General features: G+C 56.9%; 50 protein-coding genes (2 of these 50 only partly in view). 22 read left to right on the top strand and 28 right to left on the bottom strand.

Annotation, left to right across the window (positions count from 1 at the left end):
• The 7 genes from H7F20_RS12755 to rpsA form a co-directional block, all read right to left on the bottom strand.
• Window positions 1-97 carry the beginning of a histidine phosphatase family protein gene (locus tag H7F20_RS12755; protein ID WP_185786559.1) on the bottom strand. 389 nt of this gene lie to the left of the window's left edge, so the window shows 97 of its 486 coding nt (coding positions 1-97); it begins with the start codon at window positions 95-97; its stop codon lies beyond the left edge, outside the window.
• 30 nt (window positions 98-127) lie between these two features.
• Window positions 128-775, bottom strand: coding sequence for a pyridoxamine 5'-phosphate oxidase (gene pdxH, locus H7F20_RS12750; RefSeq protein WP_185786558.1), 648 nt, complete (start codon window positions 773-775; stop codon window positions 128-130).
• Window positions 776-856: 81 nt separating this feature from the next.
• Window positions 857-1,771, bottom strand: coding sequence for a ribonuclease Z (locus H7F20_RS12745; protein ID WP_185786557.1), 915 nt, complete (start codon window positions 1,769-1,771; stop codon window positions 857-859).
• A gap of 17 nt (window positions 1,772-1,788) precedes the next feature.
• Window positions 1,789-2,121: a ribonuclease Z gene (locus H7F20_RS12740; protein ID WP_185786556.1), complete on the bottom strand. Its 333-nt coding sequence runs from the start codon at window positions 2,119-2,121 to the stop codon at window positions 1,789-1,791.
• A gap of 7 nt (window positions 2,122-2,128) precedes the next feature.
• On the bottom strand, window positions 2,129-3,055 hold the full coding sequence (locus H7F20_RS12735; protein ID WP_185786555.1) for an aspartate carbamoyltransferase catalytic subunit: 927 nt from the start codon (window positions 3,053-3,055) through the stop codon (window positions 2,129-2,131).
• Window positions 3,052-3,597 carry a bifunctional pyr operon transcriptional regulator/uracil phosphoribosyltransferase PyrR gene (pyrR, locus tag H7F20_RS12730; RefSeq protein ID WP_185786554.1) on the bottom strand — a complete coding sequence of 182 codons (546 nt, stop codon included), beginning with the start codon at window positions 3,595-3,597 and terminating at the stop codon, window positions 3,052-3,054. The genes H7F20_RS12735 and pyrR overlap by 4 nt, the downstream gene beginning before the upstream one ends.
• A 220-nt stretch (window positions 3,598-3,817) precedes the next feature.
• A complete protein-coding gene (rpsA, locus tag H7F20_RS12725) occupies window positions 3,818-5,650 on the bottom strand; it encodes a 30S ribosomal protein S1 (protein WP_185786553.1) in 1,833 nt (610 codons plus the stop codon).
• Window positions 5,651-5,956: 306 nt separating this feature from the next.
• Here rpsA and H7F20_RS12720 point away from each other — a divergent pair, with 306 nt between their 5' ends.
• Window positions 5,957-6,337, top strand: coding sequence for a LysM peptidoglycan-binding domain-containing protein (locus H7F20_RS12720; RefSeq protein WP_185786552.1), 381 nt, complete (start codon window positions 5,957-5,959; stop codon window positions 6,335-6,337).
• Between the two features lie 34 nt (window positions 6,338-6,371).
• On the opposite strand, the gene cmk is transcribed toward H7F20_RS12720, so the two are convergent.
• Window positions 6,372-7,073 (bottom strand): (d)CMP kinase, encoded by a 702-nt coding sequence (cmk, locus tag H7F20_RS12715; RefSeq protein ID WP_185787160.1) that lies wholly within the window; start codon window positions 7,071-7,073, stop codon window positions 6,372-6,374.
• Between the two features lie 44 nt (window positions 7,074-7,117).
• A complete protein-coding gene (gene lon / locus H7F20_RS12710; protein ID WP_185786551.1) occupies window positions 7,118-9,568 on the bottom strand; it encodes an endopeptidase La in 2,451 nt (816 codons plus the stop codon).
• A 218-nt stretch (window positions 9,569-9,786) separates the two neighbouring features.
• On the opposite strand from lon, the gene H7F20_RS12705 reads away from it, so the two are divergent.
• From H7F20_RS12705 to H7F20_RS12685, 5 genes are read left to right on the top strand one after another with little or no spacing between them, the layout of a single operon-like run.
• A complete protein-coding gene (locus tag H7F20_RS12705) occupies window positions 9,787-10,347 on the top strand; it encodes an RNA polymerase sigma factor (protein WP_185786550.1) in 561 nt (186 codons plus the stop codon).
• Window positions 10,344-10,901 (top strand): hypothetical protein, encoded by a 558-nt coding sequence (locus tag H7F20_RS12700; protein ID WP_185786549.1) that lies wholly within the window; start codon window positions 10,344-10,346, stop codon window positions 10,899-10,901. The genes H7F20_RS12705 and H7F20_RS12700 overlap by 4 nt, the downstream gene beginning before the upstream one ends.
• Window positions 10,882-11,973, top strand: a complete 1,092-nt coding sequence (locus H7F20_RS12695; RefSeq protein ID WP_185786548.1) for a DUF4097 family beta strand repeat-containing protein — start codon at window positions 10,882-10,884, stop codon at window positions 11,971-11,973. The genes H7F20_RS12700 and H7F20_RS12695 overlap by 20 nt, the downstream gene beginning before the upstream one ends.
• A gap of 27 nt (window positions 11,974-12,000) precedes the next feature.
• The gene (locus tag H7F20_RS12690) at window positions 12,001-12,735 is read left to right on the top strand and encodes a head GIN domain-containing protein (protein ID WP_185786547.1); all 735 of its coding nucleotides are present in this window, start codon (window positions 12,001-12,003) and stop codon (window positions 12,733-12,735) included.
• Between the two features lie 36 nt (window positions 12,736-12,771).
• The gene (locus tag H7F20_RS12685) at window positions 12,772-13,506 is read left to right on the top strand and encodes a head GIN domain-containing protein (RefSeq protein WP_185786546.1); all 735 of its coding nucleotides are present in this window, start codon (window positions 12,772-12,774) and stop codon (window positions 13,504-13,506) included.
• A gap of 65 nt (window positions 13,507-13,571) precedes the next feature.
• On the opposite strand, the gene H7F20_RS12680 is transcribed toward H7F20_RS12685, so the two are convergent.
• The 7 genes from H7F20_RS12680 to H7F20_RS12650 all read right to left on the bottom strand — a co-directional run bounded on the left by H7F20_RS12680 (window position 13,572) and on the right by H7F20_RS12650 (window position 25,467).
• The gene (locus H7F20_RS12680; RefSeq protein WP_185786545.1) at window positions 13,572-14,894 is read right to left on the bottom strand and encodes an MFS transporter; all 1,323 of its coding nucleotides are present in this window, start codon (window positions 14,892-14,894) and stop codon (window positions 13,572-13,574) included.
• A gap of 57 nt (window positions 14,895-14,951) precedes the next feature.
• Entirely contained in the window at window positions 14,952-15,758 is an 807-nt protein-coding gene (locus H7F20_RS12675) for a M48 family metallopeptidase (RefSeq protein ID WP_185786544.1), read from the bottom strand.
• 44 nt (window positions 15,759-15,802) lie between these two features.
• Window positions 15,803-18,202 carry a glycoside hydrolase family 31 protein gene (locus H7F20_RS12670; protein WP_185786543.1) on the bottom strand — a complete coding sequence of 800 codons (2,400 nt, stop codon included), beginning with the start codon at window positions 18,200-18,202 and terminating at the stop codon, window positions 15,803-15,805.
• Between the two features lie 98 nt (window positions 18,203-18,300).
• Complete coding sequence (glgB, locus tag H7F20_RS12665) at window positions 18,301-20,196, bottom strand: 1,4-alpha-glucan branching protein GlgB (RefSeq protein WP_185786542.1); 1,896 nt, start codon at window positions 20,194-20,196, stop codon at window positions 18,301-18,303.
• A gap of 22 nt (window positions 20,197-20,218) precedes the next feature.
• Window positions 20,219-21,895: a trehalose synthase gene (locus tag H7F20_RS12660; RefSeq protein WP_255444091.1), complete on the bottom strand. Its 1,677-nt coding sequence runs from the start codon at window positions 21,893-21,895 to the stop codon at window positions 20,219-20,221.
• Window positions 21,896-21,898: 3 nt separating this feature from the next.
• Window positions 21,899-23,836 carry an alpha-1,4-glucan--maltose-1-phosphate maltosyltransferase gene (locus tag H7F20_RS12655; RefSeq protein ID WP_185786541.1) on the bottom strand — a complete coding sequence of 646 codons (1,938 nt, stop codon included), beginning with the start codon at window positions 23,834-23,836 and terminating at the stop codon, window positions 21,899-21,901.
• A 107-nt stretch (window positions 23,837-23,943) separates the two neighbouring features.
• Window positions 23,944-25,467: an MFS transporter gene (locus tag H7F20_RS12650; protein ID WP_185786540.1), complete on the bottom strand. Its 1,524-nt coding sequence runs from the start codon at window positions 25,465-25,467 to the stop codon at window positions 23,944-23,946.
• Between the two features lie 254 nt (window positions 25,468-25,721).
• Between H7F20_RS12650 and H7F20_RS12645 the strand changes: the two genes are divergently transcribed.
• The 4 genes from H7F20_RS12645 to H7F20_RS12630 all read left to right on the top strand — a co-directional run bounded on the left by H7F20_RS12645 (window position 25,722) and on the right by H7F20_RS12630 (window position 28,744).
• Window positions 25,722-26,309: a collagen-like protein gene (locus H7F20_RS12645; protein WP_185786539.1), complete on the top strand. Its 588-nt coding sequence runs from the start codon at window positions 25,722-25,724 to the stop codon at window positions 26,307-26,309.
• 96 nt (window positions 26,310-26,405) lie between these two features.
• On the top strand, window positions 26,406-26,915 hold the full coding sequence (gene msrB, locus H7F20_RS12640; protein ID WP_185786538.1) for a peptide-methionine (R)-S-oxide reductase MsrB: 510 nt from the start codon (window positions 26,406-26,408) through the stop codon (window positions 26,913-26,915).
• Window positions 26,916-27,048: 133 nt separating this feature from the next.
• On the top strand, window positions 27,049-28,440 hold the full coding sequence (lpdA, locus tag H7F20_RS12635) for a dihydrolipoyl dehydrogenase (RefSeq protein ID WP_185786537.1): 1,392 nt from the start codon (window positions 27,049-27,051) through the stop codon (window positions 28,438-28,440).
• A gap of 25 nt (window positions 28,441-28,465) precedes the next feature.
• Complete coding sequence (locus H7F20_RS12630; protein WP_185786536.1) at window positions 28,466-28,744, top strand: DUF3817 domain-containing protein; 279 nt, start codon at window positions 28,466-28,468, stop codon at window positions 28,742-28,744.
• A gap of 41 nt (window positions 28,745-28,785) precedes the next feature.
• Here H7F20_RS12630 and aroQ read toward each other — a convergent pair whose 3' ends face one another.
• Window positions 28,786-29,205 carry a type II 3-dehydroquinate dehydratase gene (aroQ, locus tag H7F20_RS12625; protein ID WP_185786535.1) on the bottom strand — a complete coding sequence of 140 codons (420 nt, stop codon included), beginning with the start codon at window positions 29,203-29,205 and terminating at the stop codon, window positions 28,786-28,788.
• A gap of 87 nt (window positions 29,206-29,292) precedes the next feature.
• Here aroQ and xerD point away from each other — a divergent pair, with 87 nt between their 5' ends.
• The 4 genes from xerD (at window position 29,293) to H7F20_RS12605 (ending at window position 32,936) form a co-directional block, all read left to right on the top strand.
• A complete protein-coding gene (gene xerD, locus H7F20_RS12620) occupies window positions 29,293-30,195 on the top strand; it encodes a site-specific tyrosine recombinase XerD (RefSeq protein ID WP_185786534.1) in 903 nt (300 codons plus the stop codon).
• 78 nt (window positions 30,196-30,273) lie between these two features.
• Window positions 30,274-31,686, top strand: coding sequence for an amidohydrolase (locus tag H7F20_RS12615; RefSeq protein ID WP_185786533.1), 1,413 nt, complete (start codon window positions 30,274-30,276; stop codon window positions 31,684-31,686).
• A 100-nt stretch (window positions 31,687-31,786) separates the two neighbouring features.
• Entirely contained in the window at window positions 31,787-32,281 is a 495-nt protein-coding gene (locus H7F20_RS12610; RefSeq protein WP_185786532.1) for a sigma-70 family RNA polymerase sigma factor, read from the top strand.
• 4 nt (window positions 32,282-32,285) lie between these two features.
• A complete protein-coding gene (locus H7F20_RS12605) occupies window positions 32,286-32,936 on the top strand; it encodes a hypothetical protein (protein ID WP_185786531.1) in 651 nt (216 codons plus the stop codon).
• Here the strand turns inward: H7F20_RS12605 and H7F20_RS12600 are convergent.
• Together H7F20_RS12600 and H7F20_RS12595 are read right to left on the bottom strand one after the other, a co-directional pair.
• A complete protein-coding gene (locus H7F20_RS12600) occupies window positions 32,933-33,745 on the bottom strand; it encodes a 1-acyl-sn-glycerol-3-phosphate acyltransferase (protein WP_185786530.1) in 813 nt (270 codons plus the stop codon). The two genes, H7F20_RS12605 and H7F20_RS12600, sit on opposite strands and share 4 nt — an antisense overlap.
• 25 nt (window positions 33,746-33,770) lie before the next feature.
• Window positions 33,771-34,412: a CoA pyrophosphatase gene (locus H7F20_RS12595; protein WP_185786529.1), complete on the bottom strand. Its 642-nt coding sequence runs from the start codon at window positions 34,410-34,412 to the stop codon at window positions 33,771-33,773.
• On the opposite strand from H7F20_RS12595, the gene H7F20_RS12590 reads away from it, so the two are divergent.
• Complete coding sequence (locus H7F20_RS12590) at window positions 34,411-35,157, top strand: peptidylprolyl isomerase (RefSeq protein ID WP_185786528.1); 747 nt, start codon at window positions 34,411-34,413, stop codon at window positions 35,155-35,157. The genes H7F20_RS12595 and H7F20_RS12590 overlap by 2 nt on opposite strands.
• A gap of 1 nt (window position 35,158) precedes the next feature.
• Here H7F20_RS12590 and H7F20_RS12585 read toward each other — a convergent pair whose 3' ends face one another.
• On the bottom strand, window positions 35,159-35,773 hold the full coding sequence (locus tag H7F20_RS12585; protein ID WP_185786527.1) for a trimeric intracellular cation channel family protein: 615 nt from the start codon (window positions 35,771-35,773) through the stop codon (window positions 35,159-35,161).
• Window positions 35,774-35,883: 110 nt separating this feature from the next.
• Between H7F20_RS12585 and H7F20_RS12580 the strand changes: the two genes are divergently transcribed.
• From H7F20_RS12580 to H7F20_RS12560, 5 genes are all read left to right on the top strand, one after another.
• Entirely contained in the window at window positions 35,884-37,341 is a 1,458-nt protein-coding gene (locus tag H7F20_RS12580; RefSeq protein ID WP_185786526.1) for a glycosyltransferase, read from the top strand.
• Window positions 37,342-37,442: 101 nt separating this feature from the next.
• Entirely contained in the window at window positions 37,443-38,771 is a 1,329-nt protein-coding gene (locus tag H7F20_RS12575) for a Zn-dependent hydrolase (protein ID WP_185786525.1), read from the top strand.
• A gap of 84 nt (window positions 38,772-38,855) precedes the next feature.
• Window positions 38,856-41,048, top strand: coding sequence for a M28 family metallopeptidase (locus H7F20_RS12570; protein ID WP_185786524.1), 2,193 nt, complete (start codon window positions 38,856-38,858; stop codon window positions 41,046-41,048).
• A gap of 44 nt (window positions 41,049-41,092) precedes the next feature.
• Window positions 41,093-44,560, top strand: coding sequence for a HEAT repeat domain-containing protein (locus tag H7F20_RS12565; protein ID WP_185786523.1), 3,468 nt, complete (start codon window positions 41,093-41,095; stop codon window positions 44,558-44,560).
• Between the two features lie 158 nt (window positions 44,561-44,718).
• Complete coding sequence (locus H7F20_RS12560) at window positions 44,719-46,449, top strand: M48 family metallopeptidase (RefSeq protein ID WP_185786522.1); 1,731 nt, start codon at window positions 44,719-44,721, stop codon at window positions 46,447-46,449.
• A 24-nt stretch (window positions 46,450-46,473) separates the two neighbouring features.
• Here the strand turns inward: H7F20_RS12560 and H7F20_RS12555 are convergent, their stop codons facing one another.
• On the bottom strand, window positions 46,474-47,421 hold the full coding sequence (locus H7F20_RS12555) for a nitronate monooxygenase family protein (protein ID WP_185786521.1): 948 nt from the start codon (window positions 47,419-47,421) through the stop codon (window positions 46,474-46,476).
• Between the two features lie 103 nt (window positions 47,422-47,524).
• Complete coding sequence (gene mnmA / locus H7F20_RS12550; RefSeq protein WP_185786520.1) at window positions 47,525-48,724, bottom strand: tRNA 2-thiouridine(34) synthase MnmA; 1,200 nt, start codon at window positions 48,722-48,724, stop codon at window positions 47,525-47,527.
• A gap of 231 nt (window positions 48,725-48,955) precedes the next feature.
• On the opposite strand from mnmA, the gene H7F20_RS12545 reads away from it, so the two are divergent.
• Entirely contained in the window at window positions 48,956-50,830 is a 1,875-nt protein-coding gene (locus H7F20_RS12545; RefSeq protein WP_185786519.1) for a fasciclin domain-containing protein, read from the top strand.
• A gap of 286 nt (window positions 50,831-51,116) precedes the next feature.
• Here the strand turns inward: H7F20_RS12545 and yidC are convergent, their stop codons facing one another.
• The 3 genes from yidC to H7F20_RS12530 form a co-directional block, all read right to left on the bottom strand.
• Window positions 51,117-52,958 carry a membrane protein insertase YidC gene (yidC, locus tag H7F20_RS12540; RefSeq protein ID WP_185786518.1) on the bottom strand — a complete coding sequence of 614 codons (1,842 nt, stop codon included), beginning with the start codon at window positions 52,956-52,958 and terminating at the stop codon, window positions 51,117-51,119.
• A gap of 82 nt (window positions 52,959-53,040) precedes the next feature.
• A complete protein-coding gene (locus H7F20_RS12535; RefSeq protein WP_185786517.1) occupies window positions 53,041-54,678 on the bottom strand; it encodes a CTP synthase in 1,638 nt (545 codons plus the stop codon).
• Between the two features lie 49 nt (window positions 54,679-54,727).
• The gene (locus H7F20_RS12530) at window positions 54,728-54,973 is read right to left on the bottom strand and encodes a DUF3820 family protein (RefSeq protein ID WP_185786516.1); all 246 of its coding nucleotides are present in this window, start codon (window positions 54,971-54,973) and stop codon (window positions 54,728-54,730) included.
• A gap of 103 nt (window positions 54,974-55,076) precedes the next feature.
• Here H7F20_RS12530 and H7F20_RS12525 point away from each other — a divergent pair, with 103 nt between their 5' ends.
• Window positions 55,077-55,946 (top strand): hydroxypyruvate isomerase family protein, encoded by an 870-nt coding sequence (locus tag H7F20_RS12525; RefSeq protein ID WP_185786515.1) that lies wholly within the window; start codon window positions 55,077-55,079, stop codon window positions 55,944-55,946.
• Between the two features lie 130 nt (window positions 55,947-56,076).
• On the opposite strand, the gene H7F20_RS12520 is transcribed toward H7F20_RS12525, so the two are convergent.
• The 3 genes in view from H7F20_RS12520 to H7F20_RS12510 are tightly spaced (each overlapping or abutting the next) and all read right to left on the bottom strand, a layout consistent with a single transcriptional unit that may run on beyond the window.
• The gene (locus H7F20_RS12520; RefSeq protein ID WP_185786514.1) at window positions 56,077-56,622 is read right to left on the bottom strand and encodes a DUF922 domain-containing protein; all 546 of its coding nucleotides are present in this window, start codon (window positions 56,620-56,622) and stop codon (window positions 56,077-56,079) included.
• Complete coding sequence (locus H7F20_RS12515; RefSeq protein ID WP_185786513.1) at window positions 56,610-57,014, bottom strand: OsmC family protein; 405 nt, start codon at window positions 57,012-57,014, stop codon at window positions 56,610-56,612. The genes H7F20_RS12520 and H7F20_RS12515 overlap by 13 nt, the downstream gene beginning before the upstream one ends.
• On the bottom strand, window positions 57,011-57,671 hold the 3' end of the coding sequence (locus H7F20_RS12510) for a LysM peptidoglycan-binding domain-containing protein (protein ID WP_185786512.1). 1,487 nt of this gene lie beyond the right edge of the window; only the last 661 of its 2,148 coding nucleotides appear in the window; its start codon lies beyond the right edge, outside the window; it ends in the stop codon at window positions 57,011-57,013. The genes H7F20_RS12515 and H7F20_RS12510 overlap by 4 nt, the downstream gene beginning before the upstream one ends.

The following is a 57,671-nucleotide window of genomic DNA, read 5'->3' as shown; positions in this document are numbered from 1 at the left end:
CGTCCTGGATGCCGCGGAGTTTCAGGGGGCGGTCCTTATCCGCCACATCGTAGTCCCAGGAAGACTTTCCATGCCTTACCAGTATAATTTCTTTCATAGTGTTCATATTTAAATGGCTTCCCGGACCTCAGGGCGCCAGGCGTTCCCGCTTCCAGTTGCCGCCTTCCTCCCGGGTGTAACACAGGCGGTCGTGCAGGCGGTTTTCCCGACCCTGCCAGAATTCCACCGCTACCGGGCGCACCAGATACCCACCCCAATCCGGGGGTCGGGGTATTTCGCGGCCGGCGAATTTCTTTTCGGCCGCGTCCAGTTTCCCTTCCAGATACTCCCTGGAGGGAATCACCCGGCTCTGGTCAGATACCAGGGCACCGAGCTGGCTGCCTTCCGGACGGGATTGAAAATAGGCATCCGAATCCGCGGACGGGACTTTTTCGGCCTGCCCCCGGACAATGACCTGACGTTCGGTATACGGCCAGAAAAACGAGAGGCAGACGTTCGGGTTGGACGCAATGGCCCGGCCCTTGTCGCTGGTGTAATTCGTATAGAAAACAAAACCCTCCGGGCTGAACTTCTTCAGGAGCACCACGCGGTTTTTCGGGAAGCCATCCGGGCCCATGGTGGCCAGTGTCATGGCATTGGGCTCCTCCCCGCCTGCAGCCGCTTCGGCATCCCTGAACCACTGGGCGAACAAAGCAAACGGCTCTTCCGGCGCCTCCGATTCGATAAGCTGCCTTTTTTCATAGGATTTCCGGTACGTTCCGAGGTCTTTTTCCATGGGTCGGGTTCAGGATACCAATATAATCAAACTTCAAGAAAAACTGGGGGATCGTGGCCCTTTCCCTGGGGGGTATTCGCCCTATTTCGGACCCCATTCGAAGCGCTTCCCGTCCCCGGCGAGTTCCACCTCCGGAAAGACCCCCATCGCCTCCTGCCGGAAGGACTCCAGGTCCCTGTAGCGCGTTGAATAGTGGCCGAGGATCAAACGGGAGACGCCGGCCTCCTTCGCAATCTGCGCCGCCTGCCGGGCCGTGGAGTGACCGGTTTCGGCGGCCAGCCCCGCTTCGGTTTCCAGAAAGGTGGACTCGTGGTAGAGGGTATCGACCCCCTGGATCCAGCCAGCGAGCGCCGGCTTGTAGGCAGTATCGCTGCAATAGGCGTAGCTCGCGGCCGGGGCCGGCGGTTCTGTCAGTTCGCGGTTTGGGATCAGGCGCCCGTCGGCAGCCAGTGCATCCGCGCCCTGGGTGATCTTCCGGTAGTACGCCTTGTCGATGCCAAGGGATTTGGCCACCCCGGCCCGGAGCTTTCTCAGGCCCGGTTTCCTGCGGAAGAGGAAGCCGTTCGCATACACCCGGTGGTCCAGGGGAAGCGTGGATACCACCAGTTTGTCGTCTTCCATGATTTGTTCGGGTTCCCGCGCGTCCAGCTCCCGGAAGCGCAGCGGGTAACGGGTATAGGTCTCCCCGGCGCGCAACATAGTGAGGATGGCCTCCTTAAGCCCTTTCGGGCCATAGATATTCAGCGGTTTTTCCCGGCCCAGCAGCTGAAAGGTAGAAATCAGGCCGGGCAACCCGAAAAAATGGTCCCCGTGCAGGTGGGAGATGAATATATGTTCAATACGGGAAAATTTGACGCGGTACCGCCTCAACTCCATCTGGGTGCCCTCCCCGCAATCGATCAGCAGGAGGTGGCCACCGGTCTCGAGCACCTGGGAGCTCGGGTGGGTCTCCAGCCGGGGAGTTGCTGCGTAGCAGCCGATAATCTGGAGTTTCATGCCGGAGGGACCGCCGCTCAAAGGTCCAGGTCCCGTTCAATTTCCTCCATCTCCACCATGTCCCGGGCCTCCTGTAGTGTTGGCACGGCACAGATTTCGTCCGGGAGGTCGTTGTACGAAAGGGCGTCGGAGACCAGCACAAAGGACTTCCCGGCTGCCCGGTGCGTATTGGAGATTTCCAGGAATTCCAGCACGTCATCCGAAGTGAGTTTCCCGAGGGAAAACAGGTTGATGATCAGGTGGTTGTTTTTGAACTTCGGGTAGGCCTCCTGGAGGTTCCTGAGGAATGTCTGCAGGGACACCTTTTCCTGAAGGACGATGGTGGTGTTCCCGTCGGTATCGAAAATCATGGGGTCCTTATTTGATTTTTGAAGCTAACAAATAAATCACAGCCATCCGAATCGCCACACCGTTTTCCACCTGGTTGAGGATGATGGACTGGCTGGAATCGGCTACATCGCTGGTGATCTCCACCCCGCGGTTGATCGGCCCCGGGTGCATGATCACGATATCTTTGTCCAGGCTGTCCAGCAACGGTTTATTGATCCCGAATTGGCGCGTATATTCCCGGGTAGTCGGGAAGTAGCTCATGTCCATCCGCTCGTTCTGGATGCGCAGCATATTGGCTACGTCGCACCATTCCAGGGCCTTGCGAAGGTTGGGTTCCACCCGGACCCCCAGGGATTCCACATATTTGGGGATCAGGGTTTTGGGTCCGCAAACCCGGACCTCGGCGCCCTGCAGCTGGAGGGCAAATATGTTCGACAGGGCAACCCGCGAATGGAGGATGTCCCCCACGATAACCACTTTTTTCCCACCGACCCCACCGAGTTTCTCCCGGATGGAATAGGAATCCAGCAAGGCCTGGGTAGGGTGCTCATGCGCCCCGTCCCCGGCATTGACAATGGAGGCTTTGACATGTTTGGAGAGGAAGATGCCGGCCCCCGGGTTCGGGTGGCGCATCACTACCATATCCACCTTCATGGACAGGATATTGTTTACCGTATCGATGAGGGTCTCCCCTTTTCGGACGGAGGACTGGGCAGCCGAAAAATTGATTACATCGGCCGACAGCCGCTTTTCGGCCAGCTCAAAGGAGAGCTTGGTGCGGGTGCTGTTCTCGAAGAAAATATTTGCAATGGTGATGTCCCGGAGGGAGGGTACCTTTTTGATGGAGCGGCTCAGGACTTCCTTGAAGTGGTCTGCCGTCTCGAAAATCAGGTCCAGGTCCTGCCGGCTCAGGTACTTGATCCCCAACAAATGGCGTACGCTTAACTCACTCATGCCTTGTCGCTGATTAAATATACTGCATCTTCACCCTCGTTTTCCTTCCAGCACACCTTGACCCGTTCCCCGCCGATGGCATCGACCTGCCGCCCGCGGTAATCCGGCTGAATGGGGAGGTGGCGGCTGAACCGGCGGTCGATCAGGGTCAGCAGCTCTATCTCCCGGGGACGGCCGAACGACTGCAGGGCCGTCAGGGCCGCGCGGATGCTGCGCCCGGTGAACAGTACGTCGTCGATGAGCACCACCCGCTTCCCCTCCACCAGGAAATCGATATGGGTACTGCTGGCAGCCAGGGTTTTATCCCCTCGGCGGAAATCGTCCCGGTAAAATGTGATATCCAGGAGCCCGAACGGGATCCCGGTGACCTTATAATCTGTTTCCAGCAATTCGAGGAGTCGCCGCGCGAGGAAGGTGCCCCGGGGTTGCAGGCCGATCAGGACGCTATCGCTGAAATCGAGGTGGCGCTCCAACAGTTGACAGGCAAGCCGGTGCAGGATGATGTGGATCTCTTTGGAGGAAAGCAGCACTTTTTGACTCATACCGGGCCGGCTCGATCGTTTCTGGGACAAAAATAGGCAATTATCTCCAATTGGTGGCCGGAAGCCGACCCAGGGTTTCCGCGGGTACCGGGGCCTCCTTCCCGGGGTGCCAGGGCCTCCTTCCCGGGTGCCGGGGCCTCCTGTTGCCAGCCTCCCCTCCGGTTGCAGGCATAAAAAAACCCCGGGGTTACCGGGGTTTGTGACTGTGTCGGAAGGCAGGTTATTTCTTCTTGCCTTTTCCTTCCATCTTGTCCTTAAGGGCCTGGAGTTGCTCATTGGCGTCCCCGAGGGTAGGCTTGTTCTCGTCGGCCTGGGCAGATTTCCGTCTGGCGGCGCGAACGTTGCGCTGCTCTTCTTCCTTGAAAATTGCCGTGTGGCTGGCGACCACCCGCTTATAATCCTTATTGAACTCGATGATCTTGAATTCGGCTTCTTCCCCGCGCTGGAGCTTCTTGCCGTCTTCCTTCTCCATGTGGCGCTGGGGCACAAAGGCAGTGATGTCTTCATTGAATTCAATGATGGCACCCTTGTCGACGATCTCGGTGATCGCAGCCTTGTGGGTCGTCCCCTCTCCAAACTCGTCCTCGTACTTGTCCCAGGGGTTTTCCTGGGTCTGCTTGTGTCCGAGGCTCAGTTTGCGCCCGTCCACGTCGAGTTCCAGTACTTCCACTTCCATCTCGTCCCCAACGGTTACAAATTCCGAAGGGTGCTTGATTTTCTTGGTCCAGGACAGGTCCGAAATATAGATCAGCCCGTCGATACCTTCCTCGAGTTCCACAAAGACCCCGAAGTTGGTAAAGTTCCGTACGATCCCCTTGTGGCGGGATCCAACGGGATACTTGCTGGTGATATCGGTCCACGGGTCCGGGGTGAGCTGCTTGAGGCCCAGGGACATCTTGCGGTCCTCGCGGTCCAGGGTAAGGACCACTGCCTCGAGCTCGTCGCCCACTTTTACGAAATCCTGTGCACTGCGCAGGTGGGTGGACCAGGACATTTCCGAAACGTGGATAAGTCCTTCCACACCTTCGGCCACTTCCAGGAAGGCACCGTAGTCTGCGATGACCACTACCTTGCCCTTCACCTTGTCGCCAATCTTGATCTCATCGCCCAGGGCATCCCACGGATGCTTTTCAAGCTGCTTGATACCCAACTGGATGCGGGATTTGTTTTCGTCGAAATCCAGGATGACCACATTGAGCTTCTGGTCCAGGTCCACCACCTCGTTGGGGTGGTTGATCCGGCTCCAGGACAGGTCGGTGATGTGCACCAAGCCGTCCACGCCGCCCAGGTCGATAAATACGCCGTAGGAAGTGATGTTCTTGACAACCCCTTCCAGTACCTGGCCTTTTTCCAGCTGGCTGATGATCTCCTTCTTCTGCTCCTCGATATCGGCCTCGATCAGCGCCTTGTGGGAGACAACCACGTTCTTGAATTCCTGGTTGATCTTGACCACCTTGAACTCCATGGTCTTGCCTACATACTGGTCGTAGTCGCGTATCGGCTTGACGTCGATCTGGGATCCGGGAAGGAAGGCTTCGATACCGAAAACGTCCACGATCATCCCGCCCTTGGTGCGGCATTTCACGTAACCGGTGACGACCTCTTCCTTGTCGTGGGCATCGTTGACCCGTTCCCAGGCCTTGATGGTACGGGCTTTCCGGTGGGAAAGCACCAGTTGACCGTTTTTATCCTCGCGGATGTCGATCAGTACTTCCACGGTGTCACCTACCTTGAGGTCCGGGTTGTAGCGGAATTCGTTCAGGGAAATGACCCCTTCGGACTTCGCATTGATATCGATGATCGCCTCGCGGTCCGTAATGTGGGTGATTTTCCCCTCCACTACCTCCTCATCGGCGGTATCTACAAAATTCTCTTTGACGAGCTGCTCGAATTCCTTCAGCTTTTCGTCCTCTACCCGCTCGATTCCCTCTTCGTACTTATCCCAGTCGAAATTTTCCAGGAACTGTTGCGGGTCCTGTTTTTTTGCAGGGGCTTCCTGCACTTTGGCCTCCACAGTTTCTACTGCTTCCTCCGTTTTGTTTTCTTCAGCCATTTGCTGATCTTGTTTGTATCCCGAAGCCCGCCAGGAGTGAGCACCTGCTCCGGAAGTTGTTTCTATACTTGTGTTGTTATCCCTTTTCCCTCCTGGTTCCGTACGCGAAAAAGGTCTGCAAAAATACAACGAAAACCGCTTATTACCAAGTAATTCTGAGGCAGCCTCCCGCTACCGGCGGTTTTTATGCCGCGGACATGCTTTTTTTCGGCCGGAGGACGGGGGTTTTTGGGCCCGCAGGCGGCGAATTAGGGTTTGAATTCGTATCTTGAAACTCCAGAATTTATAACTGTTAAATTGAAATTTATGAGTGTTAAGTCCAAATACCAGCCCGTGCTGGACCTCGGCCAGAAGCTGGGTGTCAAAGACGGGGATGTGGGGGAAGAGAACGGCGTCCTGAAAATCAAAGGCACCACCCGCACCCAGTACGAGAAAAACCTCCTCTGGGATAAAATCAAGGAAATCGGGGGTGAGAGCCCTTCCGATATCAAGGCCAACATCAAGGTGGAAGATGCTTCCGTCTACCACCGGCACGTGGTCAAAGCCGGCGAATCACTGAGCAAGATCGCAAAGCACTATTACGGGGATCCCATGAAATACAAACAGATTTTCGAGGCGAACAGGAATATCCTCAACAACCCGGACGTCATCCATCCGGACCAGGTCCTGGTCATCCCGACCCCTTAAAAGAACCTTTATTTTTTAGGAAATGGGGCGCTTTTCACGAGGCGCCTTTTTTTTGATCTATTACCCGGAGGGCAAAGGCATGGATGCGTTCGAACTGCTCCTTCATCCCCATATCGCTGTTGTCGAATTCGATGGCGTCATCCGCCTTTTTCAGGGGGGAAATGGCGCGATGGGAGTCCAGGTAGTCCCTTTCCCTCACGTTGTGCAGCACGTCTTCGAAACGGACTTCCTCCCCCCGGTCCAGCAGTTCCTTATACCGCCTGCCGGCCCGGATCTCGGCGCTGGCCGTCATAAAAATCTTCAGGTCTGCCCTGGGCAACACCACGGTTCCGATGTCCCGGCCATCCATCACCACCCCGCCCCGGGAACCCATTTTTTGTTGCTGGGCAACCAGTTTCTCCCGGACAGCCCCAATGGCAGCCACCTGGCTAACATGGCGGGAAACCTCCAGGGTGCGGATCTCCCCTTCCACGTTTTCCCCATTGAGGGTAATCTCCGATCGCCCGTTGCCTTTATTGAGTTCAAACCCGATATCCAGACCGGGCAGGCGGCCAGCAAGCGCAGCCTCATCCGGCTCCTTTCCGATTAATCCCTCCCGGAGCGCATACAGGGTTACTGCCCGGTACATGGCCCCCGTGTCGATGTAGATGTACCCGAGGGCGCTGGCCAGCTGCCGCGCCAGGGTGCTTTTGCCCGTGGATGAATAGCCGTCGATGGCAATGGAGATTTTCCGCATGCTCAAAAGTACACAATTTAGGCAGGTGGGACTGCCCGGCTGCCCTAGAGGGTCTTGGCTCCCTTAACCTTCTGTTTGGTCACCGCGATGTCGATGACTTCTTTCATATCGGTGACATAGTGGAAGGTAAGTCCTTTCAGGTAATCCTCCTTGATCTCCGCAATGTCCCTGCGGTTTTCCTCGCAGAGGATGACTTCTTTGATGCGGGCCCGTTTGGCCGCCAGGATTTTCTCCTTGATCCCGCCCACCGGGAGCACCTTGCCCCTGAGAGTGATCTCCCCGGTCATGGCAATGCTCTTTTTCACCTTGCGCTGGCTGAAAAGGCTCACCAGGGAAGTCAGCATGGCGATCCCGGCACTGGGCCCGTCCTTGGGCGTCGCCCCTTCCGGCACGTGGATGTGCACATTGTATTTCTCGAAGACCTCCGGGTCTATCCCGAAGGATTCGGCATTGGACTTGATGTATTCCAGGGCGATGGTGGCCGATTCCTTCATCACCTTCCCGAGGTTCCCGGTAATGTTTAGGTTCCCCTTCCCTTTGGAAAGGATGGACTCGATGAACAGGATGTCGCCGCCCACGCTGGTCCAGGCAAGGCCGGTAACCACCCCGGCCACCTCGTTGTTCTCGTATTTGTCCCGCTCCATGCGCGGGGCTCCGAGTACCTCCTCGATAATGGCATTGGTGACCTTTACCTCATAAGCGTCTTCCGTGGCGATGTTCCGCGCAGCGTACCGGACCATCTTGGCGATCTGCTTCTCCAGGCCGCGCACCCCGGATTCCCGGGTATAACCCTCCACGATTTTCTCGAGCTGCTTTTTGCCGATGCGCAGATCCCTGGAGGTCAGGCCGTGTTCGGCAAGTTGCTTGGGCAGCAGATGTCGCTTGGCAATCTCCACCTTTTCCTCAATGGTGTACCCCGTCACATTGATGATCTCCATCCGGTCGCGCAGGGCCGGCTGGATGGTTGACAGGTTATTCGCCGTGGCGATGAACATCACCTTGGACAGGTCGTAGCCCATTTCCAGGAAATTGTCGTAGAAATCGCTGTTTTGTTCCGGGTCCAGGACTTCCAGCATGGCCGAGGAGGGGTCCCCCTGGGAGCTGCTGGAGAGCTTGTCGATCTCATCGAGGATGAATACCGGGTTCGAGGTACCTGCTTTTTTGATGCTCTGGATGATACGGCCCGGCATGGCGCCGATATAGGTCTTCCGGTGCCCGCGGATCTCCGCTTCGTCCCTGAGGCCTCCAAGGGACATCCTTACGTACTCCCGGCCCAGGGCCTCCGCGATGGACTTGCCCAAAGAGGTCTTTCCCACCCCGGGGGGGCCATAGAGGCAGAGGATGGGGGATTTCATGTCGTTCCGCAGTTTGAGTACCGCCAGGTATTCGATTATGCGGCGCTTGACGTCTTCCAGTCCGTAGTGGTCCCGGTCGAGGATCTTTTCGGCCCGTTTCAGGTCGAACCGGTCCTTGGAGTATTCCTCCCAAGGGAGATCCAGCAGCAGGTCCAGGTAGTTCCGCTGTATGGAGTATTCCGCTACCTGGGGGTTCATCCGCTGGAGCTTGGCGAGTTCCTTCTCGAAATGTTCGCCAACCGCCTCGGACCATTTCTTTTTCTTGCCCCGCTCTTCCATCTCCTCGATCTCCTCGTCAAAAGAGAGTCCGCCCAGTTCCTCCTGGATGGTCTTCATTTGCTGGTGCAGGAAGTACTCCCGCTGTTGCTGGTCCATATCGCTGCGGACCTTGGACTGCAGTTCGTTGCGCAATTCCAGCTTCTGGAATTCGGTATTGAGGTGCTTCAGGGTGGCCAGGGCGCGCTGCTTGAGGTCCGAGATCTCGAGTAGATCCTGCTTTTCCTGTACCTCGAGGTTCAGGTTGGACGATACGAAATTGATCAGGAAGGAATCGCTCTGGATATTCTTGATGGCAAAGGAAGCCTCACTGGGGATGTTCGGGTTATCCTTGATGATCTGCAGGGCGAGTTCCTTGATGGAATCGATTATGGTGGAAAACTCCACATTGTCCCGCTTCGGGCGCTTTTCCCGGGTTTCCCGCACGGTGGCGGTGAGGTAGGGCTTTTCCGTGAGGATTTCCGCCACCTTGAACCGCTTTTTCCCCTGGATGATCACCGTGGTGTTCCCGTCGGGCATCTGCAGCACCCGGAGGATACGGGCCACGGTTCCCAGGGTGTGGATATCCTTGATGCCGGGGTTTTCAACCTCTTCATCCTTCTGGGCAACCACCCCGATCACCTTGGAGCCCTGGTTGGCATCCCGGATGAGGTTGATGGACGCGTCCCTGCCGGCCGTTATGGGGATAACGACCCCTGGGAAAAGGACGGTGTTCCGAAGCGGAAGGATCGGCAGCGTTTCGGGGAGTTCCTCGTTGTGCATTTCCTGCTCGTCTTCAGGGGTCAGGAGCGGGATCAATTCGGAATCCTGGTCCAGGTCCTGGAGCGACAGTTTGTCAAGCGATATAAATTTTGATTCAGACATGCAGTAAATTTCGGTCATTCTGTCACCTACGGACAGTTCGTTTCAATTTCATAGCGGATGTTGCAAAACATAATTGTTTGTATTCCAAACCATTAATGCCATTAATCAACAATTTTTCCATTTAGTAATGACAATTCCCATGCCATGGCCGCAATTTTAGTCTGCACCAACTGTAACAATCCGTAAATTGATTCATCTCTAAGACAAATAACAACTTTTTGAGCCAGCATAATGAACATACTGATGTTTTGTTGCAAGCGTGTTTGAAAGGCGACCAACGGGCTCAGATGAAGATTTACGATCAGTACTATCACGCCATGTACAACACGGCGGTACGCATCGTAAAGGATTCCGCAGAAGCTGAAGATATCATGCAGGAATCGTTTCTGAGCGCATTTACCAAGCTGGATACCTTCAAAGGGGAGGTAACCTTCGGGGCCTGGTTGAAACGCATCGTGATCAACAACAGTATTTACCACTACCGGAAGCAGCAGAAACTGCAGGAAGTGGGATTGGAAAGTGTATTAAACAAGGTCGAAGATAAGGATGAAGCTGTGGCTGATTCCGGGAGTACGGAACAAATGGCTCAAAAAGTACTGGAAACCATGAAGCAGCTAAAAGACAGCTACAGAATTTCTTTGACCTTACACTTAATCGAAGGTTATGATTACAAGGAAATCAGTGAAATCATGGACATGAGCTACGGCAATTGCAGGACAACCATCTCCAGGGCCAAAGACAGCCTGCGCAAGAAACTGTCCATTACACCAAGCGTATGAAAGAGAACGATACCATAGAATCATTATTCGGGGATCTCAGGGGGTCCCTGGACCTGCGGGAACCAGCAGAAGGACACCGGGACCGGTTCCGGGAACGCCTGGGGAAACAGGCAGGCAGGAGTAGCCGGCGCCGCCTCAATTTGTGGAGGCCGCTTTCGATAGCCGCCACGGTGGCCCTGTTGCTTACCGCATCCGTTTTCCTGCTGAGGCCCGACGCCTCCATGGAGGAACAGGTGGCCAGTATCTCCCCGGAAGCTTCCCAGACCTCCCACTATTTTGCCAACCTGGTGGCGCAGGAGGTACAGGAACTCGAAGCCCTGAGCAGCCCGGAAACCCGGCCGCTTATCGACGATGCGCTCCGGCAGCTACAGCAACTGGAGGCCGATTACCAGCGCCTGGAATCCGACCTCGTGGAGGGCGGCAACAGCAAAATGATCCTGCAGGCCATGATCAACAATTTTCAAACCCGCATCGACCTGTTGCAGCAGGTGATGGAAAAAATAGAAGAAATCAAACAATTCAAAAACGAAAACAATGCGACGAATGTCATTTAAAATCATCCCGCTCTTCCTGGCCCTGGTAACCTGCCTTGGCCCGGCACGGGCCAACGACCCCGAACTCCGCGGTCGGCATACCAAGGAAAAAACAATCAAAAAGGAATTCAACGTCAATTCCGATGCGCTGCTGAAAATCGACAACAGCTTCGGAAACCTGGTGCTCACTTCCTGGAACGAAAACCGCGTTGTAATCGAGGTACATATTACCACCAACGGGAACAACGAGGACAAAGTTCAAAACAAACTGGAGGAGATCACTGTGGAGTTCGAGGCAAGCGCCTCCATGGTTTCGGCCCGGACCCGTATCGGCAAGGACAATTCCTGGGGCTGGTGGGGCAAGAACAACAACGTGAACATGCAGATCAACTATACGGTCAGGATGCCGGTGAAGAACTCGGTCAACCTCAGCAACGATTACGGCAACATCAGCCTGGACCGGTTGGACGGGCATGCCCGGATCTCCTGCGACTATGGCCGGCTGGACCTGGGCGAGCTACGCGGAAGGAATAACGAACTCAGCTTCGATTACACCTCCAAATCCCGCATCGGTTTCATGAATTCCGGCAAGATCCGTGCGGATTATTCCGGGTTCGTCATCGAAAAAGCCGGGGACCTGGACATCTCAGCGGATTATACGGACTCCGCCGTGGAACAAATGGAAAACCTGACCTATTCGAGCGATTACGGCAACCTGGACGTGGGGGAAGCGAATAATATCCGAGGTTCCGGGGATTATATCAACGTGAAGCTGGGCACCATTCACGGGGATGTGGACATCACGGCAGACTACGGGTCCATCCGGATCGAGCGGATGGCACAGGATGCCGGGGACATCAACATCCGGACCGACTATACGGGGATCAAAATCGGATACGACCCGGCCTACCATTTTAATTTCGAAATCAGTTCGGAATACGCCGGGGTCAGCGGCAAGGAGGATTTCACCATCAACGTGAGCCGCGAAAAGAACAGCAGCCGCTACTACCAGGGGTATTACGGCTCCTCTTCCAGCGGGAATAGCGTCAACATAACCAGCGAATACGGGAATATCTCCTTTAACCGCCAATAAACAGTTTAACACCAATTAGGAATCGATATGAAAAATACAGTATTACTCGGTATAATCTGCCTGCTGACGGCCTGCAACCTGAACGGGCAGTGGGGAAAACGAATCAAAGGCAATGGCAACCAGGTTACCGAAGAGCGTCAGGTAGGGAGCTACGACGCGGTTTCCGTTTCGCATATCTTCACCGTCTACCTGGTAGCCGGAAGCGAAGGGCAGCTCCGGGTGGAGGCGGAGGAAAACCTGATGGAACACATCATCACGGAAGTCAGCGGAAATGAATTGAAAATCCACGTCGAAAGAGGCATACAGCTAGAACCCGGACGGGAATTCAGGAAAGACGGGATCCGCATCTGGGTACCGGTGGAATCCATCTCCGAGGTTTCCGCCAGTGGGGCCTCCGACCTGATCGGGGAGGTGGCATTGACCGCAGACCGCTTTAAGGCCAGTATTTCGGGTGCAGCGGATTGCGAACTGGACGTTACGGCGGAAACCGTGCTGGTAGACATGTCGGGGGCTTCCGAACTAAGGCTGTCCGGGGCTGCCGAAACCCTGGAAATCGAAGGGTCCGGCGCCTCCGACCTGGATGCCTACGGACTGACGGCCCGGCACGTGGACGCCGAACTTTCCGGATCCTCGGATGCGGACGTCACGGCAAATGAATCCCTCAGGGCCCGCGTATCGGGTGCCGGCGGGCTCACCTACAGGGGAAACCCCGATAAACTGGAGAGCAAAGCCAGCGGGGCCGGCAGCGTCCGGAAAGGATAAAAACAAACACTAATAGCATCAAACAAATTGAAAATCGTGAAAAAATCAGCATTACTCGGAATCCTCTGCCTGCTGACCGCCTGTAACCTGAGCGGCCAATGGGGCAAACGCGTCAAGGGCAACGGCAATACCGTGACGGAAACGCGTGAAGTGGGTAGTTACGAGGGGGTATCCCTCTCGGGATGGTTCGATGTGGAACTCGTCCCGGGTCCGGAGGGCCAAATCACCATCAGCGGGGAAGAAAACCTGCTCGAACACCTGGTTACGGAAGTAAACCGGGAGGGTTCCCTGGTGATTCGGACCGAAAAAGGATACAACCTCCAACCCTCCAGCTGGAAGGGTGGCGGCATACAGGTAACGGTGCCGGTAGAATCGATCCGTGAAGTTACCCTCTCGGGCTCCGGGGATATCGTGGGCAAGACCCGCCTGAAAGCAGATCGTTTTGAGACCGGCATGTCCGGAAGCGGGGATATTACCCTGGAACTGGATGCGGACCACGTGGAAGCTTCCCTTTCCGGTTCCGGGGACATCGTCCTGAGCGGGACGGCCGGGTCGGTGGAAATCCGGGTTTCCGGTTCGGGGGACGTCAAAGCCTTTGACTTGTCCGCACGTGAAGTGGAGGCAGTAGTTTCCGGATCTGCCGATGTACGTGTTACCGCCACGGAATCCCTGACCGCACGGGTATCGGGATCGGGCGATATCCATTACCGGGGGAACCCGGCAAGCGTAGACAGCAAAACCTCCGGTTCGGGGGATGTTGTCAAAGACTGAACCGATAGCATACAATCAGAAGACGTCACAGTCACCCCGGACAGCCGCAAAGCGACTGCCCGGGGTTATTTTTTGCGGGGTACCCGCATCAGCAGCACGATCCCGATCAGGAAAAAGACGCCCAACAGGAGGGCTGCAGGCCGCATGCTGTTATTCAGTTGGGAGACCAGCCCGAAGATGGACATCCCGATGACGATCCCAATTTTTTCGGCAACATCGTAAAAGGAGAAAAAAGACGTGGTATCGGTGGTTTCCGGCATGAACTTGGAGTAGGTAGACCTCGAAAGCGCCTGTATTCCCCCCATGACCAGGCCCACCAGGCCGGCAGCCAGGTAAAATTCCATTGGCTGCCGCACAAAATAGGCGTAGATGCAGATCCCCACCCACAGGGCGTTGATGGCCACCAAGGTCGGGATATTCCCGAAGGCCTTCGATGCCCGGGCCGTCAGGGTGGCGCCCGCAACAGCCACCAGCTGGATCACCAGGATGCTGACGATCAGGCCCGTGGTCCGTTCGGAATCCGTCCCCCAGGCAATTTCCTCTTCCCCAAAATAGGCTGCGATCAGCATGACGGTCTGAACGGCCATACTGTAAACAAAAAATGCCCCGAGGTAGCGCTTGAGCTCCGGCAATTGACCCAGCTGCCTCCAGACCCCCTGCAGTTCACGGAATCCGTTGAAGATGATGTGCGTCCGCCTGCCTTCCCGCCGGTAGCCCCTGGGCAGGTGGTAAAAGGTGTACTGGCTGAAACCAATCCACCAGATGCCCACGCTTACGAAGGAATATTTCATGGCCAGGATTTCCGCGGGCTGGTTTGCGGAATCCGGGATGCCGAAAACGTCCGGGTTCAGCACCATGGCAAGGTTAATAAGCAACAAAATCACGCTGCCGATATAACCCAGGGAAAAGCCCTTCGCGCTCAGCCGGTCCTGCTGTTCCGGGTAGGCGATATCCGGGAGGTAGGAGTTGTTCATCGCAAAACTCACCCAGAACCCGACCACCCCGAGGAAATAGAAAACCAAACCGGCATACAGGGTCTCCAGGGTGAACCAGTAAAGCCCGATGCAGGAAGCCCCGCCCAGGTAGCAGAAGGCTTTCATGAAGACCTTCTTGTTGCCCAGGTAATCCGCAATACCGGAAAGCAAAGGGGTGATCAGCGCGATGACAATAAAGGCAGCAGCCGTCACATAGCTGATCAGGGGGGTACGCCCCATGGTTACGCCCAGAACGGTTACCTGCTCCACGCCGGCCTGACGGAAGATAGCTCCCAGGTAAAGGGGGAATACAGCCGAGACCACGGTAAGGCTGTAGACGGAATTGGCCCAATCGTAGAATGCCCAGGCATTCAGGAGTTTGGGGCTGCCTTTGTGTGCAAATGCTTTTGCCATAAAAAAACCATCCGGTTTAGTGAATGGTTTTCAATATACGATTATTAGATGGGCTGCCTACCTGAAAGTAGTAACGCCAAATTTCCGGGCTTCTTCCTTGGCCAGTGGTGCCCACTCGGTCAGGTTGGCAATCCGGGTTTCGTTGGAAGGGTGCGTACTGAGGAATTCCGGGGGTGCCTGCCCGCCCTGGGCTTTCATCCGCTTCCAGAGTTCCGCGGCCTCGTCCGGGTTGTATCCGGCTATGGCCATAATCTGCAGCCCGATACGGTCGGCTTCGGTTTCGTGGCTCCGGCTGAAGGGGAGCATCCCCCCCACCGTGCTCCCCAGGCCATAGGCCTGCATATAGGCATTCCGCTTTTCCGGGTCGTCCACGGCCACCGCTACCCCGACGGCGCCGATCTGCTGCAGCATCCCTGCACTCATACGCTGGGCCCCGTGGTCCGCAAGGGCGTGGGCCACTTCATGGCCCATCACCACGGCAACGCCTGTTTCTCCCTGGCAAATGGGCAGGATCCCGGTATAGAAGACGATCTTGCCCCCGGGCATGCACCAGGCGTTGACCGTTTCGTCCTGCACCAGGTTGTATTCCCACTGGTAGTCCTTAAGGTACCCGGGGTACCCATTGGCCGTGAGCCAGCGCTCTGCCGCGGAGGCAATGCGCTGCCCGACCGCGGTGATCATATTGGCCTCGGCCCCGGAGTCGACTACCTTGTTTTCCTCGAGGAATTGGTCGTACTGGGCAAAAGCCATCGGGAAAATCTGGCTGTTCGGGTAAAAATTCAGGGTACTTTTACCCGTAAACGGATTCGTCTTACAGGCCGTGACTCCGAAGAAGAGTACGATCAGCAACAGGGCCTTTCTCATATGGGGCATTTTAAGATTCATCCAACTGGAAATTTACGAAAATTTCACTTCCCGGAAATGTGCAATACGCTAAAATTTTTGCTCACTTCGATAGTGTTGTCCCCGTTTATCCGCAGTTCCTTCAGGGGTATGGTCTCGTTGTCCAGCTGAACGCTCTTGATCCGGAAGGGCAGCCCGATCAGGCTGATCTTGAATTTTTCGTAGGAGGTGATATAGGAACCGTCCTTGAACTGCTGCAGCATCACCTCCTTTTCCTTCCCGTTGAAACGGAAGTTCCGGATGCTGTAACCGCCCTTCTTGTAGTCGTAGCCGTCCTGGGCATCCTCGTAGAGGGTGGATTGCTCCTGACCCAGCTTGTAGTAGACATTGAGTTCCATCTGCTCCAGTTTCTTTTCGCCCACATACTGCTGCACCGGGAATTTCGGGATGATGGCGCCTTCCCGGATAAAAATCGGGATCTTGTCGATGTCGGCCACCACCCACTTTTCGCTGCCGCCTTCGACGATTTCCCCCGTCCAGAAATTATGCCATTTCCCGCGAGGGACATACATCCTGCGCCCCTTGGCATTGGGCTCCTGTATGGGGCAGACCAGGATCTGGTCCCCGAAGATGAATTCGTCCGTGCGGAAATGCGTCTGGGTATCTTCCTGATCGTAGTATACCAGGGGTTTGAGCATGGGTACCCCTTCCTTGATATACCTCCAGAAACTGGTGTACAGGTAGGGTAGCAACTGATAGCGCAGCTGGATGAATTTCCGCACGATGCCCGTCACCTCCTCGTCAAAGGACCAGGGCTCCTGGTCGCCGTGGTCGCCGCTGGAGTGGACCCGGCAAAACGGGTGGAAGATCCCCAGCTGTACCCAGCGGGCAAAGAGTTCCCCGTTGGGTTGTTCCGCAAACCCCCCTATATCGGACCCCACATGGGAATAGCCGCTCATGCACATCCGCTGCACCTGCACGTTGGCAATCCAAAGGTGTTCCCAGGTAGCCACGTTGTCGCCCGTCCAGGTACACGAGTATCGCTGGGTACCCGAATAGGCCGCCCGTGTAATCACGAAGGGGCGTTTCGGGAACACGTATTTCTTGACCCCCTCATAGGTGGCCCGGACCATCTGCATGCCGTACACATTGTGGGCTTTCCGGTGGCTGCAGGGGTTGCCGTCGTAATCGTGCCGCATATCCAGGGGGGCCGTCTTGGTAGGCACCTCCATCACGGCGGGCTCATTCATGTCGTTCCATACCGCGTGCAGCCCGGAATCCTTGATAAAGTCCTCATAGAGGCCGGCCCACCATTGCCGCACTTCGGGATTCGTATAATCCGGGAAGCTGCAGGGACCCGGCCAGACCTTCCCGTGCATGATGGGGCCGTCAGCCCGTTTGCAGAAATAATCGTTTTCAAGGCCTTCCTGGTAGACCCAGTAATCCCGGTCTACCTTGATGCCCGGGTCGATCATCACCACGGTCTTGAAACCGTCCTTTTCAAGGTCGGTTATCATCTTTTTGGGATCCGGGAAGCGTTTCTTGTCCCAGGTGAAGCACCGGAACCCGTCCATGTAGTCAATGTCCAGATAAATGGCGTCGCAGGGGATTTTGAGCTTCCGGAAGTTCCTTGCCAGTTCCCTGACGCGCTTTTCAGGGTAGTAGCTCCATTTGGACTGGTGGTAGCCCAGGGCCCACATGGGCGGGAGCTCCGGGGTGCCCGTAAGATCCGTATAGGATTGTACCACCTTGGAAATCGCGGGCCCGTAGAAGAAATAATAATTCATCTCGCCTCCGTCTGCCCAGAAACTGGTGACATTCCGCCGCTCGTGGGCAAAGTCGAAATGCGTGCAAAAGGAGTTATCGAAAAATATCCCATAGGCCTGGTTGTTGTGCAGACCGATAAAAAACGGGATCGCCTTGTAGAGCGGGTCCTGTTCCTTCCCGAAGGCATACTGGTCAGTAACCCAGTTGTTTACACGCCTCCCCTTGAGGTTGGAATGGGTCGCCTTGTCACCCATCCCGTAAAAACTCTCGGAAGACTGGGTGATCTTGCTCATTTTGACCGTGTTCCCCCCGAAGGCATAGTTTTCCTCCCAGTGGAAGCCCAGTTCGTCCTCATTGATGATGTTCCCCTCCAGGTCGGAGATCTGCACGCGCAGGCTTTTCTTGTCTACCAGCACCTGCAGGCGGGAGGTGAGGATCCGGTAATCCGATGCGGTTTCTTCTTCCCTGAGTTCGTTGTACCCGCGGCTGTGGTCCGGGGCGATGGCATAGGAAAAGTCGGGTTCAAAATTGTAATCGGTGGCGTATCGGAAACGCAGGGTGCTGTTGCGCAGGATGGTGATTTCCAGGACTACCCCGTTATCGGTGGTAAAATAAAATTTCCCGGAATCTTTATGGTAGTCCACCACTTGATTGGGGTACAAATTCCCTTTGTACTCCAGTTCTGTATTGGTGATCATAGTTGGTTCTGTTTAAGCCTCACAAAAAAAAGACAAAGCTGCGAGAAAAGGAAATGTTCTCCCGGGCAAATATGAACGATAACGTTTGCGCCTGTTTTTTAACGGAAAACCACCACCCCCAGAGGCGGCAGATTCACCTCGATGGACCGGTCGTATCCGTGCCAGGGCGTCTTCGTGATTTTGGCTACCCCGTTTTCCATGCCGCTGCCGCCGTACTTCTCCGCATCGCTGTTGAATATTTCCTTTAACTGCCGGGTCTTCGGAACCCCGATCCGGTATCCCTCGCGGGGGACGGGCGTCAGGTTGCAGGCAATCACCAGGTCGTCCTTGGATTCATTCCCCATCCGCATGTAGGTGAGCACCGAATTTGCGGCATCCCCGTAATCGATCCAGCGAAAGCCCTCCTGGCTGTACTGTTTCTCGTACAGGGCCGGTTGTTCCCTGTAAAGCGTATTGAGGTCCCTGACCGCCTCCTGAACGCCCTTGTGGAAATCGTACTGCAGCAAGTGCCAGTCGAGACTTTGCTGGAAATTCCACTCGGAGGACTGGCCGAATTCCCCGCCCATAAACAACAGGTTAGACCCGGGGTGGGTAAACATATAGCCAAACAGCAACCGCAGGTTGGCAAACCGCTGCCATTCGTCCCCGGGCATGCGGTACAACAGGGATTGCTTCCCGTAGACCACCTCGTCGTGGGAGAAGGGCAACATAAAGTTCTCCGTAAAGGCATAGGTCATGCTGAAGGTGATGTCGTTCTGGTGGTGCCTGCGGTAGATCGGTTCCTTCTTGAAATATTCGAGCGTATCGTGCATCCAGCCCATCATCCACTTGATACCGAACCCGAGGCCCCCGATATCCACCGGCTTGGTGACTTTTGAGAAGGCCGTGGATTCCTCGGCGATGGTCTGCACCCCTTCGAAATTGCCATAGACCTGGGTGTTGAGCTCGCGGATAAAGGAAATGGCCTCCAGGTGTTCATTATTCCCGTACATGTTCGGCTCCCACTCCCCCTCTTCCCGGGAGTAATCCAGGTAGAGCATGGATGCCACCGCATCCACCCTCAGGCCGTCCACATGGAACTGGTCCAGCCAGTAAAGGGCGTTGCTGATCAGAAAGGCCCGCACTTCATTCCTCCCGTAATTAAAGATCAGGCTCTTCCAGTCTGGGTGGTAGCCTTTGCGGCGATCCGGGTGTTCGTACAGGTGGGAGCCGTCGAAATTGCCCAGTCCGTGGGCATCCTCCGGGAAGTGGGACGGGACCCAGTCCAGGATCACGCCGATCCCGGCCCGGTGCAGCGCATCGATCAGCACCTTGAAGTCTTCCGGCTTCCCGAAACGGGAGGTCGGTGCAAAATACCCGGTGAGCTGGTAGCCCCAGGACGGGTCAAAGGGGTATTCCATTACCGGCATAAACTCCACATGGGTGAAATTCATTTCCTTTACATAGGCCACCAGGTCCTCGGCAAGTTCCAGGTAGGTTAGGAATTCGTTGTCTTTGTTCCGCTTCCAGGAACCCAGGTGCACCTCGTATACGGAATAGGGTTTGTCCAGCCCGTTGTGGGAGGCCCTGTTTTTCATCCAGGTGGCGTCCTTCCATTTGTAATCGTCCGCCCAGACCACCGATGCGGTTTTCGGCGGATGTTCGCTGCGCCGGGCATAAGGGTCGGCTTTTTCGGTTTTCGCATCGTTGACGTGCGAATGGATTTTGTATTTGTAGAGCGTGCCCTGGTCCAGGCCCGGGATAAACCCCTCCCAGATGCCGCTTTCGTCCCAGCGGACGTTCAGGGGGTGCTCCCCTTCCAGCCAGTAGTTGAAGTCCCCGACTACGGATACGGACTTGGCCGAGGGCGCCCAGACGGCAAAGTAGACACCTTTTACACCGTCCACCTCGGTAATGTGTGAACCCATTTTTTCATAGAGTCGGTAGTGCTTGCCGGCCTTGAACAGGTTGATGTCGAAGTCCGTGAAAAAACTATGCGGGATTACTTTGCCCATGAGTTTGATATGTTAGGTTTAGTTAGTCGTTTATAATGCTTCGGATGCCTTCCAGCGGGATGACCGTCCAGTCCGGGCGGGAATTCATTTCATAGCCCAATTCGTAGACCGCCTTTTCCAGCATGCAGTACTTGAGCAGGAAGATGCGTTCGGCGCTGTAGCCGATATTGATATTGTTGTCCTGTATGAGTTTGACATAGGTATCCAGGAATACCCCCACAAAATAGCGGTACAGCACTTCCCCGGCGGTAAAGAGGTCCTCCTGGGAATACGGGTACTTGCCCGGGTTGTTGAAAATCGTGGCGTATACGGCGTAGTGGAAGGACCGGAAGATCCCGGCAATATCCTTCAGGGGCGGCTGTTTGACCTTCCGGTCCCGGATCGTGCTTTCCGGTTCCCCTTCAAAGTCAAGCAGGAAGAAGTCGTCCCCCTGTACCAGTACCTGTCCGAGGTGGTAATCCCCATGGACCCGCAAGCGTTCCCCCTTGAGCCTGGTCCAGTCAAAATTGATAAATCGCTTCCGTATTTCGTTCTTCCTTTCCAGGAATTCCCTGGCGAGTTCTAGGGCCTGCCCCTCGAGACGTTCCAGGTTGTTCTCCACCGTGTTGAGCCGGTTCTGGAACATGTAAAGCAGCCGGTTTTTGAGCCAGACCTCGTAATCCCCGTTAAAATGGGTGGGGGTAAAGGCGGTATCCTCGAATTCGGACCCGAGGGCAATATGCATCTCTGCTGTGCGCCGGGCGAGTTTTTCGAGCTTGAGGAAAATCTTCAGACCGGCCCAGTCGATGATCTCGGGGGGCACGCTCCGGGTATTGATGCGCTGGAACAACTCCAGCTTGGGCAACCGGTCCACGCGGATACCCTTGTATTCCAGGTTGCAGAAAATCTTATGCAGCTCCTTGAGCATGTATTCCCAGGCATCCCCCTGGTTGGGGACCAGTTCCTGCATCAGGGCAATGGTGACATTCACGTTGTCCGTATCCATGATACTCAGGCTGCCCTGGTAAGCGGGGGTGTTGGCATACCCCTTTCGCTCCGATAAAAACCGGCTCATCTCGTAATCCGGGTTCTTGTCGGCGTATATCCGCCGGAAAAACTTGATCACGGATTTCCCGTTGATGATGATGGAGGTGTTGCTCTGTTCAAGCCCCATGAATTTCGAGGATTCGTAAGGGGTCCCGTTGAAGGCTGTACTCTTGTGGTAGCGCACCCGGGTGGTGTCGTTGGGTTCCGCAAGCAGGATGCGCTCATAAACCAGGCGGCGGAAGGCCTCCAAATTGACGGCATCGATGATAAAACCCTCCTGGCCCCGGATGGAGAGGGGCAGGATTCGGTCCTTTTCGGCAAAACTCTCGTCCGAAACAAAGGCGATCGGCAGGAAGTAATGCTGGAAAAAGGCCTCCTCGAAATTCACCTCCAGCAGCAGGCCGTAATAGACCTCTTCGTGGTGCTGGATCCGGAAATACTCCTGGAGTTCAATGTATTTCAAGGTGCTGGATTTGCCCCCGTACCAGCGTTGCTGGACCACATAGTTTTCGAGGACGTCCGAGAGGAATACCTCCACAAACCGCGCATCGTCCATCAGCTGTTCCCAGGGGACGTCAAAGTGCAGCCCTTCCGGTTGCCCGGCCTCGGGCTGGACGGCTTCCGCTTTTTCCGGGACTGCCTGTTTTTTCGTTTCTGCTTCTTTTTTCGCCATGGCCTATCTTCTTATCTGAAATATATGGAAAGGCAGGCCCGGATGCAACTCTGCGTAATTCCACTCCCTGTCCCAGCGATAGCTGGTCTGGGTCATCAGGTCGATGACCTCCATGGGGCCGCCGGCACCGGGCTCCATGGCTTCGTACGGGATGCGCACAAAGCCGCTCTGGCTGCCGAACTGGTCCAGGCTGATTACAATGATCAATTCGTCCGTCCGCGCATCGTCCCACTTGTAGTAGGCGAGCATCTGGGGGTTTTCCAATCCGCAGAAATAAATGTTGTTGGTCTGTTGCAGGGCGGGATGGGCCCTGCGGATCCCATTCACCTTGCCGATGAGGTGGGTGATCTTGTTCCGCGCGTTCCAGTCCCAGTGCCGGATTTCGTACTTCTCGCAATCCAGGTATTCCTCTTTCCCGGGCAGGGGGGCATTGACCATGTACTCGAAAACCGGGCCATAGATACCGATATTCCCGGAAAGGGTTGCGGCCAGGCCATACCGGATCAGGTGGATGGACTCCCCGGCATTCTGCAGGTGCTGGGGGTTTATGTCCGGGGTGTTCGGCCAGAAGTTGGGCCGGTAATATTCCCGCATCTCCGACTGGGTCAGCTCGATCATGTAGTCGATGAGCTCCTGTTTGTGTTCCCGCCAGGTGAAATACGTATAGGACTGGGAAAAGCCCTGCTTGGCCAGCTGCTGCATGACGCGGGGGCGGGAGAAGGCCTCGGCCAGGAACAACACATCGGGGTGCTTTTTCTTGACTTCGGCAATAAGCCAGTTCCAGAAGAAATAGGGTTTGGTATGCGGGTTGTCCACCCGGAAGATCTTCACGCCAAACCCGACCCACTGCAGGGTTACCTCCAGCAACTCCTTCCAAAGCGACTTGAAGTCCGGGTTTTCGAAATAAAAATTGACGATGTCCTGGTATTTTTTGGGCGGGTTCTCTGCGTACTGCATGGTCCCGTCAGGGCGCTTGCGGAACCATTCGGGATGGTCCGTAATATAAGGGTGGTCCGGTGCGGCCTGGAAAGCCACGTCCATGGCAATTTCCAATCCGTGGTCGCCCGCCTTCCGGATCAACCGGCGGAAATCCTCCTCATTGCCCAGTTCCGGGTGGATTTCCCGGTGTCCGCCGTGGCGGGAGCCGATAGCCCAGGGCACCCCGCAATCCCCTTCTTTGGCATTGGTGGCATTGTTCTTCCCCTTGCGGTTTTTTTCGCCTATGGGGTGGATGGGCGGGAAGTAAATGGTATCGAATCCCATCTCCGCAATCCGTGGCAACAGGCGTTCACAATCCCGGAAAGTTCCGTGCTTGCCCGGCGTTTCCGAGGCGGACCGGGGGAAAAATTCATACCAGGTGCTGAAGGCCGCCTTTTTGCGGTCCACGTAAACCTCCAGGGGGTCGGTGGCATTTGCAAAACGCCTTTGGGGATGTTCCAGGAAAAGCTCGTGCAGCCGTGCGGAGGTAGCTTCTTTTGCTGCCTGTTCATACCGGGCTTCATCCCCGAATACGGAAATCAACTCGGAGGCGTATTCCCGGTCGGCCTTTCCGGCATCCTTTGTAAGGTGCTCGAGGTACTGTATCCCGTCCAGCAGTTCGCTCTTAACGTGCTGCCCGTCCCGGATCTTGGCTTCGATCCCGTGTTGCCAGTTCAGGGCATAATCTACCCAGCCCTGTATTTTATATTGGTAGAACCCCTGTTTTTCCACGGCAAAGGCCGCCCGGTACCGGTCATTTTCCAGGGGTTTCATCCGGACTGCCTGCCAGCGCTTTTCGGATTGGTGCTTGTACAATACTTCGGCCTGCATGACATCGTGGCCGTCGGGGAGGATGTCCGCAGAGACCTCCACGGTCTCCCCCACCACCCGCTTGATAAAGAATTTACCGCAGTCCAGCTGGGGACGTACGGCATCGATTACTACGCGTTCTTGTCGGAACATAGGGTTGATCTTGGTAAGACTTTAAATGTAGCTAATTCCTGAGATTTACCGAAACATCCGGAATCCGCTGCCGGGGGAAACAGAGGGATGGTTCCGGTTTCCGGGGATTACCCGGCCCCCATCCCGCCCACCGTGATCGCGCTTTTATCCTGCACGCGCAGGGTAAGCAGCCCGGATAGGATCATGGCGAGCCCGCCAACGACCAGCGCAAATACCGGCTCGCCCCCGAACAGGCCACTTACCAGAAAGCCCAGTATCGTAGCCGCCACCATCTGGGGGATGACGATGAAGAAGTTAAACACCCCCATATAATAGCCCATTTTCTTGGGGGGCAACGCCCCGGCCAGCATGGCATAGGGGACCGACAAAATGCTCGCCCAGGCAATGCCGACCCCGACCATCGACAGGAGCAGCCAGTCCGGGTCGGTGATAAAATAAACCGAGAGGAGACCCAGCCCCCCGAGAACCAGGGCCGTCAGGTGGGTGATCTTCCGGCTGGTCTTCCGCGCCAGCACCGGCAGGAGGAAGGCTACCACCGCGGCCACCCCGTTGTACACGCCAAAAAGGACGGTCACCCAGTCGGCGCCGTCATTATAGAGGGAGGAGGTGGTATCCCGGGTACCGTAAATGTGGCCGGTAACCGCCTGGGTGGTATAGATCCACATGGAAAAAAGAGCAAACCAGGAAAAGAACTGGACCCAGGCTAGCTGTTTCATGGTTGCGGGCATATAGAGCAAATCGGTCATGATGATCACAAAGCCCGTCCGCCCCCTGCGTTTGCGTACGGCGGCGGACAGCAGGAAGAGCAGCCCGACGACCCCGAGGCCCACTGTCAGGATATAGAGTTCCTTCTGCAGGTCAAAATAGTAGGGTATGGCCGTGGCCAGCAGACCCGTAAGGAGCAGGCCCATGCCGTATCGCCGCAGCTTCAGGATGCGCAACTGGTTTTCCTCAGGGGTCATCTCGGGGGGCTGGAACTCCTGGTTTTCCTCAAACTGTTCCAGCTCCTCCGGGCTGTATTCCCTCGATCGCCAGACAGTCCAGAGCACCGCGGTCAGGAACACGAACCCACCCACGTAAAAAGACCATTTCACCGAATCGGGGATAATGCCCTCTGGAGCGGTGTTGCTGATGCCCAGCCAGTTGGTGAACACATAGGGCATGACCGACCCCACCACGGCCCCCAGGCCGATGAAAAAACTCTGCATGGCAAACCCAAGGGTCCGCTGGTCGCCCGGGAGGTTGTCCCCTACAAAGGCCCGGAAGGGTTCCATGGAGATATTGATGGAGGCATCCATGATCCAGAGCATGCCCGCGGCCACCCAGAGGGCCGGGGAATTGGGCATGATACACAGCGCTATCGAGGCGAGGATTGCCCCGACCAGAAAGTACGGCCGGCGGCGGCCCAGGCGTGTCCAGGTCCGGTCGCTGAAATAGCCGATGATGGGCTGAACGACCAATCCGGTCACCGGTGCGGCTATCCAGAGAATGGGGATCTCGTCTACCTCGGCCCCCAGGGTTTCAAATATCCGGGAGGTATTGGCATTCTGCAGGGCGAATCCAAACTGGATTCCCAGGAACCCGAAACTCATGTTCCAGATTTCCCAAAAACTCAGGCGTCTTTTCTTCATTTGATTGCTTGGTGTCGTTGGATTAAGGCCCGGTACAAAAGCCCCCGGGATAGATTTAAAGATAGGTAAAATTTCCACAGAGCGGCCTTCCCGGCATTCTGGAAATCGGGCGGGTAACTGATTAAGGACCATCCTTTTCGATGGCCGATTTCGTACATTCGCATGCATATCCTGCTTTTTTGGAACGCTTTTTGAAAGTATCCTTGAAAACCGGAGGCCGTCGGGGCTCCTCTTAACTATTAAAATCGATCATCATGCAAAAAATCAACGCACTTCTGAGCTTATTCCTGGTTCTGATCATCAGTTCCTGCGAGGGGCCAGCCGGACCTCCCGGACTTCCCGGGCCTCCCGGGCCTCCCGGGTTCGATGGCCTCGACGGCCTGGACGGGGTCAATATCCTTGGCCAGGTCTACGACATCACCGGTGATTTTACCCCGGGTAACAATTACAGCCTTCTTTCCGAGTTCGCCGTGGACGCCCCTTCGGTGGAGGTATTTGAAACGGATGTGGTCCTGGTCTATATCCTCTGGGACCAGCTGGAAGACCAGGATGGTGGTGCCCCCATCGACCTCTGGCGCCTGCTCCCCCAGACGCGGTTGCTGGACCAGGGTATCCTGCAGTACAATTACGACCATACCTTCCTGGACGTGAGTATTTTCCTGGAATCCGACTTTGACCTCAGCACCCTTCCCCCGGGGGACACGGACAATCAGACTTTCCGTATCGCCATCCTTCCCGCCGATGGCGTGAGCAAGGCCGGTATCGATGTCACCAACATGCAGGCCGTGCTGGATTATATAAATATCCGGCCGGATGAAATTCCCCGGGTATCACCCAGGTAATACGCAAAGCCTCCGGAATGCCGGGGGCTTTTTTTATTTATACCTTATTTTTGCAAGGAAGGCAGGCATTTGCCGTCCAATAAAAAAACCATTGCAATGAAAATCAAATATCTCACTTTCTTCCTGGCCGGCCTTTTTGTGGTGGGTTGTAAGGGACAATCCAAGGAGCAGCCGGCCAAGACGGCGCAGGCCGAAGCGCCCCAAACCGAAAACTTCCGGGTGCAGAAATCCGAAGCCGAATGGCGGGCGGAACTCACCGACCTGGAATTCTACATCCTCCGAAAGGAGGGGACAGAAAATCCGGGGACCAGCGACCTGCTGCACAACAAACAGCAGGGCACCTATGTCTGTGCCGGATGCGGGACACCGGTCTTCAAAAGCGAACATAAGTTCGACTCGGGTACCGGATGGCCCAGTTTTGACCGGGAAATCAAGGGCAATGTGGCGTTCGATGTGGACACCAGTTTCGGCATGACCCGGACCGAAGAGCACTGCGCGGTCTGCGGCGGGCACCTGGGGCATGTCTTCGACGACGGCCCGCGGGCCACGACCGGCAAAAGGCACTGTATCAACGGGGCAGCCCTGAACTTTATCCCCGCTGAATAGCCCATCATTCCCCCTGCCCCGGTTGAACGGCAGCCCGGCATGACCCACTGCGCTATGTGCGTTGGAAGGGGGTGGTTGCTTTCGGATGGGTTTCGTACCTTTGCCACTCAAAAATCTGCGAAACTGATCATCTATGAGCACCTTTGACGTTATTGTTCTCGGTAGCGGGCCGGGCGGGTATGTAACCGCCATCCGCGCGTCCCAACTCGGTTTTAAAACCGCCATTATCGAAAAAGAAAGCCTCGGTGGCGTCTGCCTCAACTGGGGGTGTATCCCGACCAAGGCGCTACTGAAATCGGCCCAGGTATTTGAATACCTCCAGCATGCCGGGGATTACGGCCTGAAGGTGGAAGGCGCCGACAAGGACTTCGGCGCGGTCGTAAAACGCAGCCGGAATGTGGCCGACGGGATGAGCAAAGGCGTTCAGTTCCTGATGAAAAAGAACAAGATCGAGGTGATTTCCGGTTTCGGGACGCTCAAACCCGGCAAAAAGGTCAGCGTCAAGGACGACAGCGGCAAGGAAACCACCTACGAGGCAGCCCATATCATTATCGCCACGGGGGCGCGCAGCCGCGAACTGCCAAGCCTCCCACAGGACGGGAAAAAGATCATCGGCTACCGGGAAGCCATGACCCTGGAAAAGCAACCCAAAAAAATGATTGTAGTGGGCAGTGGCGCCATAGGCATCGAATTTGCCTATTTCTACAATGCCATGGGTACGGAAGTTACCGTGGTTGAATTCCTTCCGAATATCGTGCCGGTTGAGGATGAGGACGTTTCCAAACAACTCGAAAGGAGCTTCAAGAAGGCCGGTGTCAAGATCATGACTTCTTCGGAGGTGACCAGGGTGGATACTTCCGGGGACGGGGTGAAAGCCACCGTAAAAACTTCCAAGGGAGAAGAAACCCTCGAGGCGGACATCGTGCTCTCCGCCGTTGGCATCAAGACGAATATTGAAAACATCGGGCTGGAAGAGGTGGGCATTGCCACCGACCGCGATAAGATCATGGTCAACGATTACTACCAGACAAACATCCCGGGCTACTATGCCATAGGCGATGTGACGCCCGGCCAGGCCCTGGCCCACGTGGCTTCCGCCGAAGGGATACTTTGCGTGGAAAAGATCAAAGGCCTTCATGTGGAGCCACTGGATTACGGGAATATCCCGGGGTGCACCTATTGCATGCCGGAGGTTGCTTCCGTCGGGATGACGGAGGCCCAGGCCAGGGAAGCGGGCTACGACATCAAGGTAGGCAAGTTCCCCTTCTCCGCCAGCGGTAAGGCCAAGGCTTCCGGGAATGCGGACGGCTTCGTCAAGGTGATCTTCGATGCGAAATACGGGGAATGGCTCGGTTGCCACATGATTGGTGCCGGGGTAACGGATATGATCGCAGAAGCAGTCGTGGGACGGAAACTGGAAACCACCGGCCATGAAATCCTCAAGGCGGTCCACCCCCACCCGACCATGAGCGAAGCGGTCATGGAGGCCGTTGCAGATGCATACGGAGAGGTGATCCACCTGTAACCCGAATCTCGAAACCCTCCCGGCCATGCTACAACTTTTCCGAATCCTCGCCATAGCTGAAGGCATCAGTTACCTGCTGCTCTTTGCCCTGAGCATGCCCCTGAAATACTGGGCAGGCATTGGCGAACCGAACAAGTTTATCGGGTATGCCCACGGATTCCTGTTTATCGGCTACCTGGTGCTGGCCCTGGTGGTGTGGAAGGAACAGGGATGGGGGTGGAAAGTGCTGTCCGGCCTGCTGCTCGCCTCCCTCCTTCCCTTTGGGACCTTTTACGTGGAAAGCAGGTTCCTGAGCCGGGCCTGACCAATGAGCCGCTGCTTTTGACGCGGTCGCGTTGCGTAAGGTCAGTCGGTTAGGAAACTCCGGATGGCCAGGTCGTAACCCTTCAGGCCGAAACCGAATATCACCCCACGGGCTCCGGGGGATATATAAGATGTATGCCGGTAGGATTCCCTTTCGGACACATTGGAGATGTGCACTTCGACCACGGGCGTATCCACCGCCTTTACCGCATCCCCCAACCCCACGGAAGTATGCGTATAGGCCGCGGCATTCAGGATGATCCCGTCATAGGAAAACCCGGTTTCCTGCAGCTTGTCGATAAGCTCCCCCTCGATATTCGACTGGAAGTATTCGAGCTGGACCTCCTTGAAGCGAAACTGGAGTTCGCTGAAATAGTCCTCGAAAGTCTGGTTCCCGTATACCTCGGGTTCCCGTTTGCCAAGCAGGTTCAGGTTAGGGCCGTTGATGATGATCAGCTTCATGCGGATAAAAGTAGCAAAAAACATCCTGATGCAGCACGATATAAGGAACGCCATCCGGAATCCTGACCGATCGCCTATCTTTACTCCGTGAACTGGGAAGAGGCCATTTCGGATTACCTGAATTACCTCCGGCTCGAAAGGGGGCTCTCGGATAATTCCGTGCGAAACTACCGCCGCGACGTTCGGAAACTAGCGGCGTTCATGCAGGATTCCCAACCGGGGAAATTGCCCAAAAACACGGATCGCAAAGATATAGAAGCGTTTATCCACGAACTGGCAGGGCAACTGAAGGCCCGCTCACAGGCACGGATCATCTCCGGCCTCAGGGGGTTCTTCGGGTTTCTGATCTTTGAGGGATACCGGCCGGACAACCCAATGGACCTGATCGAGGCGCCCAAACTGGGGCGCAAGCTGCCCGATACGCTTTCCGTGGAGGAAATCGACCGGATCGTATCGGCCATTGACCGGTCCAAACCGGAAGGGGAGCGCAACCTCGCCATCCTGGAGACCCTGTACGGCTGCGGGCTGCGGGTTTCGGAGGTACTGACCCTCCGGCTCAGCGACCTGTACTTCGAAGAGGGGTTTGTCAAGGTTACCGGCAAGGGCAGCAAGGATCGCTTTGTGCCCCTGGGGACATATAACCAGCAATGCCTGCAGCGCTACATCCGGGAGGTGCGACCGCACCCGGGTCCCGGGCCGGGGTTTGAAGACATCGTTTTCCTGAACCGGAGGGGGCGCAACCTGAGTCGTGCGATGATCTTCACCATTGTTAAGGACCTGGCCGAAAAGGCGGGTATCCGTAAAAAAGTGAGCCCGCATACCTTCCGGCATTCCTTTGCTACCCACCTGCTTCAAAACGGAGCGGATATCCGGGCCATCCAGCAGATGCTGGGACATGAGAGCATCACCACCACCGAAGTATATATGCACGTGGATCGGAGCCACCTGGCCGAGGTGGTACGGAAGCACCACCCCAGGAAATTTGAATAAGGTCCCGCCGGGTTGCCGGTTTGGCCGCAGTTCGTATCTTTAATCCCCATACTGAATCCCTCAACTAAAACCACCAAAATGAGACAGCTTTACACCTGTATCCTCCTGGCAACCGCCCTGACCCTGGGTGCCCAGGAAGATGCCATGAAACAACTGGATGCACGTTCCGGAGAATACGCCGATATCGCCCTGCAGATCTGGGACTGGGCCGAGATGGGCTACCAGGAGGAAAAGAGTGCAGCCCTGTTGCAGCAAACCCTGCAGGATGCGGGGTTCACCATTCAAAAAGGGGTGGCCGGCATCCCCACCGCATTTGTGGCGGAATATGGAAGCGGTTCCCCCGTCATCGGGATCCTGGGGGAATACGACGCGCTTCCGGGACTGTCCCAGAAGGCCGTTCCCCAGAAGGAACCTGCCGGAGGTGTGGCCGGACATGCCTGTGGCCACCACCTGTTCGGGACTGCTTCTGCCGCAGCGGCTATCGCCGTAAAGGACTGGCTGCAGGCCGGTGGCGGCAAAGGGACCATCCGTTTTTACGGTTGCCCTGCCGAAGAGGGAGGGTCCGGCAAGGTCTACATGACCCGGGCCGGGCTCTTTGACGACCTGGATGCGGCCCTCCACTGGCACCCGGGCGCCATGAATGCGGCCAATGCCGGGGCTGCCCTGGCCAACAAATCGGCCAAATTCCGTTTTCACGGCGTCTCCGCCCATGCGGCCGGTGCCCCGGAACGCGGGCGCTCCGCCCTTGACGGTGTGGAAGCCATGAATATGATGGTGAACATGATGCGGGAACACATCCCGCAGGAGACCCGCATCCACTACGTAATCACAGATGGTGGCAAAGCACCCAACGTGGTGCCGGATTTCGCAGAGGTATACTATTATGCCCGCCACAACACCCGGGACGTGGTCATCGAGGTTTTTGACCGGATCGTCAAGGCCGCGGAGGGGGCTGCGCTGGGTACCGGCACCACCGTGGATTATGAAATGATAGGGGGAACGCACGAGTTGTTGCCAAACATTTCCCTGCAGCGGGTGATGTACGAAAACCTGAAAAAAGTCGGGGGGATGACCTACACGCCCGAAGAAAAGGACTTTGCGGCAAAAATATCGGCCTCCCTGGGGATGAAATCCCTGGACGAGGCAACCGCGGCCAGCGTAATGCCCATGCAGGAATCCGCCAGGGCCTATGGCTCCACGGACGTGGGGGATGTGAGCTTCACCGTGCCCACCGCAGGCCTGAGCACGGCCACCTGGATACCCGGGACACCGGCCCATTCCTGGCAGGCCGTGGCCGCAGGCGGGACCAGTATCGGGGTCAAGGGGATGATGATCGCCGCAAAAACCCTCGCTGGCACGGCCATCGAACTCTATAAAAAACCCAAGGTGCTGGCGGCGGCCAGGGCGGAGCTGGAAGAGCGCCGTGGGCCCGATTTCGAGTATATCCCCCTGCTGGGCGACCGGGAGCCGGCGCTTAATTACAGGGACTGACCCAAACCGCTTGAAAAGGGGCCCGGAAGGTCCCTTTTTTATTGGGCCCATGTAACAAAAAAAGATTTTTAACTACCAACAAGTACAATAACCAACCCGCGTGACGAAAGAACTGGAACATCAATTTGTTTCTGAACTCGAGATCAATCAGAATATCGTCCATAAGGTATGCAGCCTGTACACGGATAACCGGGAGGCCCACAACGACCTCTTCCAGGAGATTACCATTCAACTCTGGAAGGCCTACCCGAAATTCCGGGGGGATTCAAAGTTCAGCACCTGGATGTACCGGGTAGCCCTGAACACTGCAATCACCCTGTATCGCAAATCGAAGAAACAGCCAAAAACACAGGCCTTCGATACGGTGATCTACAAAGTGAAGGCAGAGCAGTACGACCCTACGGAAGAAAAACAGCTGAACCTGATGTACAGTGCGATCCGGGAACTGGGGGATATTGACAAAGCCCTGGTCTTCCTGTACCTCGAGGACAAGAATTACACCGAGATTGCCGATACCCTGGGCATCAGCGAGGTAAACGCAAGGGTAAAGATGAGCCGGATTAAAACCAAACTTAGAACAATACTCAACCCGTAAGCCAATGATGGATGAACTTGATTTACTGAAAAAGGATTGGCAGCGAAGGGAGCAGGAAATGCCCCGGCTGACCTTTGAACAGATCCACCGGATGATCTGGAAGAAGTCCTCCTCCGTGGTGCGCTGGATCTTCTATATCAGCATCATCGAATTTATCGCCCCCCACCTGCTCTACCTCATCCCTTCCTTCCGGAGCGGCATGAATTATGACGTGGCTGGCAGCCTCGGCATCAAAGTGCCACTGATCATACTAACCGTGTTGCAGTATGCGGTTGCCCTGTATTTTATCCTTCAGTTCTACAAGCGTTACCGGGAAATTTCCGTTCTGGACAGTGCTGGCAACCTAATGAATCGCATCATCCGGACCCGGAAGACGGTCAAAAACTATGTCGTTTTCTGTCTCAGTATGATCCTGGTCTTCTTTGCGGTGTTCATCGGGGGCATGGTTTTCAGCCAGGACCTCATGGAGGCCCTCCAGCTGCATCCTCAGGGAGAAGTGGACCCGGAGCGGCTCAAATGGGTGGTAGTGGGCATCATGGCAGTGGCTGGCGTTGTCTTTACCGCGGTTATGGGGGGCATCTACTTCCTTTTGTACGGTTTGCTCACCCGCAAACTGCACCAGAATTACAAGGACCTGCGCCGAATGGAAGCCTAATCCCGGTCGGGGCGCCACCTCCGATTGCGGTGGTCGTCCTCATAGGCCTGCAATTCCTCGTTGGGGATGACCTTCAGGAAGGACGGATGCTGTTCGATGGCGTATTCGAGCTTTTCGATGATTGCCTCCACCGATTCGTTTTCGTAGTCGATTTCCAGGGGCGGTTTAATGGCCATTGACTGCAGGATCCCCTTCTTTTTGATATACAGGCCTTTTTTGTCGAAGGACCGGCGGAAGCCGTCGATGACCACCGGGACAACCACCGGCTTATATTTCTTTATGATATGCGCTGTGCCTTTGCGCAGGGGCTTCCAGGGGGTGGTGGTCCCCTGGGGGAAGGTAATTACCCAGCCGTCTTTGAGGGCCGTGCCGATATTGGTGATATCGCTCATCTTGACCTGCCGGTTGACATTTTCCCCGGCCGCACGCCAGGTGCGCTCAATGCTGATGGATCCGGCATAGGCCAGTATTTTCGTCAACAGGCTTTTTCCCATCGTTTCCTTCGCTGCCACATAGTAGATGTTGAGTTTGGGTTGCCACAGGTACCCGATATTCTTGATGGTATCCTCCCTGCCGCTCAGGCTGGCGTTGAACACGTGGAACATGGCGACCACATCGGCGAAATACGTCTGGTGGTTGCTGACAAACAACACCCCGGTTTCCGGGAGGGCACGGATAACTTCCGAGCCCTCAATTTCGAGCTTGTTGAAGCCTTTGTAGCGCTGGTGGGTAACAAGCCCCATGATGCGGATCAGCCATTTTTTCAGGAACAGGATATGGCCAAACGGATTCTTTTTGAATATTCCCATAGGGGGCTAAAGTACAAAAAACACCTTAGAAGACGGCCTTTAAAAGGCGTTTGAGTTCGTTGAGCATCATGGCTGTGGCACCCCAGACCACATGGCCTTCGAGCAGGAAGGCCGGCACCTCGATGTCCCGGGCATAGGAGGTGGTCATCCGCCGGGTCACCAGGTAGTCATCCGACAACAGGTGGCTAAGGGGCACCTCGATCAGGGCCGCCACCTCGGATTCCTGTTTCCTGAAAGCCGGCCGGCCCGGACTCATACCCAGGAACGGGCTGACCTCAAAGTTGCTCGGGGGGATATACAACGGGCTCAGGGGCCGGATCACCGAAACCTCCCCGGGGGGTACCCCCACCTCTTCCTCTGCCTCCCTGAGGGCAGTGTACATCAGGTCCCGGTCCGTGCGTTCCATTTTGCCCCCGGGCAGAGATACCTGGTCGGAATGAACGCCCGGATAGGCAGGGCGGCGGATCAGCAGGAGGTTTGCCTCCGCTCCCGGCCCGGGATAAAAAAGGGCCAGTACCCCGGCTTTGCGAGGCCGCTTTCCCGCAGGGCCCAGGTGCTCCAGTTCCCGCACGCGCATTTCAGGCGCCATCTCAAAATGCGCCGGGTGCCCGGGTAGGGGAAGATTCTTTATTTTTGCAATCGAATCGGAAAAATCTACAAAATTCATGGCGTCATTGAAATCGGCTATCACTGCAATCCTCCTGCTGGTTGTCCTGGCAGGCTGCGGGGAACAAAGTAAGCAAAAACCAACCGAATCCGCGGTCCCGGATGCCTCCCGGGATGATCGTACCCCCGATGCCGGAGAAACCGGTGAAGCCAGCGGGCAGCAGGGAAAACAACCCGCGGACTCCGCCCGGGCCTTTGAACTTACCGAGGAAAATGCCATCGACTTCTTTTTTGATTACCAGAAGGACCTGAAAGCCAACCGGGTAAAACTCACCACGGATATGGGAAGCTTTACAATCGAACTCTACGACAATGTGCCCTACCACAAGGCCAATTTCATCTACCTGACCCGCCAAAAATATTTCGACAGTACCATGTTCCACCGGGTCGTGAAGGATTTCATCATACAGGGCGGCAATGCCGACAACGTCAAAACGGCCAAAAAACGTGGGGATATCGGCCGTTACCTGCTACCGCCCGATACGCGAAAAGGATACCAGCACCACAGGGGCACCGTCTCCATGCCGTCCAGTGAAATCGACAACCCCCATATGCTGGCTTCCCCCTTTGAATTCTTTATTGTGGTAACGGACCCCGGGTCCTACCACCTGGACGGGGAGTATACCCCATTCGGCCGGGTGGTTGAGGGGATGGAGGTCGTGGATGCCATCAACCAGGTGGAAACGGACGACGGGGACTGGCCCATGAAAAACATCTACATCCTCAAGGCGGAAGTGCTCAATTGAGCTACCCGGCTGGATTCCGGTATAAATTGGGCAGGCCAATGCCGAAACGCACCGCGAGCAGCCGGATCAGGATGACCGCGGCAATCCCCCCCACATAGGCATAGACCGCCGACAGGCCGGCTGCCACGAACAGGAAGTACAGCCCCCCGCCCGCTATACAGGCCGAAGCATAGATTTCCCGACGGAATATAACCGGGATTTCGTTACAGAGGATATCCCGCAATACCCCTCCGAAACAGGCCGTAATGGTCCCCAGTGCGATGCAGATCACCGGCGACAGCCCGGCATCCAATCCTTTTTCGATCCCCACCAGGGTATACAGGCCGATACCGATGGTATCAAACAGGAAGAGGGAAGTGCGCAGGTTTTTCAACCGGCTCTGGAACAACACGGCCAGGGTGGTGGTCAGCAGGATGACGTAGACGATATGCGGGTGGCGCATCCAGTCTACCGGGGCATACCCCAGGAGCAGGTCCCTCAGGGTCCCTCCCCCTATGGAGGTTACCAGGGCGATGATACCCACCCCAAACAGGTCCAGGCGTTTCTCCATGGCCACCAGCACCCCGGAAATGGCAAAGGCAATGACCCCGAGCAAATCAACCACCGTATAGAGCATGGAAGTGAATTTAGGGCCATATTACGAATAAATCGGGAAGCCCGCCAATGGATCGGGCGCATAGATTCTCATGGAGTTTCGTACCTTATGTCCAGTACCAAAAAACGATTATGCGTAAAATAGAAATCAAGGAGGGGCCCAAGCTGGAAGACTACCAGGCATACAGCAGCCTGAGGGGCACGGTGGATTCCTTTCTGGAGAACGTTCCGAAATACGTGGACAGGCTCCGGGGCCGGACCATCTGGATGATCAACTCCACCGCTACAGGCGGAGGGGTGGCAGAAATGGTCCCCAGCCAGATGCGCATCATGCGCGCCATGGGGGTATCCATTGAATGGATGGTCATCGAAACCGATGAGGTGGCATTTTTCAATATTACCAAAAGAATCCACAATGCCATCCATGGCAGCGGGGATGGGCACTATACGGAAGCCGACCGGGAACCGTACGAAAGCGTGAACCGGAAAAACCTCGAGGGGGCACTGGAAGTCATACAGGATGGGGACGTGGTAGTGATCCACGACCCGCAGCCCATGCCGCTGGCCCGGATGATCAAGGAACACCGGAAGGTAAGCTGCGTCTGGCGGTGCCATATAGGCCTGGATGAATCCAATGAAACCACCCGGGGCGTCTGGGGTTTTCTGAAACTCTATTTTGATGATTACGACCATTTTGTATTCAGCCTGAAGGAATATGTCCTGCCCGAGATCGCCGGGCGGACCAGCCTGATCCCCCCGGCCATCGATCCGCTGAGCCATAAAAACAGGACCTTGCAAATGCACAAATGCCTGAGCATCCTGGTGCAGGCAGGCCTGATCGATTCCCGGGAGCCCCGGTTGTACAATGCCTACAAGCACCAGGTCCGCCGGGTCATGCCGGACGGCAGTTTCGGGCAGGTAAACCGACCGGACGACTTCCAGCTGATCTACCGGCCCGTGATCACGGAGATCTCCCGCTGGGACCGCCTCAAGGGATTTAAGGAACTGATGGAAGCCTTCGTGTACATGAAGGAAACCAATGCGCGGCGTACCGATACGGACGCCCTGGACTACAAGCGTATCCGGATGTCCCGATTGGTACTGGGCGGACCGGATCCGCTGTTTGTCACCGACGACCCGGAAGGTGCCCAGGTGCTCAAGGAGCTCATCGCATACTATCAAACCCTCGACCCGGAAATCCAGCAGGATGTTGCGCTCATGCTGCTCCCCCTGGACAACCCCAAGGAGAATGCGCTTATCGTGAATGCGCTTCAGCGCTATTCGGTGATCGTGGTACAGAATTCGATACAGGAAGGTTTCGGGCTGACGGCTACCGAAGCCATGTGGAAACAAACCCCTGTCCTGGTCTCCGGGGCGGCCGGGCTTAAATTCCAGGTGGCACATGGTGAGACGGGTTCCATCAACGAAGACCCCACGGACATCCCGAGGCTGGCGGCTGCCATGGAGTATATGCTGAGCCACCAGAAAGAACTCGATAAATGGGGGTTCAACGCCCAGACCCGCGTCGTGGAACGGTTTACCCTGTTCAGCCAGATCGAATCCTGGCTGGAACTCCTGAGTTCGGTGTAAGCGGAACCGGCTAAAACCCGAAGCACGAACCATCCCGAACCTTTTTCTATGGCACAATCCAAAAAAAACAATACCCCATATACATGCAATACCCTATTCCCATGAAAGAATTTCAGGATCCCAGGGGCCTGGCTACCCTGGCAAAAAGTATCATTCTTATCACAGGGCTGCTGCTAAGCCCTGTAGTACTCGGACAGGAATCCCCGCGCGTCAACGGGGACCGACTGGAACAATCCCTGATGCAGCTCGCCACATTCGGGCGGGATGAAGCAGGCCAGCCCAACCGGGTTGCCTACAGCGACGGGGACATCGAAGGACGGGCCTACGTGATGGGGCTTATGAAGGAAGCGGGTCTCGAGGTGCGTATCGACCCTGCCGGGAACCTGATCGGTTCGCGGCCCGGTACGGAGCCCGGCCTGAAACCACTTGCCATGGGATCCCATATCGACATGGTCCCCCACGGGGGTAATTACGACGGGTGCGTTGGTTCCCTTTCGGCCATCGAGGTGGCCCGCACCCTTAAGGAGGCACAGGTCACCACCCGCCATCCGCTGGAAGTACTCATCTTCACCGATGAAGAAGGGGGCGTGACCGGCAGCCGCGCCATGGTCGGAGCCCTTTCAAAGGATGCGCTCCGGGTCACGAACAGCACGGGCTACACGATTGCCCGGGGCATACAGCGCCTCGGTGGGGATACGCTGCGGCTCGCGGAAGCCGTTCGTGAAAAGGGAAGCCTTGCCGCCTACCTCGAATTGCATATCGAGCAGGGCGGGATCCTGGAACAGGAAGGTATCGATATCGGGGTGGTACAGGGCATTGTCGGCCTGAACTGGTGGAACGTCACGGTCCGGGGCATGGCCAACCACGCAGGCACCACACCCATGAACCTGCGGCAGGACGCCTTACTGGCCGCCGCCCGGTTTATACAGGCCGTGAATGAAGAAGCCCTGGCCATGGAAGGGCGGCAGGTAGCCACGGTGGGTAGGATACGTGCCTATCCGGGGGCGCCCAACGTCATCCCGGGGGAGGTGGTCCTGAGCCTGGAAATCCGGGATCCCTCCTCCGAGGTCATCCAGGCGCTCTACCGGAAAATCAGGGACCAGGCCATTGGCATTGCGTCCGATTCCGGGACCACCTTCGAATTCGAAGCCCTGGACACCACCGGGAAACCGGCCCTGACCAGCCCGGGGATACAGGACCTGATCGAAGCAAACGCTGCCGATCTCGGCCTAAGCGCCATGCGGATGTACAGCGGGGCCGGGCACGATGCCCAGGACATCGCCATGATTGCGCCGGTAGGGATGATCTTCGTCCCCAGCCGTGGGGGCATCAGCCATTCCCCGGATGAATTCACATCGGTAACGGATATGGCCAACGGGGCCAACGTACTCCTGCAAACCCTGCTGGACCTGGATCAGAAAAACCAATAAGCCTGCAAAAAGGCGGGGGATCCCAAGAGGTTGGACCTGCCTGAAAATTGAAGTATCTTTACGGGTAAAATCTACACGTATCTTATGAAAAATTGGATGATCACCGGCCTGTTCCTCCTGGCCGCAAGCGGACTGAATGCCCAGGCGATTTCAGGTTTCTCCCCCGAAGCCGCAAAAAAACAGCGGCAGCTGGAAGCGACTTTCGACGAGAGCCTCAAAAAGGAAAACCTCGACGCCTGGATGCAGCGCATGGCAGCCGAGCCACATTGGGTGGGTACGGATTACGGTGCCGAAAATGCCCGGTGGATGAAGGAGCAATTTGAATCCTGGGGATATGATGCACGCATCGACACCTACCAGGTCCTGTTCCCCTATCCCAGAGTACGCCTGCTGGAAATGACGGCCCCGGAGCGCTACACCGCCACCCTGGAGGCCGTAGCCGTGGAAGGTGACCCCTATACGGCCCAGGGAGAAGCACTGCTGCCGTCCTACAACGCCTTTTCCACGGACGGGGACGTAGAGGCCGAACTGGTCTTTGTCAATTACGGGGTCCCGTCGGACTATGAGGAACTCGAAAAACTGGGGATTGATGTGCGGGGCAAAATCGTCATCGCAAAATATTATGGCTCCTGGCGCGGGATCAAGCCCAAGCTGGCAGCCGAAAAAGGGGCCATCGGCTGCATCATCTACTCCGACCCGGAAGACGACGGCTATTACCAGGGGGATGTGTACCCGGAAGGCGCCTTCAAGAATTCCACCGGGGTACAACGGGGGTCGGTGATGGATATGCCCCTTTATCCCGGGGATGTCCTGACACCCGGATACGGAGCCACCGAGGATGCGGACCGGCTGGACCGGCAGGAGGCCCCCACCATTACTAAAATACCCGTGCTCCCGATTTCCTACGCTGATGCCGAGCCCCTGCTCAGGGCTCTTCAGGGACCCGTGGCACAGGCATCCTGGCGCGGTGCCCTGCCCCTCACCTACCATATCGGGCCGGGACCGGCCCGGGTGCGGCTCAAACTGGAATTTGAATGGAGCCTCCAACCCGCACACAATGTCATTGCGACCCTGAAAGGTTCCGAATTCCCGGACCAATGGGTGATCCGTGGCAACCACCATGATGCCTGGGTGCACGGTGCCTCCGACCCGGTCAGCGGGATGGTGGCCCTGATGGAAGAGGCCCGGGCCGTCGGGCAACTGGCTAAAAAGGGAAACCGGCCGAAACGCACCCTGGTGTACTGTGCCTGGGATGCGGAGGAACCCGGTCTGATCGGGTCTACCGAATGGGTGGAGGACCATTTGCCTGAATTACGGGAAAAGGCAGTAGCCTATGTCAACACGGATGGCAACGGCAGGGGATTCCTGGGCGTGGGCGGGTCGCACTCGCTCCAGACCATGGTTTCCGAGGTGGCCGGGGATGTCCCCGATCCACAAACCGACGTGTCTGTAAAAGAACGGCGCATTGCCGCCCAACTGACCCGGGGGTCGGATGCCGATTTTGAGCTCTCCGCGCTGGGATCCGGATCTGATTACACTCCCTTTATCCAACACGCCGGGATCGCCTCCCTGAACCTCGGTTTCGGTGGGGAGAGCTCCGGCGGGGAATACCACACGATCTATGATACCTACCCGCACTATACCCGCTTTAAGGACCCGGGCTTTCAATATGGGGTTGCCCTGGCCAAGACTGCAGGGCGGATTGTGTTGCGTTTGGCCAATGCCGAGGTGCTGCCCTTTGATTTCAAGCCCTGGCAGGCCACCGTCAGCGGGTACCTGGACGAGGTGATGGAAACTGCAGACAAGCTCCGGAAAGAGGTGGAGCAACACAACAAACTGGTCGCCCGAAATGCTTACACGCTGGCGGCTGACCCCACCAAACCCATGCCAAAGCCTGAAATAAAGGCCGCCGTGCCCTATCTGGACTTCTCGCCCCTGCAGAATGCCGTAGCGAGCCTGAAGGACCGTGTTGAAGAAGTCTCCAAATTGGATACAGCATCCCTTTCAAAGGCCCAGAAGGAGCGGCTGAACCAATTGCTCATGCATGCGGAACAGCAACTCACAAGCCCGGAGGGCCTGCCGCGCAGGTCCTGGTACAAACACCAGATCTATGCCCCCGGTTTCTACACCGGTTACGGGGTTAAAACGCTGCCGGGAGTCCGGGAGGCCATCGAACAGAAGAACTGGGAGGAGGCGGAATCCCAGATCGAGAAACTGGCCGGCACCCTTAACGGCATGGCCGAATACCTGCGGAAAATTCAGGAAGTACAACCCTGACCCGAAAAGGCACAAACCAAACCAAGTCCATAAAATTTACTGAGATGATAAATTTTTGCCGGGAGCGTACTCCCAAACCAGGCCGGGCGGCAAATGCCCCGGCCAACCGGGTAGTGAACCCCCTCACGCGAGGGGCCTGCCTTTTGGCCGTCCTGTTCCTCGCTTCCTGTGACTTTGGCCCGGACGTGCCGGTTGAGGAAGCCGTGGTGCGCTCGCAGGGGGACCGGGTGGCGGAAGCCCTGGCCGAAAGCGGCCGGGAATCGGTTGCTGCCAAGGTTGCCGAAGGCCTCGAGCTGAGCCTCTGGGCGACGGACTCCCTGGCCCCCGATCCGGTGGCCATGGATATCGACGACCGCGGGCGCGTTTATCTCACCCGCACCAACCGGCAAAAGAATTCGGAGTTCGACATCCGCGGCCACCGGGACTGGATCGAGCGTTCCATCAGCCTGCAGTCTGTGGAAGACCGGCGGGCGTTCCTGCGTTCGGAATTTGCCCCGGAGCGCAGCGAGGAGAATGCATGGCTCAAGGACCTGAACAACGATACGCTGCACGACTGGCGCGACCTGACCGTTGAGCAGGAGGAAATCTGGCGGCTTGAGGATACCACCGGCAACGGCACGGCCGACATCTCCACCCGGATTCTCCACGATTTCAACGAGGAGGTAACCGACGTGGCCGGTGCGCTATTGGTCAACGGCAAGGAAGTGTTTGTGGGGGTTGCCCCGGATATGTGGCGGCTGACGGACACCAACGGGGATGAGGTGCTGGATACCAAAGAATCCCTGGCCACCGGGTTCCAGGTACATATCGGCTTCGGGGGCCACGGCATGTCCGGGGCCATCATGGGGCCAGACGGCAAACTGTACTGGGGGATCGGGGATATCGGATCCAGTATCACGGCCAGGGACGGTTCCAAACACCACTACCCCAACCAGGGGGTGATTGTGCGTTGCAACCCCGACGGCAGCGATTTTGAGGTCTTTGCCCGCGGTTTGCGGAATACCCATGAATTTGTATTCGATGCGTACGGGAACCTGATTACCTCAGATAACGACGGGGACCACCGGGGCGAAAGTGAACGCCTGGTTTACCTGGTCGACGGCTCTGATTCCGGCTGGCGAACAAACTGGCAATTCGGAAAATATACGGATGCCCGGAACAATGCCTACAAGGTCTGGATGGACGAAAAACTCTACCTCCCCCGTTGGGAGGGGCAGGCGGCCTACATCGTCCCCCCCATACAAAATTTCCACAACGGCCCGACGGGGATGCAGTATAACCCGGGTACGGCCCTTGGCAGTAAATGGCTGGACAAATTTTTCCTGGTGGAATTCATAGGGGACCCTGCGCGCTCCCACATCTGGTCTTTTGACCTGGAACCGGAAGGGGCCGGATTCCGGTTGAAATCCGAACAGGACGTGCTCAGCGGCATCCTGCCAACCGGAATCCGTTTCGGGCCCGACGGTGCCCTTTACCTGGCCGACTGGATCAACGGCTGGAATACCAAGAACGCTGGCCGGGTCTGGAAGCTGGATGTCGTGGCGGATGAGAACGACCTGGAGGCACAACGGGCGGAAACCCGCAATCTCATGGTCATGGACTATTCGGAGGCCTCGGCGGATTCCCTGTCCGCCCTGCTGGGGCATGCCGACATGCGGATCCGCAAGAAGGCCCAGTTTGAGCTGGCGGACCGGGGCCGCAGCGGGTTCCGAACCCTCCGTGAAGCCCTGGCCGATTCCACCAACCAGTTCCGCCGCATCCACGCCATTTGGGGCCTTGGCCAGCTGGGGGCAAGGGATGAGGACCGCGCGGAACCCCTGCTTCCGCTGCTTGCCGATACGGATCCGGAAATCGTGGCGCAGGCGGCCAAAGTCCTGGGGGATATCCGGTACGGGGATGCCGGGGAACAGCTGCTTCCCCTTCTGGCCGACAGTGTCCCGAGGGTGCGCTTTTTTGCCGCACAGGCCCTCGGGCGCATCGCCCATAAACCGGCCATCCAGCCCTTGTTGGACCTGCTGGCCGAAAACGACGACCGGGATGTTTACCTCCGCCATGCGGCCGTACTCGCCCTTGCCCGGATCGGGGAGGCCGAACCGGTCCTGGAACTGTCCAGTCACCCGGATCCCAGCCTGCGCCTCGCCGGGGTACTCGTGCTGAGGAGGATGCAACACCCCGGGATTACGCGTTTCCTGCAGGATTCGGACGAGTACATCCTCGCCGAAGCCGCCCGGGCCATCAATGACGACTGGTCCATCCCCGAAGCATTGCCGGACCTGGCCGGGATGCTGGACCGGGAAGGCCTGACCTCGGAGCCCCTGCTCCGCCGTGCGATCAGTGCTGCACAGCGCACCGGCGACACCACCGACCTGGACCGGCTGATCCGCTTTGCCCGGAAACAGGATGTGGCTCCCGTGCTGCGCGGGGAAGCCCTGGCCGCCGTGGGCACCTGGGCGAACCCATCCGTCCTGGACCGTGTGGACGGCCGCCTGAGGGGGGAAGTTCACAGGGACTCCGCCCTGGTAATAGCCAGGGTCGAAAAAGAATTGCCGCGCTTCCTGGCGGACCGGGACCCGCAATTGATCATCGGTGTCACTCAGGTATTGGCAAACCTGGGGATTGCCTCCTACAATGAACGCATTAAATCACTCTATGACCGCCATCCCGATGCCGGGGTGCGGGCTGCCATCCTGACCACCCTGGGGGCCGTGGGCGACCCAGACATCGGAAGTTATCTGAAAAAGGGCATGCGGGACCCCGAAACGGATGTCCGCACCGCGGCCATCAGCTTGCTGCCTCTGCTGGATATCCCCAGGAACGAACTGCCGGATATCGTCTGGCCGATATTCCGGACGGGGTCCATCCGGGAACAGCAGACCATCCTGGCCACCCTGGCCGAGATGCCGGTTGCCAAAAGCGGCCCGGTGCTGGAAAACCTGGTTGCGCAGGCAGCAGCCGACCGCCTGGACCCTGGTGTGATCCTGGATCTGACAGAGGCAGTGGAAGCCACGGGTTCCAAAAGCCTGATCGCCTCCCTGGGCCGCCTTGAAAACCTTGGTTACAGCACGGATGCCTTCCGGGCCACCCTGGAAGGGGGCAGCTGGTGGGCCGGCCAATCCGTCTTTACCAGCAACGCGGCCGCCCAATGTGTGCGCTGCCATGCGGTTGCGGGTGCCGGCGGGCAGGTAGGCCCGCCCCTTGACAACATCGGGGCGATACTCACCCGGGAACAAATCCTGGAATCCCTGATCGAACCTGGCAAGCGGATAGCCCCCGGCTACGGGTCGGTCTCCCTCACGCTGACCGACGGGCAGACCATTTCCGGATTGCTGCTCGAAGAACACCGCGACCACCTGCTCCTGCGGGGGGCCGAACCCGAGCCCATCGAAATCCCCCTTGCACGGATTGCGAAGCGCACCAACATGCCCTCCTCCATGCCGCCCATGGGCCGCGTGATCAGCAAACGCGAACTGCGCGACTTGATCGAATACCTGGCCAGTCTGAAAAGCAGTTAGGCTACGGTAGGAAGCTTGTAATATCCGGCCGGGCAGGCAGTATAATCCTGTTGCCCGGCCGGATTTTTTGATGTATCTTCATGAGGCATAGACCCTTACTTCCCGATCCTTCCCCCACGGGATGCCCGTTCCATCAAACAACCTAATACTTCCATCAAATGAAATCCCGACTCATCCCCGTCCTGCTGCTGGTCCTGTTTGCAGTTGCCGCCCTTATCCCCTGGAAGACCGGCAGGACCGAGGTGCTGCCGAAGCGCAATGCCGCATCCATGGGCGCCATCAAGTGCACAGTGGCAAAATTCCTTCTTGGGGATATTGACAGCACCCGTCAGATTGCGCCCCTGTTCGAAAACCTGGGCAACCATTCCCTGCCCATCCGGACCGGCTCGGGTCAGGCCCAGGCATTTTTCAACCAGGGCCTCCGCCTGACCTACGCATTCAACCATGCGGAAGGCCACCGGTCTTTCCTGGAAGCTGCCCGCCTGGACCCGGAGGCCGCCATGGCCTATTGGGGACAGGCTTACGACCTGGGGCCCAACATCAACGATCCTGAACCGGACGAGGACCGGAAAAAAAAGGCCCTGGAAGCCCTGGAAATGGCCAACAGGTATGCCGGCAATGCCAGTGAACTGGAACAGGGGCTGATCCGGGCGCTGAATGCCCGGTACAGCCCGGATACCACCCTGCAGACGGCCCATCTGAACACCGCATACATGGATGCCATGAAGGGGCTCGCAGACCGCTACCCGGACCATGCGGAGGTACTGACCCTGTATGCGGCCGCTATTATGAATACCATGCCCTGGGCCTATTGGGAAGCCTCCGGGGAACCGGCGCCCAATACCCTGGCAGCAAAGGCAGCCTTGGAAAAGGCAATTGCCCTGGATCCCAAGCACCCGGGGGCGCACCACTACTATATCCACCTGATGGAGCTGCCGGACCCGGACCGGGCCGTAAGCAGTGCGGAAAGCCTTGAGAACCTGATGCCGGGGGCTGGCCATATCGTGCACATGCCTTCCCACATCTACATCCGGGTGGGCCGGTATAAAGACGCGGTCCGCGTAAACCAACTGGCCATCGAAGCCGATGAGGACTATATTTCACAGTGCTATTCCCAGGGGCTTTACCCGCTGGCGTACTACCCGCACAACGTACACTTCCTGTGGTCTGCGGCCAGCCTGATCGGGGAGAGTGAAACGGCCCTGTCGGCAGCGCGTAAAACAGCCGAGAAGGTACCGGTTGGTGAAATGAAAGAGCTGCCATTCTTGCAGGATTTTGCCGCCACCCCCCTGCTGGCCTACCTGCGTTTCGGCAAATGGAACCACATACTCACCTTCCCGGCCCCCAACCCGGAGATCAAACACCTCAACCTGATGCGCCATTACGCGAGGGGAATTGCATTTTTGAGGAAGGGCAATATCCCGGAGGCCAGGGAAGAGCTTCAGGCGATTGACCAACTGGTGGCGGATCCCGACCTGGCTTCCATTGTCGCAACGGCAAACAATGCCTCGGACCGGATCGCGGCAGTGGCCAGGGCCGTGGTGGCAGGGGAAATTGCGGCAGCAACCGGCGATTTTGAATCGGCGGTCCGGTTCCTGGAAGAGGCTGTTGCCCTGGAGGATAACCTGACCTATACGGAGCCGTCTGCCTGGCATATCCCGCCCCGCCAGAACCTGGGGGCCGTCCTGATGGCTGCCGGGGACTATGCGGCAGCGGAAGCTGTTTATCGGGAAGACCTGCTAAAACTGCGGCAAAACGGATGGTCCCTGCTGGGGCTTTCCCAGTCTTTGGAAGCCCAGGGGAGATCGGCGGAAGCCGAAAAAGTCAGGGAGGAATTCCGGGAAACCTGGCAGCACGCCGACCTGGAAATCCCCGGGTCGGTTTTCTGAGCCTTTGCGAACAGGCTGGCCGGCTCAGAGCAAATCCCCGACCTGTTTGCACGCCTCGTCGAATTCGGCCATCATCTGCCGGACGATTTCGGCTGCAGGCAGGATCTCGTGGATGATTGCGGAGACCTGGCCGATTTCCAGCTCCCCTTCTTCGAGGTCTCCCTCGAACATGCCCCGTTTGGCCCGGGCCCTCCCCAATAATTGCCTGAGCTCCTCCGGGGTTGCACCCCGGGCATAGGCCGACTCGATATCCGAGTAGAATTTGTTCTTCAGGAGCCGTACCGGTGCCAGCTCCTTCAGGGTCAGCCGGGTATCCCCGTCCCCGGCATCCACCACCCGTTGCTTGAAGGCAGGGTGGGAAGAGGCCTCCTCGCTGGCTACGAAGCGGCTGCCAACCTGCACCCCGTCGGCCCCGAGGACCATGGCAGCCAGCATGGACCGGCCGGTGGCAATGCCGCCTGCCGCGATCAGGGGCAATTCGATCTTTTCACGGACGGCCGGGATGAGGGTGAGGGTCGTCGTTTCATCACGCCCGTTATGCCCCCCGGCCTCGAAACCTTCGGCCACAACGGCATCCACCCCGGCATCCCGGGCCTTCAGGGCAAATTTCAGGCTGCTCACCACATGCGCAACCCGGATACCGTCGGCCTTGAGATCGGCTGTCCAGGTTTTGGGGTTCCCGGCAGAAGTAAAGACAATGGGCACCCTCTCTTCCCGGATGATGGCCATGATGCGGTCGATATCCGGATAGAGCATGGGGACGTTGACCCCAAACGGCTTGCCGGTCGCTGCCTTGCATTTACGGATGTGCTCCCGGAGGATGTCCGGGTACATGCTCCCTGCCCCGATCAACCCCAGGCCGCCGGCATTGGAAACCGCTGCCGCCAGCCGCCAGCCGCTGGCCCAGACCATGCCGGCCTGGATGATGGGATACCGGACTTCAAAGAGCCGGCAAATGCTGTTTTTCTCCATAGGACAATTGCGCGTAATTAGGTGCCTGTGCACTTTTAGGCATTTGTTTCCCGGGAATCGGATCAGGCAATCCGGCCCGGCAGGGGGCTTCCCGTTAATCGGATCAGGCTATCACCCCGGAACCGATCAATTCCTCCCCAAGGTACCAGGCGACAAACTGCCCTTCGGTAATGGCCGATTGGGGCTGCTGGAAATCCACATAGAGCCCCCCTTCTATTTTATAGAGGGTGGCCGCCTGCAATTCCTGCCGGTACCGGATCCTGGCACGCACCTCCAGGGATTCGTCGGGGGAAAGCGCCAGGTCGGGGCGCACCCAGTGAAGTTCCTGGTCTGCAACAAAAAGCGCTCGCCGGTACAGGCCCGGGTGGGACTTGCCCTGGCCGGTGTAAATGATATTGTTCCGCACATCCGTCTGGATAACGAACAAGGGCTCGGGGGTACCGCCTACATCCAGTCCTTTCCGTTGGCCGATGGTAAAATAGTGTGCGCCCTGGTGGCGCCCTACGTCCCTGCCCTCGTCCGGGGCATAAGTCGGCTTTTCCGAATAATAGGCGAGCTCTTCCCTGCGGTTGCTGAAACGGGGAAGGGGCCGGTGGTAAAAGGGTGCCGTTGCGGGGATTTCCACGATTCGCCCCTCCCTGGGCTGCAGCTGCTGCTGCAAAAACTCGGGCAGGCGTACCTTGCCGATGAAGCAAAGCCCCTGGGAGTCCTTTTTGTCGGCCGTAATCAGGTTGTGCTGGGCGGCTATTTGACGGACTTCGGATTTTTCAAGTTCCCCGATGGGGAAGAGCGCCCGGGAAAGTTGTTCCTGGTTGAGCTGGCACAGAAAGTAGGATTGGTCCTTGTTCCTGTCCTTGCCCGCCAGGAGGCGGTACAGGGTTGCCCCATCGCGGGAAACCTCGCTTTCCTTCCGGCAATAGTGGCCCGTAGCCACATAGTCCGCGCCAAGGTCCACCGCCATCTTCAGGAACAGGTCAAATTTGATTTCCCGGTTGCAAAGCACATCCGGGTTCGGGGTCCGGCCCCGTTCGTATTCGCGGAACATATAATCCACGATACGCTCTTTATAGGCAACACTCAGGTCAATGGTCTGGAAGGGGATTCCCAGTTTCTCTGCGACGATCAGGGCATCGTTGCTGTCGTCCAGCCAGGGGCATTCCTTGGAGATGGTCACGGAATCATCGTGCCAGTTTTTCATGAAAAGCCCGATCACCTCATAACCCTGTTGCTTGAGCAACAAGGCGGCTACACTGCTATCCACGCCTCCCGAGAGGCCTATCACTACTTTTTTGGGCGTCGTCATTTCGGCGCAAAATTACAAAATAATTCCGGGTGTCGTCAGGTTTCCATCCCGACGGCTACATGCTTTCCGGATTGCGTAAAAAGGAGTCAGGCCCTTACCCTGCAGGTTGAAATGCGCAAACCATGGACTCGATCCACGGGGTTCCTGTTAAACTTTTATTAAGCGTCAACTCATTTTGTTTAACTTTTTCTATTTTTCCATACACAATTTAATCCTAAAAGAAATTCTGTTATGAAAAAGTGCTTATTCAAACTTAAATTCCTGTTGGCGGGGCTCCTGCTTTTTGCAGTAGCATCGTGTTCCAACGACGACGACGGCAACGGCGGCGGAGTGGAGGCCAATATCGTGGCAACCGCCCAGGCCAATCCCGACCTGAGCAGCCTGGTGGCTGCATTGTCCAAGGCGGATGAACTGCCCAACGGCGACCTGATCGGCATCCTCAGCGGTCCGGGGCCCTTCACCGTTTTCGCACCATCCAATGCTGCCTTCAGCCAGCTCTTCAGCAACCTGGACGGTTACAGCAGCCTGGACGACTTTGACACCGATGAAGAGAAAGAACTGTTGGCAACCATCCTGACCTACCACGTGGTGGCCGGTGTGGCCGCACAATCCACCGACCTCACGGATGGCGCCAATGTGACCACCGTACAGGGCGGAACGCTCACCACTTCCCTTTCAGGAGGTGTTTCAGTGGTCGACGCCACCGGTACCCCGGCCAACGTCACCACGGCAGACGTCATTGCCTCAAACGGGGTGATCCATATAATAAATAAGGTATTGCTGCCCCAGGAAATACTGGACGCCCTGGCGGAAGCCGCCGCGGATCGGAACATCGTGGAAATAGCCAACGCGACCTCTGATTTGTCCGCCCTGGTCAGTGCCCTGATCGAAGCTGACCTGGCAACTACCCTGGAAGGCGACGGCCCCTTTACCGTGTTCGCCCCAACCAATGATGCCTTTGCCACCTTCCTGAGTGTGAATGGTTATGCAAGTGTGGCTGATGTACCCAACGAGATACTGACCCAGGTACTTCTGAACCACGTAGTAGCCGGAGAATTTGCCTCTACGGACCTGACCACAGGCTATGTTTCCTCTTCCTCCACGGCCGGACCGGACAACGCAAACCTCAGCCTGTTCATCAATACGGAGGGCGGGGTAACCATCAACGGCGTGTCTGACGTAAGCACCCCCGACGTGTTTGCTTCCAACGGTGTAGTACACATCGTGGATGCCGTAATCGGGCTGCCGACCATCGTAGACCACGCAACAGCCAACCCGGCCTTTTCGAGCCTGGTGGACGCCCTTACCGACGGGGGCAATACGACCTTTACCGACCTGCTCTCCTCCGAAGGGCCCTATACTGTATTCGCACCCACCAATGATGCGTTTGCGGCCTTTACAAACCCCAATGGCAATGCGCTGGACAACATCCTGTCCAACCATGTGGTCTCCGGGGCTGCCGCCTTCTCCGGAGCACTTTCCAACTCCTACGTGAACACCCTCGGGGTCAATGCGGACGATGACGCCCTGAGCCTGTATATCAATACGGACGCCGGCGTCACCCTGAACGGCGTCAGCGATGTGGCAGTTGCCGATGTGGTAGCTACCAACGGGGTAATCCATGCCGTAGATGCGGTAATCGACATCCCCACCGTGGTGACCTTTGCCCTGGCAGACCCAACCTTTGCCCCCCTGGTAACCGCCCTGACGGAAGGTACGCCCATGACGGATTTCGCCACCGTGCTGAGCGGAGAAGGTCCTTTTACTGTATTTGCCCCGACGGATACTGCCTTCCAGGCCCTGCTTGACAGCAACGCTGCCTGGGATGCCGTGACCGACATCGACGAGGCCCTGCTGACTTCCGTCCTTTACCACCATGTCGTTTCCGGAAACGTCCGTTCCGGTGACCTGACCGATGGGATTATGCCCACAACCCTCGAGGGCGATGCCATCACCATCAACCTGCCAGGTACCGGTGGGAACATAGCAGATGTAACCGATGGTGCGAATAATCCGGGAATCGGAATTATCGCTGTGGACGTACAGGCCGGAAACGGTGTGGTTCACGTCCTCAACCAGGTGATGATCCCGGATACGACGAACTAAGTTTTTATCACCTATTTGATTTACCACCCTGCCCTTTGGCGGGGTGGTTTTTTTATGCCAGGGCCCATTGCCTGCTACCAGACTTCAGAAAGAGGCTGGTTAGCATACAGAAACCGGCAATTGACAACTTTTGTTTTTATCTCCGGGAGTCCTGCACCATATTGCCAGTCCCAAATCTTACCAGACTAAACCTACCCTGCCAAGCAAAAAGCCCCCGACTTCATAGTCAGGGGCTTTTTTGTTTCCTAAACGTTCCGGCAGTTTACAGGTCTTCCGGGGATTCGGGTCAGCGTTTCTTTTGCTTCTCGGCTTCTTCCATCATTTCCCGCATCTTCCGCTGGAAGCGGTTCTCCTTCCGGGGTTTCTTTTTCTGTTCCTGGATCTGGGCATGGATTTTTTCCTCGTCCAGGATCACATTTTTGATTACCAGCATGATTCCGATGGTAATCAGGTTGGAAACAAAATAGTACAGGCTGAGGCCACTGGCGTAGTTGTTGAAGAAAAACAGCATCATCAGGGGCGACAGGTACATGATGAACTTCATGTTCGGCATGCCGGGCTGGGTCTGCATCTGCTGCCCGGTGGTCATCATCATGTAGAAGAAGATGGCAACCGATGCCAGGATCGGGAACAGGCTGACGTGGTCCCCGTAAAACGGGATACTGAACGGCAGTTGTGCAATCGTATCGTAGGATGACAGGTCTTCCGCCCAGAGGAAGGACTTCTGGCGCAGCGAAAAGCTGGTAGGGAAGAACATAAAGAGCGCATAGAATATCGGCAACTGCAACAGGGCGGGGATACAGCCACTCAGCGGGCTCACGCCTGCCTTGTTGTAGAGTTTCATGGTGGCCTGCTGCTTTTTCATTGCGTTGTCCTTGTACTTCTCCCCGATTTCCGTGATCTCGGGCTTCAAGACCCGCATCTTGGCCTGGGAGAGGTAGGACTTATACGTAACCGGCGACATGAGGATCCGCACGATGATGGTCATCACCACAATGGCAATCCCGAAAGGCAGGAAAGAAGCCAAAAAGCCGTAGAAGGGGGTAAACACATACCGGTTGATCCATCCGAAGATCCCCCATCCGAAGGGGATGGAATCGGCCAGGGCCAGGTCCGGGTATTCTTCAAGTACGTCGATGTCCGTAGGGCCGAAATACCAGTGCATCGCCCGGCTGATTTCGCCCCCCGTCACGGGCAGCTCGGTCGCAATGGAAAATTCCTTGGTAAAGGCGGTTTCGCTGCTTTCTTCCTCCACCAGGTCGTTGGAGCGGAATGTCACGGATTCCAGGGGGTCGTCAACAGCCAGGATGGAACTGAAAAAGTGCTGGCGGAACGACATCCACCGGACGGCCGCCTCGGTTTCGTCGTCCTCCCCGCTGGCGGACAATTTGCTGATGTCATCCCCGTCGTGCCGGTAGGTGAGCCGGGTATACCGGTTTTCATACATCACGCTGGGATCATGGCGGATGGCCCTCAGGTTCCAGTTGAGTGGGACCCCACGGGCAGCGGGCATGGACAGCCCCTGGGAACGGATGTCAAAATCGACGAGGTATTCCCCGGGCTTGATGGTATAGCGGTATTCGAGGTACTGCCGGGGACCCGCCATGGCCTTCATGGAGAGCACCTGGTTTTCCCCTTCCTCACTCAGGCTAGGTTCAAAATACAGCTCGGAGGTATTCAATACCCGGTTGTCGGAGGTAGTCAGTTCCAGGCCAAAGCTCGCGTTGCCGTCGCGGACGAGGTACACGGGCAGGGAATCGTGGTTGACGAATTCTTTCATCCGCGCCTCCACTACCTGGCCGCCTTTGTTGGACACTTCCAGGGCGAGTACGTCATTTTCCAGAAGGGTAGTCCCCTCCCCTGCCTGGGTGTAGGCAAAGGCGCCGATTTTGGAGGCGTACGCCTCCCGCGCCACGGAGTCGTTCAGGTCAAGGACCGGGTCGGCAGGCGGCGGGGTGGGCTGGCTGGCTTCGGCCTGGCCTACGGAGTCCTGCACTTGCTCGGTCGCCTGTCTCTGGGCTTCCACTTCCTCGGGACTCGGCTGGTTGGTATAAAACCAGAAAATGAGGATTCCGAAAATGAGTACGAATCCAATAATGGAATTGATATCCAGCTTTTTTTCTTCCATGTAATCGTTTTAACAGGACCTGGCTCCCGCGCCGCCCAAAGATTGGACTTGCGGGGTGCAAATATACGGCCAATTGGGATGTTTATGCCATACTGGCATTGGTTCGTTGCAATTTGTACTGGCGTACCGCCTGGACAAAGCCCACGAACAAGGGGTGGGGGTTGGCCACGGTACTCTTGTATTCCGGGTGGTACTGCACCCCTATAAACCAGGGATGCGAAGGCAATTCCACGATTTCGACCAACCCGGTTTCCGCATTGATCCCCGAAAATACGAAGCCTGCCTCCTCCATGGCCTCCTTGTATTCATTGTTGAATTCGTACCGGTGGCGGTGCCGTTCCGAAATGGTGGAGGCCTTGTCGTACATCTCGTAAACCAGGGTGTCTTCGGTCAGTTCGCAGTCCCAGGCCCCAAGGCGCATGGTTCCCCCCTTGTTTACGATGGTTTTCTGGGCCTCCATCAGGTCGATCACCGGGTGGGGGGTGTTGGCATTCATCTCGGTGGAATTGGCATCGTCCAGGCCCAGGACATTCCGGGCAAACTCGATGACGGCCATCTGCATTCCAAGGCAGATCCCCAGGAACGGGATGCCTTCTTCCCGCGCGTATTTTACCGCCTTGACCTTTCCCTCGATACCGCGTTCCCCGAAACCGGGTGCGACCAGGATCCCGTCCAGATCCTGCATCTTTTTCTCCAGGTTGTTGGCGCTGATGTGTTCCGAATGGATAGAGATGACCTCTACTTCCACCTCGTTGACCGCCCCCGCGTGGATCAGGGCTTCCTGTATGCTTTTATAGGAATCCTGCAACTCCACATATTTGCCGATCAGGCCTACCCGTACCAACCCCCTGGGGTTTTTCAGGCGCTCGATGAAACCCATCCACTGATCCAGGTTGGGTTCGGGGGTCAATGGCAGATCCAGCTTCTGCAGGGCTACCTTGTCCAGTCCCTCCTCGTGCATCATCATCGGGACATCGTAGATGGTACTGGCATCGATGGATTGGATGACCGCCTCCTTCTTGACGTTGCAGAAGAGGGCCAGCTTCTGTTTGATTTCCTCGGATAACTCGTGCTCGGTCCGGCAAACCAGGATGTCTGCCTTGATCCCGCTTTCCATGAGCGTCTTCACCGAGTGCTGGGTGGGTTTGGTCTTGAGTTCGCCTGCCGCCGACAAATAGGGTACCAGGGTCAGGTGGATCACGATGGCGTTGTTCTCCCCGAGCTCCCAGAGCAACTGGCGCACAGATTCGATATAGGGCAGGGATTCGATATCCCCCACCGTTCCGCCGATTTCGGTGATGACCACATCGTATTCGCCATTCTTGCCCAGGATCTGGATGCGCTCCTTGATTTCGTTGGTGATATGGGGTACCACCTGTACGGTTTTCCCCAGGAATTCCCCCCGCCTTTCCTTTTCAATGACGCTCTGGTAGATCCTGCCCGTGGTGACATTGTTTGCCTGGGAAGTCCGCACGTTGAGGAATCGCTCGTAGTGCCCAAGGTCCAGGTCGGTTTCTGCCCCATCGTCGGTTACATAGCATTCCCCGTGTTCATAAGGGTTCAGCGTGCCCGGGTCGACATTGATGTAGGGATCGAGTTTCTGGATGGTGGTTCTCAGCCCGCGGGCCTGCAGGAGTTTGGCGAGGGAGGCTGCGATGATGCCTTTACCCAGTGAAGAGGAAACTCCCCCCGTAACGAAGATGTATTTGGTAGCTGCCATTGGCGGTATGTTTGTTACGGGATTCAAAGTTACGAATTACCGGAGGAAATCAGGGAGAATCCCGGGGAAATTCTTTCCGGATCCGGTACAGCAACCCCTCCAGCCCGTTCTCCTTGATGCCGTGGACCACCTCCAGGTTCCGGCCCAGTTTTCCCGGCGGAAAGCCTTTCTGGCGGAACCAAACCAGGTAGGGCAAGGGCAATTCGGACAGCAGCCGCCCCTTGTACTTGCCAAAAGGCATGCGGTAATTGGCGAGTTCAATGAGTTGTTCCCCCTTTGGCAAAGAAACTTCCATACCCTGAGTTTGGACAAATATACTATCTTTAAATAGCCGGTTCCCTGAATGGGAAAATCTCCGGGCCATTAAGAAATCCAGATCAAAAAGAAATCCAGACCTCATGGAACGCAGAAAATTCATCGGCCGCAGTGCAGCGGCCTCCGCAGCACTCTTTACGCCCCTGGGACGAAACGCCGCCGCCCGGGAAACACCACAGGACGCACCCCCGAAGGGCACCATCAACCACAGCGTCTGCTACTGGTGCTACGGCAGCATCCCCCTGGACACCTTCCTGGGGAACATTGCTGAGCTTGGGATCGGGGCGATCGACCTGGTGGGGCCCGAGGATTTCCCGCTGTTGAAAAAGCACGGCATCCACGCAGCTATGTGCTGGGGTGCCGGCAAGGGGATTGTCGAGGGCTGGAACGATCCGAGGCTGCACGACGAACTGGTGGCGGACTACAATGAAAAGATCCCCCTGATCGCTGAGGCCGGTTATACCAACCTCATCTGTTTCAGCGGCAACCGCAACGGCATGAACGATTTGGTAGGTTTGCAGCATTGCGTGGAAGGCCTCAGCAGGATCCTGCCCACGGCCGAAAAATACGGGGTGGTCCTCCAGATGGAACTGCTCAATTCCAAGGTCGACCACAAGGACTATATGTGCGACAATACGCTTTGGGGCGTGGAACTGTGCCGCCGCCTGGGCAGCGACCACTTCAAGCTGCTCTACGACATCTACCACATGCAGATCATGGAAGGGGACGTCATCCGCAATATCCGGGAGTACCACCCCTATTTCGGTCACTACCATACCGGGGGCAACCCGGGACGGCATGAGATCGATGAAACCCAGGAACTCAATTACCCGGCCATCATGCGCGCCATTGCCGCTACCGGCTTCACCGGACATGTGGCCCAGGAATTCATCCCTACCTGGGAGGACAAGATCGCCGCCCTGAAACAGGGCATCGGTATCTGCGATATCTGACCGGGGAATTGTCAGGCTGCCCGGAGCCGGCCATGCCAGGGGGAACTCGTCAGGCGGCCGGGAGCTCTTCAGGCTGGCTGTAAGGGTCCGTCATGTTGCTCGGAACATACACAAATCGACCCCGTGCCCGTCATTCGGGGTGCTCCGGTTCGGCCAGGAGGGCTGCGACCGCCTCATTCCATTGCTGCTGCGCGGCACGGTTCCGGGAATAATCCGTTTCCGCGTCGTAGCGGTTCTGGAAATCCGACAATTCCCGGTTGACCTCTGTAAAGATCCGGCGGACCTCTGCCTTAACATTCTCCGTGAATATTCCCCCTCGTAAGCGGCCACGGAATTTCCGGGCGAATAATTCGGAGATGTCAAAATGCAACTGCTCGTGGCTGAGCACCACCTGGTCGCAGAGCTCCGGATGGTACCAGGATTTATCGGGATAGAAAAAAGTGCTTACCTCAAAATCAAGGGAATACCCGCCCTGGGAACCCAGGGCCTTATAATTGTAACTGATGCCGCTGGCGGTAGTTGCGGCCACCCGGCGGCTTTGGGGAGGCTCGGCCCTGAAATCGGACCAGGCCAGCCGGCTATCGGGCTCCCAGCGGATGGGAGCCGTTTCCTGGGTAAGGGCCAGCGGGCAAATCCCCAGAAAAATCAAGCCGATAACCCTCCTTACATAGTCCAAAAAAAACGGATATTCTTTTCGATGTCTTCGTGCAGGCTCAACATTACCGGACAGGTCATCCCGGTGCGTTCCAGGATCTTCCGGTCTTTGGCGGAAACCTCCCCGGGCAGGTACACATCGAGGTCGATGCGGGAGATCCGCCTGGGGGCTGCACTCATGTGCTTGGTCACTTCGGCAGTGGCTCCTTCCAGGGCCACTTCCAGGTCCCGGGCCTTGATACCCATGACTGTGAGCATGCAGTTGGCGAGCCCGGTAGCAACCGTATCCGTGGGGCTGAAGGCCTCCCCCTTGCCGTGGTTGTCTATGGGGGCGTCTGTCAGGTAGGTACTGCCCGAACGCAGGTGAGTGCATTCGGTGCGCAAATCACCCTTGTAAACTACTTTTGATGTCATGGTCCCTGTATTTCCACAATGCGCAGCCCGTCGTACATCAGGATGTAAGAGGCGGTGTTGAAATACCCGGACTGCAGTTTTTTGATGTAATTGAACGTATTTCCGGTGTATCGGGTAGCCCCGATCTGGTCGGCTGCTTCAAACAGGTCGAGCTTGTAGGCCAGCCGCAGGAGGAGGTCCATCCCCAGGTCAAAGCCCCGTACCGCATACCGGTCAGGTTCCCCGCCGAAACGCTGGCGGTAGCGGCGCGTAAAGGACGAAGTTGCTGCCGACCGGTAGACGGAGGGGAAGGTGAATTTCAGGTTGGAGAGGTGGGTGGCCGATATCACCTCGTTTTCAAAGGCCCTGCTGCGGTTCGTGCTAAACATCCGCACGCGGGTTTCCTCCGTATTGGCGGAATTCAGGATGGAACTCACGCTGGAAGCTATCTTGAAATCGTTCGTCTCCACAAATACCCAGTTCTCCTTCTCTTGCGAAAGGGCCTCCATGAAGGCCTCCCGGTCAAGGGAAACGTTTTTTTCCTCCTCCTTGAGCGGCACCAGTTCAGCCCCGGGGAAGGCCTGCAGGATCTGGGACTCGACCTCCCGGTTCGCCTGGTCGGAGATGATCAGGATATTCTGGTCCGTGACCTGCTGTTTCATATAGCCCAGCATGCGG

The sequence above is a fragment of the Robiginitalea sp. SC105 genome (assembly GCF_014243345.1).
Lineage (GTDB): Bacteria > Bacteroidota > Bacteroidia > Flavobacteriales > Flavobacteriaceae > Robiginitalea.
This window is presented reverse-complemented; position numbering and strand designations above follow the sequence as displayed.

Bases quoted from the DNA above. Each gene is read 5' to 3' on its own strand.
- H7F20_RS12660 (WP_255444091.1), bottom strand. From the start codon at position 21,895: ATGGCGAAAAAAGAAGCAGAAACGAAAAAACAGGCAGTCCCGGAAAAA.
- H7F20_RS12595 (WP_185786529.1), bottom strand. From the start codon at position 34,412: ATGAATTTTGTAGATTTTTCCGATTCGATTGCAAAAATAAAGAATCTT.
- H7F20_RS12690 (WP_185786547.1), top strand. From the start codon at position 12,001: ATGAAAAATACAGTATTACTCGGTATAATCTGCCTGCTGACGGCCTGC.
- H7F20_RS12615 (WP_185786533.1), top strand. From the start codon at position 30,274: ATGAGACAGCTTTACACCTGTATCCTCCTGGCAACCGCCCTGACCCTG.
- H7F20_RS12515 (WP_185786513.1), bottom strand. From the start codon at position 57,014: ATGACATCAAAAGTAGTTTACAAGGGTGATTTGCGCACCGAATGCACT.
- H7F20_RS12740 (WP_185786556.1), bottom strand. From the start codon at position 2,121: ATGATTTTCGATACCGACGGGAACACCACCATCGTCCTTCAGGAAAAG.
- H7F20_RS12600 (WP_185786530.1), bottom strand. From the start codon at position 33,745: ATGGGAATATTCAAAAAGAATCCGTTTGGCCATATCCTGTTCCTGAAA.
- H7F20_RS12565 (WP_185786523.1), top strand. From the start codon at position 41,093: ATGATAAATTTTTGCCGGGAGCGTACTCCCAAACCAGGCCGGGCGGCA.
- yidC (WP_185786518.1), bottom strand. From the start codon at position 52,958: ATGGAAGAAAAAAAGCTGGATATCAATTCCATTATTGGATTCGTACTC.
- H7F20_RS12525 (WP_185786515.1), top strand. From the start codon at position 55,077: ATGGAACGCAGAAAATTCATCGGCCGCAGTGCAGCGGCCTCCGCAGCA.
- H7F20_RS12645 (WP_185786539.1), top strand. From the start codon at position 25,722: ATGCAAAAAATCAACGCACTTCTGAGCTTATTCCTGGTTCTGATCATC.
- H7F20_RS12535 (WP_185786517.1), bottom strand. From the start codon at position 54,678: ATGGCAGCTACCAAATACATCTTCGTTACGGGGGGAGTTTCCTCTTCA.
- glgB (WP_185786542.1), bottom strand. From the start codon at position 20,196: ATGGGCAAAGTAATCCCGCATAGTTTTTTCACGGACTTCGACATCAAC.
- H7F20_RS12575 (WP_185786525.1), top strand. From the start codon at position 37,443: ATGAAAGAATTTCAGGATCCCAGGGGCCTGGCTACCCTGGCAAAAAGT.
- H7F20_RS12720 (WP_185786552.1), top strand. From the start codon at position 5,957: ATGAGTGTTAAGTCCAAATACCAGCCCGTGCTGGACCTCGGCCAGAAG.
- H7F20_RS12585 (WP_185786527.1), bottom strand. From the start codon at position 35,773: ATGCTCTATACGGTGGTTGATTTGCTCGGGGTCATTGCCTTTGCCATT.
- H7F20_RS12605 (WP_185786531.1), top strand. From the start codon at position 32,286: ATGATGGATGAACTTGATTTACTGAAAAAGGATTGGCAGCGAAGGGAG.
- pdxH (WP_185786558.1), bottom strand. From the start codon at position 775: ATGGAAAAAGACCTCGGAACGTACCGGAAATCCTATGAAAAAAGGCAG.
- H7F20_RS12555 (WP_185786521.1), bottom strand. From the start codon at position 47,421: ATGGAGAAAAACAGCATTTGCCGGCTCTTTGAAGTCCGGTATCCCATC.
- rpsA (WP_185786553.1), bottom strand. From the start codon at position 5,650: ATGGCTGAAGAAAACAAAACGGAGGAAGCAGTAGAAACTGTGGAGGCC.
- mnmA (WP_185786520.1), bottom strand. From the start codon at position 48,724: ATGACGACGCCCAAAAAAGTAGTGATAGGCCTCTCGGGAGGCGTGGAT.
- cmk (WP_185787160.1), bottom strand. From the start codon at position 7,073: ATGCGGAAAATCTCCATTGCCATCGACGGCTATTCATCCACGGGCAAA.
- msrB (WP_185786538.1), top strand. From the start codon at position 26,406: ATGAAAATCAAATATCTCACTTTCTTCCTGGCCGGCCTTTTTGTGGTG.
- H7F20_RS12670 (WP_185786543.1), bottom strand. From the start codon at position 18,202: ATGATCACCAATACAGAACTGGAGTACAAAGGGAATTTGTACCCCAAT.
- pyrR (WP_185786554.1), bottom strand. From the start codon at position 3,597: ATGAGTCAAAAAGTGCTGCTTTCCTCCAAAGAGATCCACATCATCCTG.
- H7F20_RS12735 (WP_185786555.1), bottom strand. From the start codon at position 3,055: ATGAGTGAGTTAAGCGTACGCCATTTGTTGGGGATCAAGTACCTGAGC.
- lpdA (WP_185786537.1), top strand. From the start codon at position 27,049: ATGAGCACCTTTGACGTTATTGTTCTCGGTAGCGGGCCGGGCGGGTAT.
- H7F20_RS12530 (WP_185786516.1), bottom strand. From the start codon at position 54,973: ATGGAAGTTTCTTTGCCAAAGGGGGAACAACTCATTGAACTCGCCAAT.
- H7F20_RS12590 (WP_185786528.1), top strand. From the start codon at position 34,411: ATGGCGTCATTGAAATCGGCTATCACTGCAATCCTCCTGCTGGTTGTC.
- H7F20_RS12630 (WP_185786536.1), top strand. From the start codon at position 28,466: ATGCTACAACTTTTCCGAATCCTCGCCATAGCTGAAGGCATCAGTTAC.
- aroQ (WP_185786535.1), bottom strand. From the start codon at position 29,205: ATGAAGCTGATCATCATCAACGGCCCTAACCTGAACCTGCTTGGCAAA.
- H7F20_RS12680 (WP_185786545.1), bottom strand. From the start codon at position 14,894: ATGGCAAAAGCATTTGCACACAAAGGCAGCCCCAAACTCCTGAATGCC.
- H7F20_RS12700 (WP_185786549.1), top strand. From the start codon at position 10,344: ATGAAAGAGAACGATACCATAGAATCATTATTCGGGGATCTCAGGGGG.
- H7F20_RS12545 (WP_185786519.1), top strand. From the start codon at position 48,956: ATGAAAAAGTGCTTATTCAAACTTAAATTCCTGTTGGCGGGGCTCCTG.
- H7F20_RS12655 (WP_185786541.1), bottom strand. From the start codon at position 23,836: ATGTTCCGACAAGAACGCGTAGTAATCGATGCCGTACGTCCCCAGCTG.
- H7F20_RS12570 (WP_185786524.1), top strand. From the start codon at position 38,856: ATGAAAAATTGGATGATCACCGGCCTGTTCCTCCTGGCCGCAAGCGGA.
- H7F20_RS12650 (WP_185786540.1), bottom strand. From the start codon at position 25,467: ATGAAGAAAAGACGCCTGAGTTTTTGGGAAATCTGGAACATGAGTTTC.
- lon (WP_185786551.1), bottom strand. From the start codon at position 9,568: ATGTCTGAATCAAAATTTATATCGCTTGACAAACTGTCGCTCCAGGAC.
- H7F20_RS12695 (WP_185786548.1), top strand. From the start codon at position 10,882: ATGCGACGAATGTCATTTAAAATCATCCCGCTCTTCCTGGCCCTGGTA.
- H7F20_RS12560 (WP_185786522.1), top strand. From the start codon at position 44,719: ATGAAATCCCGACTCATCCCCGTCCTGCTGCTGGTCCTGTTTGCAGTT.
- H7F20_RS12675 (WP_185786544.1), bottom strand. From the start codon at position 15,758: ATGAGAAAGGCCCTGTTGCTGATCGTACTCTTCTTCGGAGTCACGGCC.
- H7F20_RS12745 (WP_185786557.1), bottom strand. From the start codon at position 1,771: ATGAAACTCCAGATTATCGGCTGCTACGCAGCAACTCCCCGGCTGGAG.
- H7F20_RS12580 (WP_185786526.1), top strand. From the start codon at position 35,884: ATGCGTAAAATAGAAATCAAGGAGGGGCCCAAGCTGGAAGACTACCAG.